Consider the following 55,960-nt stretch of genomic DNA (forward strand, 5'->3'; position numbering starts at 1 on the left):
GTAAGCGCCACCCCGCGTTCCTTTACCAGCTTCACTGCCTCAAGCTTGAACTCCCGGCTGAATTTCCGTCTTTCCATCGTACACCTCCATAGGTATCATCCTACCTTAACAAGGTGTCCGTGAAACCGGGGGCAGCCCAAATTGCCGCGGCCAAAACATGCATTGAGTGTCAGAATCGAGTTTTTTGGATGAGTTGATCTCACAAAAAATCTGGCTCTGCCCCGTTTGCTCGCTCTTCACTGAGAACTCAGCCTCTTGGATAGCCTTTGTCCTCCAGGTCGGTCCGATCTTCTTCAAACGCCTTTTTTAACGTGCTTAGTACTGCAATCCTGAAAAACGGCTTCAGTACTTTCTTGATCCCGTTCAGCGGAATTTGCACCCGGATTTGTATCAATGTTGCGTTTGGCTCTAACGGCTGAAAGGACTGAAAGATCTTGGTTCCCTTGTTAGTGCCGGAGATCACTTCGCTTTCAAGACTTCCATCAGCCAACCGTTTCTGAAAAACTTCATCTATCTGCTTCATCCCGAGCAACGCCACTTCTTGCTTAAAGTGGCACACTCCGTTTTGCTCGGATAGCACTGTAAATGCGATATCGGGGTGAACCCGGTGTTTAGCGTGATGGCGAATGTCTCCATATTGCTTGCTGACAATATGTAATGGTTGTCGTATTGTCCCCGTAAATTTGACTGTCAACGTGTTTGTCATTTTTTTCACCCGCTTTTTGGAAGCATAGGTTACGCATAACGGACGAATTTGGATGCGAAAGGGGTTGCCCAACGGTGCGGCTCAACGGCGGCTGCCAGCCGTCCGCTGGAGCAATTAGTCAGGCCTACTCCCCGGGCTTTATGGCAGCGGAGCGGTTACTTTGTACACGACGTCGTTCTCGCGCGCGTGGGCGGTCACTCCCAGGCCGAATTCCTGTCCCGCACTGACTTCAGACACGGGTTTGTGCTCGATCTGCATGGACTCGACCAGCTGGCGGAAGTCGCTCGTGTGGCCCCAGACATGAATCGCGTCGCCGACGCGCAGGCTGCCCGACTCCATCCGCACCACTGCGACAGAAAGATGGCTGTAGTAGTGAGTCACGCTCCCGACGCGCTCCTCACCTGCCAAGGGAGCGGGTGCCGCCGCTCCGGCCGGCCGCGGGGGCGTGCGTACTCGTCGCGCCTTGGGGGACGGCCGGGCTGCCGGCTTTTTCTTTGGCGCTGCGCGCCGCACCGTCGGCTTTTTCCCTGCGGCCTTTTTCCTGACCGGTGCGGTTTTCTTCAGGGTTGCCGGTTTTCTGGCCGGCGTCTTCTTCCGCTTTACTTTGGCTTTCGCTTTCTTTCTGGCAGCCATGGGTAACCTCCTTCGGGTGTCTAGATTAGGGGAATGCCTAATAATCCTAGTCGCCCGAGCGGAACATATCAATCTTCACCCGAACAGGCTCCGAAGCAGCAAATGCGTAGGAAGATAAATAAGCACGGGGAAGCCAACCATCAGCAGACCCAGATAAGCCAGTGGCGCCATGCGGTTTTGCGGTTGGTTTCCGGGACCAAACACCCAGTTCACGTTCTCTGCGGGATCCGTGAGCCAATAACACAGCGGGAGCACAAACCAGGCAAGGGCCGTCTGCGCAATCCAGGCTCCCGGTTCATATCCAAGTCGAGCAATCATCCAGATCAGCAATATGGGCAAGAACCCATGGAACAACGAGAGTGCCCTGAGATACAGCGGCTTGCGTGCGTTGAACATGTAGTCGGTCAGTCCGCTCACGCGCTTGCCGGTCAGGAGCTGCCCGAAGAAGCTTACATTCCAGAGCGCCTCCGGCAGCAGTATCCCAACCGCCATCATGCTTGCCAGGAAAGGGCTCTCGAACCAGAGCGCGGCGACGGTGGCCAACAAGGCGATGTCCGAAAACCAAAGGAAGTTGTCGCGACTGTACTTGGTCGCGTAGACCGGCACGGTGATTGCTACAAAAAGCGTGTAGGCAAGCTTGATCCAGAGCGGGATCAGGCTATCGGGTTCCACTCTTCTAGCGTCCTAACGTCGGAATTCACCGGCTCGTTGCAAGCGGTGCGAAGCGCCGATTGCAACGGGTCCGGTGGAATGAGTAGTTAGCATCATTGGGAAAGGATCGGATTTGATCTCTTCTTGGTCACACATTCAATATAGCCACGAATAAAACTATCCCGTAACGAGATAAATTCTTCATAGGTCTTGAACCTGCGATTCTCTGGCGCTTGATTCAAGAAATAGATGGTTACAATTACCGAGTCTTCGTCCCACAAAATCTGGGTTATCCCGAGTGTCCTTCCGGTTAGTTCTCTTTTCGTGAGCGTTTGGACTGAGAAACCCTGACCGGAGAAGTCAACTAGATCTGATTTGCCATTCGCCTTCGCTATGTCCGCAAAGTACGATGTGACGATCTGTTTATCCTCTAGATATTTTGAAGGGTCAGATCGTTCAGCCTTCAGGTTCGCGAAGGGATAGGTCCTAGCATACGAGTACATCACACTGTAGCCATCTATTACCGAGATACGCTGGCTCTTGCCACCGAAACTTACTTCCCGCCATGGTTCGGCAGTCTGCGGACGCCGGTCTAGAGTCACTCCACGTACTCCTTCAGCGAACCATCACAACGAACATACGGTTGAAGCTTCAAATCGCTCTCCAGTTGCCTCGGAGGGCCAAGTTCCCCGGCATAGGAGCTACCGCGTGTAACTAGGAGCAGCAAGAAAAGCAGGAACGGGGCAAATCGGTTCATGATCGCTAACTAGATATAGACACCCGAAAAGGTGTAATTAATTGCCCCATAGAGCGGGGTATGCTGTCATCCTATGACAGAATCCATGCGCTATAAAGGAACAAAAAATATTGTTACCACGCCGCGTTTTGCTCTGCGCGCAAGCGCGGGCAAGCGACTATTAGAAGGCATATCGAAAACGCAAAAGCGACTCTCGTCCCCCCACTACAACCTCTTCTATTGGACGCGCCTCATACCTGCAACCAATCAAGTGCAGTCGATTCGACTTTTTAACCCGGCGGTTTGCTCAAACCGAAACGATATGTCAGAATGGCTCTACCTGGATACGTTTTCCCTCAAGACGCGATTCGGACGTCCTCTCCTCGTTGTCCTGCAAGTCGCGTGCGCTGACTTTGGCCACGCCCGTGAATTCGTTGTCGCCAGGGCCCTGGATAATGTGTATCCGGGTCATATTGCTTCCGATCCACTTTCCGTTTTGATCGAATCGAAACGCGATATAGGTAGCATCAAACTCCCTGTCGCCGACGCGCTTCCAGGCACCATGCGCGCCGCTGAGTACCGGATGCGTATCCCCGCTTCGAAAGAAAGTACCATCCGACGAAAAGGTAAGAAGGTTCTTCCCCACACCACCTGGGCGACTGGCTGACACGAGCCACGCCCCCACCAATCCTCGGCTAGTTTCGCTGGCAGCATCATGACGGGTGACCCCCGCGCAACCGGCAACGACCACGACAGTCAGTAGACTCAACAGAACAGATCTAACCCTAATCACTGGACATGGTTTCTCTCCCTCAGTATGGGTGCCCGAACCCCTCGCGACCCTCTTCTTCCGTCACGGTCGCTCCTCCTGCCTTCTAACGTCCGCGTTGAGCGGCGCGCGGCCGCATGGTCGCGCGTCCGTTCTCGAACGCGCGGTTATGCGCTTTTGATGTAGCTATTGGGATTGGCCTTGATCCCATCCAGAGCCTCCAGAATTCCATCAATCACCAACTCAAATTTCTCCCGACTGAAAATAATTTGGTCGCCGCGCTTGTACCAGTTGAACCGCTCACACTTTGCGACATCAGCGGTCGTGATCGCTCGGTTATGAATAATCGCGTGTCGCAACCACCGAAGCTCTCCAAATACGGGTACTTCTATTTGCGCGGGTTCTACTTTTAGCTCACCTGCAATTGCCGCGCGATAGTGGTCTTCCCAGTACTGATAAACCACTGCCAAACATGTGTTGCCAATAAACTGAAAGTTGGAGCCTCCCTCCGAATTCCGTCGAATAAGCTCTTCAATTGGCACTTGGTGTAAGTGGCTGTAAGTCCGCGCACCCGCGCGAACGATGCGTCCATATGAGTGCTCAAGTCCCCCGTACTTCATCCCCGCATACTCGGGTCTTTCTTCGATGAGCTTCTCTACGCGTTGCTTACTCTCAACCTTAAGACTTTTCCGCCTTCTCGAGAACATGCGCAAATCCGTCGCGCGCATCCAAGAAAATACCGTAGATGGCGTCTACAACCGCGCGGTATTCATCAATGATCGGCTCAACGGGCACGGCCTAGCGCATAACTAGATATAGACACCCGAAAAGGTGTAATTAATTGCGTCAAATGCAGCATGTTTTTGTTATCCTACACCGGAATCAAGGCGTTATGGGAGAGTGGCTTTATAAAATCACAGACCACCTTGAGGGAACTGGTGGGGCATCAGGATGTTTCGACCACCATGATCCTTCGACAGGCTCAGGACAGGTCTACACCCACGTGACGAACAAAGGAGGTCAGGGGGTGCACAGCCCACTAGACATGGGCTAAACTGCTTCATGCCCGACTTCGACTCTATTTTTTCTACTCAAGGGGCACTCGCCAAGGCCGTAAACGATTACAGTCCACGGCCCCAGCAAGTCGAAATGGCGCACGCGGTCGCGGAGGCACTCAAACGCAATTCGGTGCTGATCGCGGAAGCCGGCACCGGTACCGGCAAAACCTTCGCGTATCTGGTTCCCGCGCTGCTCTCCGGCGGCAAAGTGATTATTTCCACCGGCACCAAGACGCTGCAGGACCAGCTTTTCGACCGCGATATTCCCTCTGTGCACGCGGCGCTGAAGGCGCCGGTCAGCGTGGCCTTGCTCAAAGGACGCGCCAATTACGTTTGCCATTACCGATTGAATCAGGCTTTGAATGAGGGCCGGTTTGCGAGCCGCGAAGACGCGGGTTATCTGCCGCTGATTACGCAATACGCGCGCACTTCCTCCTCGGGCGACAAAAGCGGTTTGGGCAATGTGCCGGAGAATGCCGGCATCTGGCCGCACGTCACCTCGACGCGGGAGAACTGCCTCGGCCAGGAATGCCCCAACTACCAGGAATGCTTCGTGATGAAAGCGCGCAAGGAAGCGCAGCAGGCGGACGTGGTGGTGGTGAATCATCATTTGTTCTTTGCCGACGTGATGCTGCGCGACGAGGGCGTGACGGAATTGCTGCCGGCGTGCAACACGGTGATTTTCGACGAGGCGCACCAGTTGCCGGAAACCGCCAGCTTGTTTTTCGGGGAAAGCATCGGCACCGCGCAGATTCTAGAGTTCGCCCGCGATACGCGCACGGAGGGCATCGCCAATGCGCGCGATTTCACGGTGTTGCCGGAGGCTGCAGCCGCTCTGGATAAAGCCGCCAGGGATTTGCGGCTGACTGTGAAAGAAGACAACGCGCGCCTGTCGCAGCAATCGTTACAGGATATTTCCGGTTTCAAGGCGGCCCTGGATGGGTTATGCGAAAAACTCGATGCGCTCACCGGATTGCTGGAAAGCCAAGCCGAGCGCGGCGAAGGTCTGCGCCATTGCCGGCAGCGCGGCCTCGAGCTTGCGGCTAAAATTGCGCGCTGGCGCGACGCGGAGGACATCACGCAGGTGCGGTGGGGCGAAGTGTTTGCGCATTCAATGCAGCTGAACAGCACGCCTTTATCAATTGCCGAAATTTTCCGCAAGCAGATCGAAGGCAATGCGCGCGCGCTGGTGTTCACCTCGGCCACCTTGTCGGTGAATCGCGACTTCAGCCACTATCAACAGGAAATGGGGCTGCAGGATGCGGCCACCGCTTCCTGGGACAGCCCGTTTGAATACGAGCGGCAGGCGCTTTTGTATCTGCCGCAGGCGTTGCCCGATCCCAATAGCGGCGAGCATACTCAAGCGGTGATTAAGGCAGCTCTTCCCCTCATCAGAGCCAGCCGCGGCCGCGCTTTCCTGCTGTTTACCAGTCTGCGCGCGATGCAGGAAGCGCGAAGCCTGCTTAAGGAATATTTCCACGAAGCAAAGCTGGATTATCCGCTGCTGGTGCAAGGCGAGGGCTCGCGCAGCGAATTGCTGGAACGCTTTCGCAGGCTCGGCAATGCGGTGCTGGTGGGCAGCCAGTCGTTCTGGGAAGGAGTGGACGTGCGTGGCCCGGCGCTGTCGCTGGTGGTCATAGACAAGCTGCCGTTCGCGCCGCCGGATGATCCGGTGCTGGCGGCGCGGATCGAGCAAATCAACCGGCAGGGGCGCAATGCGTTCATGGAATATCAGTTGCCGCGGGCGGTGATAACATTGAAACAGGGCGCGGGGCGTTTAATTCGCGATGAGACCGACCGCGGGGTACTGATGATTTGCGACCCGCGCTTGTTGTCCAAGTCTTATGGCCGCAGAATCTGGCGGAGCCTGCCGCCGATGCGGCGCACGCGCGAGGAAACCGAAGCCGTGAATTTTCTCGAAGAATGCCACTCTGTCATGCAAACGGAAAGCGTGAAATGAAAAGCAAAAATCTGCTGCTTCTCAATCTGGGGCAGATCTGCGGTTTGCTGCTATTGTTGCCGGCCGCACAGGCGCAGAATCCCATGTGCCAGCTCCAGCCGAACGCCTACTGCCAAAGCGCCGACCTGCGCGGCGCGAACTTGCAATTCGCGCAGCTTTACGAATCCAATTTCGATGGCGCAAACCTGGAAAAGGTGAATCTGCAAAACGCCTTTCTTTACAACTCCTCGTTGGAGGGCGCGAATCTGCAGGGCGCCAACCTGATGTCCGCCAGCATGTCGCACGTGAACCTCAAGCGCGCCAACCTCAAGGAAGCCAATTTGTACCGCACCAATTTGTTCGGCGCCGACCTGGAAGGCGCGGATTTGCAGGGGGCGAACCTGGTCAAGGCCAATCTTAATGGCGCAAACCTTAAGGGCGCGAATCTGGCCGCTGCGAATTTAAAGGGGGCGAAGCTGGAAGGTGCGAATGTGCAGGGCGCCAACCTGCAAGGCGCCAATTTCGAGGGCGCGCACACCGACAATTGCAAGGGTTGTCCTTGAATTAATTCTTGAGCGGCGCCGCCCACAAATCGTGAGCATCGGAGGCGGTGATTTTGACTTTTACCAGTTCGCCAGCCACAAGTCCGCGTGAATTCTTGAGGTGAACCCGGCCGTCGATTTCCGGCGCATCGGCGGAGCTGCGCGCCACCGCGCTGCCGCCGGTGATTTCATCCACCAACACGGTCATGGTCCGTCCGATTTTGCGCTTCAAGCGCTCGGTGCTGATTTTCTCCTGCAACGCCATGAAGTGCGCTTTTCTTTCTTCCTTCACTTCTTCGGGAACATGCCCCGGCAGGGCGTTTGCCGCGGCGCCGTCCACCGGCGAATAGGCGAAGCAGCCGACGCGATCGAGCTGCGCTTCCTCGAGAAACTCCAGCAGTTGCTCGAAATCTTCTTCGGTTTCGCCGGGAAACCCGACGATGAAAGTGCTGCGTATCGTGATGTCGGGACAGACTTCGCGCCAGGAACGTATGCGCGCCAGATTGCATTCCGCTCCTGCCGGGCGTTTCATGGCTCTAAGTATGCGCGGGCTCGCGTGCTGGAACGGCACATCCAGGTAAGGCAGGAGTTTCCCTTCCGCCATCAGCGGAATCACTTCGTCGACGTGGGGGTAAGGATAAACGTAATGCAGTCTGACCCAGGCGCCCAGCTCGCTCAAGCTGCGCGCAAGTTCGGCCAAGCAGGTTTTGAGCGGACGGCCGCGCCAGAAGCCAGTGCGGTACTTGATGTCGACGCCGTAGGCGCTGGTGTCTTGTGAAATCACCAGCAATTCCTTCACGCCTGCTTTAACCAGGTTTTCTGCTTCCTGCATGACTTCGTTGATCGGGCGGCTCACCAGATTTCCGCGCATCGAAGGAATGATGCAAAAAGTGCAACGGTGGTTGCAGCCTTCGGCAACCTTGATGTACGCGTAATGCGCGGGCGTGAGCTTGACGCCTTGCGGCGGAATCAGGCTGGTGTAAGGATCATGCGGCTGAGGCAAATGTGCGTGCACCGCGTCCATCACTGCCTGGGTCGAGTGCGGACCGGTGACCGCCAGCACTTGCGGGTGAGCCCGGCGCACCACGTCGGTTTTGGCGCCGAGGCAACCGGTGACGATGACGCGGCCATTTTCATCAAGAGCTTCGCCAATAGCGTCCAGCGATTCTTCCACTGCGCTGTCGATAAATCCGCAGGTGTTGACTACGACGAGGTCGGCTTCCTCATAGCTCGGCGCAATCAGATAGCCTTCGGCGCGCAAACGGGTGAGGATGCGCTCCGAATCCACCAGCGCCTTGGGGCAACCCAGGGAGACAAAACCGATTTTCGGAACAGCGGTCACGCGGCGGCCAGGGAAGTAAAGATCATTTGCTTATTTTTTGTCTTCTTCCTTATTCGGGCCGGCGGCGGGTGGTTCTTGTGGAGTAACACCGAAATTGGGAAAGGTGAAATTGCCGAAGATGTTGCGCGTCTGTTTTTGCAGCTGGCTCTGCATGTCGAGGAACATTTTGGCGCTTTGCTCAAGGTAGCTCGTCATCAGGCCCTGGATCGCCGGGCCTTGGAATTTCAGGAACTGCGCCCAGGTTTCCGCGTTCAGCATGGGGTTGTCGCCGTACATGGCGTGTGATTGATCCTGCAAGCGCTGCTGCATTTCGATGAAGGTCTGGATGTTTTTCTCCAAATAAACTCCCATCATGCCCTGCATGGCGTGGCCGTAAAAGCGGATGATTTTCGACAGCATGTCGGAAGAAAACATTGGCATGCCGCCGCTTTCCTCCTCAAGGATGATTTGCAGCATGATGCTGCGCGTGAGGTCTTCATTGGTTTTGGCGTCCACCACTCGGAAATCGACATGATCCAGCACCAATTGCTTTACGTCGGCGACCGTGATGTAGCTGCTGCTGGTCGTGTCGTAAAGACGGCGGTTCGGGTACTTCTTGATGACTCTGGCGGTGTCGTTCATGCTGCACGCTCCTTTATCAGGCCTTGCCGCGACTGTCTAGGTTTATGTTCGTTGCGGCAAATACGGACTTAATTATAACCTCATGATTTGGGAATGAAAAATATGAAAGCCGCAAACTTTGATATTGCGTTGCACAATAAATGATTGACAAAGCTAAACATGGCCTCTAGAATAGCATTGTTGCGGTGCAACATAAAGCCCTTGCCGATTATCAAATTTTGTAAAGGATTTCCCCATGTTTAACGAGCAATTCCCCGAGCTCAACAAGAACACCCTGGAAAACACGCTGCGTTTTGCCAAGATCACCATGGAAAGCGCGGAACGCCTGGTCAAGCTGCAGCTTGAAACCGCCAAACAGGCGATTGAAGAGAATGCCAAGAACGCGAAAGCCTTGAGCGAAGTAAAAGACTTGCAGGAAGTGGTAGCTTTACGCACGAAACTCGCCGAAGCGGGTGTCGAGAAGGCGCTGGATTATTCGCGCAGCGTGTACGAAGTCGCGGCGCAGGCGCAAACCGAGCTAGCCAAGCTGTTTGAAGAAAGCCTGTCTGCTTACACCAAGGATTTGGTGGGCGCCATTGAAAAAACCAGCAAGAACGCCCCCGGTTCCGAAATGGCGGTGGCGGCTCTGAAATCCACCATGGCCGCCACGCAGGCCGCCGTGGACAGCATGACCAAGGCCGCGAAACAGGTGGTGGAACTTGCCGACGCCGGCGTCAAGGCCGCGCACTCGGCGACCTCCAGCGCGGTAAAAGACGGCTCCAAGAAGAACCATTAAGAAGAGCCGCTGACACAGAATCCTCCTCCTTTATCCTAAGGTTTTCCTTATTATAAAGGTTAGCCCCGCCAAAACCTGGCGGGGTTTTTTTAGTACATGTGCTGGCCGCCGTTGATGGAGATGTTGGCACCAGTCACAAATGCCGCTTCGTCCGAAGCAAGATAAATAATCAACCCGGCGACTTCCTCCGGCTTGCCTAATCTTCCGACCGGTATCTGCGGCAGGATTTTGCTGTCCAGGACTTCTTTGGGTATCGCCATCACCATCTTGGTGCCGATGTAGCCGGGGGAAATAGTATTGATGGTGACGCCTTTTTTCGCCACTTCCTGCGCCAGCGCCTTGGTGAAGCCATGCATGCCGGCTTTCGCTGCGGCGTAGTTGGTTTGCCCGAACGCGCCTTTCTGGCCGTTGACCGATGAGACGTTGATGACGCGTCCCCAGCCGCGTTCCACCATCCCGTCCAGCACCTGCTTGGTCATATTGAACACGCTGTCCAGATTGGTTTTGATTACGACATCCCAATCCGCCTTAGCCATTTTTTTAAATGTCATGTCACGGGTGATGCCGGCGTTGTTGACCAGCACGTCGATGGGGCCGACATCCTTTTCCACTTTCGCAACCATCCTGGCGCAGGAATCGAAATCGCTGACATCCACCTGCGCGGTATAGAACTCGTAATCCCGCGATTTCATTTCCTCCGCCCATTGTTTGACCTTGGAGTTGTTCGATGAATAAGTGGCGACAACCCGATAGCCTTGATCGGCCATTTTGGTGCAAATCGATTCGCCCAGCCCGCCCATGCCGCCGGTGACCAGGACTATTCTTTGTTTTGCCATATTGTTTCCCCCGGGTAAATAATGTCGTTATACAAAGATTCGGGTCATCCTGCTTCCTGCTTGAAGTCGTTTCTCGCACAACATTCCGTGACATAGCGCCCCGGCGCCGCCTCGATTTCGCGATGGCTTTTGTTGCCCGGTTTGGTGCGCGCCGGAATTTCCTTGCCGCGCTTTTGCGCAAGCCATGCGCTCCAGTGCGGCCACCAGCTGCCTGGGTGGGATTGCGTAGCGGCGAGCCACGCTTCCGCGTCCGTATCGAGAGCGCCGCCGCTATAAAAGCTGCGCTTGCTTTTCGCCGGGGGATTGACCACGCCGGCGATATGCCCGCTGGCGGTGAGCACAAACTCGATTCGGCCTTTGAGCAGCGAGGCGCTGGCGTAAGCGGATTTCCACGGCACGATGTGATCTTCACGCGCCGCCAGCATATAAGTCGGCAGATTGATTTTGGTTAGATCTACCGGCACGCCGCACATGGCGAGTTTGCCGGGTATTTTCAGACTGTTTTCCAGATACATGTTCCGCACGTAGTAAATGTACATCGGGCCCGGCAGGTTGGTGCCGTCGCAATTCCAGTAAAGAAGGTCAAAGGCATCGGGAGTTTTGCCCTTGAGGTAATTGTTTACCACATAGAACCACACCAGCTCGTTGGCGCGCAGGCTGGCGAAAGCCAGCGCCAGTTCACGCCCCGGAATAATTCCACCGCGACCGAGGCCAGCTTCGCGTTTCTGCACATAGGCTTCGTCCACATAAGCGCTGATTTCTCCGGTGTCGGAGAAATCCAGCATGGTGGCGAGTAGCGTGAGGCTGTTAACCGCATTGCGCCGTTTGGCGCGCAGCGCCGCCAGCGCGCAGGCGAGCAGGGTACCGCCGACACAGAAGCCCAGCGTGTTGAGTTTTTTGACTCCGGCAATGGCGAGCGCGACGTCAATTGCCTGAATTACACCGAGTTCGAGGTAATCGTCCCAAGTCAGATGCCCAAGTTCATGCGGAATATTGCGCCAGGAAACGATGAACACCGTGTTGCCTTGCTCCAGGCAATGGCGCACGAAAGAGTTTTCCGGCTGCAGGTCAAGGACATAATACTTGTTGATGCAGGGCGGAATGATGAGTAGCGGCAGCTCCCCCACGGTTTCGGTGAGCGGCTTATACTGGATAAGCTGAATCAGCTCGTTTTCAAATACCACCGCGCCGGACGTCGTGGCCAGATTCCTGCCGACTTCGAAGGCCGACTCGTCGGTCATCGAGATATGGCCTTTTTCCAGATCCTCTATGAGGTTTTTCAAGCCCTGGCTGATAGTCGCGCCGTTGCTCTCCGCCGCGAGTTTCAGCACTTCCGGATTGGTCGCCGGAAAATTGGTGGGCGACAGGGCGTCAATGTACTGCCTGGTGAAAAAGCGCAGTTTTTTCTTGGCCTCTGGATCGACCCGCGCGGCTTCCACTATTTCTAACAGCCACTGCGAAGAGAGCAGGTAGTACTGCTTGAGATAATCGAAAAGCGGCAGGGCGCTCCATTCGGCAGATTGGAAGCGGCGGTCGCCTTTTTCGGGCGCCACCACCGGCGGGCAGGTTTCGCCCGGTTTGCGTTCCAGCATTTTCATCCACAAATCAACCTGCTTCTGGTAGAAGCGGTTGTGGATGCCCATCAGGCGCTGCGTGTCCTGCGCCGCGCTGGCGGTGAGCAGCTGAAAAATTTCGCCCACCGAGTCGAGATTGCGCTGGCTCGAAAGATTTTTAAGCAAGTCTTGCAGGAGTTTCCGGCTCGCCTCGTTGTCGGGCGGTAGAGACTGCGATTCCGGTTGCGAGCTCATGGGGGAGAATAGGAAGATATTTTTAAACATTACTTTGCTCTTCGAGGCGGCGCCCTGTCAAGCGAAGCGGGGTGATTGAGAGCGACTGCGCTGGCGTGGGATACTGGTGCGGATTAAGCGGAGAGGTCTGCTCATGTACATCGTGGCGATTGCCTGGCTTTATGTGGCAGGCATCATGGCATTCACCGAGACGAGCGTGGTGGCGGGCTTGCTTACTTTTGTTTTTTATGGCCTCGCGCCGCTTGCGCTTTTGTTGTGGCTGATCGGCACGCCGCAGCGCAAGCGCAATAAGCTACGCCAGATGGCCGGAGAGGCTGCGCGTGAGCCAGATGGAGCCGATGCCCAGCGTGATGAGTAGCACCTGCTGTAGCGTGGCATGCAGTTCCGGACGCCGGTGCAGCCCCGGAATCAAATCCGCGACCGCGACATAGAGCATGCTTGCCACCGCCAGGCCCAGGATCGGCGGCACCATCTGCTGCATGGTATGCAAAGTGAAATAAGCCAGCAGGCCGCCCGCCAGGGTCGCGGTGCCGGAGAGCAGATTGAACACCAGCGCTTGTTTCCGCGTGTACCCCGAGTGCAGCAGAATCAGAAAATCGCCGATTTGCTGCGGGATTTCGTGCGCGATGATGGCGAGCGAGGTGACGATGCCGAGCCGCACGTCGGCGAGAAAAGCGGCCGCAATCAGAACGCCGTCGACGAAATTGTGGAAGGTGTTGCCGATCATGATCATCATGCCGCTGCGGCCGCGATCGTGCCGGGGATCGTCGCCGCCGTGCGCTTCGCATTCGTCCTGGTGGCAATGGCGCCAAAGCACCAGCTTTTCCAGCACGAAGAACAGCAGGATGCCGAACAGAATGGTGGCGGTCAGGTGCTCCACATTGCGGGAGAGCTCGAAGGCATGCGGCAGGATTTCCAGGAATACCGCGCCGAGCAGCGCGCCGATGGCATAGCTCACCAGCATCGGCAGCCACGCGGCACGGGCGTTCAGGGCGAACCCCGCCGCGCACAGCACGCTCAACATGCCGCCGGCAAGACTTGCGCAGACTATCCAGGCCAGGATGGACATTGGTGGAAAAAGAAAATTGATTTTGTAATTATACCTGCTGCGAGCTAAGTTCATCCGGTTTCGTGTCCAGCCAGATGAGCGAAGCCATGCGTCCGGTGTGGCCGTCGCGGCGATGCGAGTAGAAGCGGGCTTTGTCGGTGTGGGTGCAATAATCGCCGCTGCTGATTTTTTTCACGCCGAGACGGTTTAAGCGTTGCCGCGCGAGAGAATAAAGATTCGCCAGCCATTTACCGGAGGCGCAGGGGGCGAAAGCCTGTTCCGCCCCGGCGTCGCCGCGCAGGAACGCATCACGCACATCGGCGCCGACTTCATAGGCATGAGGGCCGATGGCCGGCCCCAGATAAGCGAGCAGGGAAGCGGGCGGTGCCTGCATGGCTCTGATCGTTTGTTCTATCACGCCGGCCACCAGCCCGCGCCAGCCGCAGTGCGCCGCCGCGATCACCGTGCCCTGTTCATCGCAGAGCAACAGCGGCAGGCAGTCGGCGCTCAATATGGCGCAGACCGTGCCGGATTGCCGGGCCACCGCGGCGTCGCCTTCTTCGCCCGCAGCACTCACATCGGCGTCCAGCACCCTGGTGCCATGCACCTGCTTCAGCCATTTGGGTTCCGACGGCAAATGAGCGCGCAGCAATTTACGGTTATGCAAAACCGCGGAAGGCTCATCGCCCACATTCCCGCCGAGGTTGAATTGGGCATACGGTCCGGAACTCGCGCCGTTTTTACCGCGGGTGGTGATGAGCGCACGCACCTGAGCGGGAGCGGGCCATTGCGGGATGATCCACTCTGCCGGTGCGCGCACGCTGTTCGCTCCTTGATTCGCGGGGACAGGAAAGACCAGCAAGTTTTTGCCGTGGTTTATTGGGAAGCCGTGCCTGCGCGCACAGCGTTTTCCCAATCGAAGTCAACGTTTTCGCAGCGCAGATTTACGGCGTGAAACTCGGAAAAACGGCAGGTTTCAAGGCGGTAAACCAGTTCGGCCGGCATGGCTTGCCGCAAGCTTCCATACGACCGGTGATTTGACGAGAGCGCGCTCGCGAACAGTGCCAGAACGCACAATACGCCAAACACAAAAATCACTGCTCTGGCCGTGCTTCCTCCCGGTCTTCGGGTTTGCCCGTTTGGTGAGTATAGGACAAGAACATCCGGGTTCTCAGTTTCGGCCGCGCAGAGATTCAAGCAATTGTCGCATATCGGCCGGCAACCCGGCTTTCCAGCCCATGGTTTTTCCGCTTCGAGGGTGGAGGAGGGCGAGATGGTGCGCATGCAGCGCTTGGCGGGCGAATGCGGGTGTCTTCTTTTTCGCGGAATAAACCGGGTCGCCGACCAGCGGGTGGCCGATCGATTGCAGGTGCACGCGGATCTGGTGCGTACGCCCGGTTTCCAACCGGCAGCGCAGCAGGGTGCAATGGGCAAAGCGTTCCATCACCTCGTAATAAGTCAATGCAGGTTTGCCGCGCGCAACCACCGCCATCCTGGTGCGGGCAAAGGGATGGCGGCCAATCGGCGCTTCGACTTGGCCGCCGCGCGCCACCTTGCCCTGCACCAGCGCCAGATATTCGCGCTTCACGCTGCGCGCCTGCAATTGCTGCACCAGATTGGTTAGCGCCTCGAGGGTTTTCGCGACAACCAGAAGACCGCTGGTGTCCTTGTCCAACCTGTGCACAATCCCGGCGCGCGGGATTTCGGCAAGCCCGGGTGAGTGCTTGAGCAGCGCATTGAGCAACGTTCCCCGCCAGTTGCCGCTGCCCGGATGAACCACCAGCCCCGGCGGTTTGTTGATGATCAACAGGGATTCATCTTCATGGACGATGTCGAGCGGGATATCCTCCGGTAAATGCGCCGGCGTTTCGGCGGAAGGCGCGGCGGCGACACGGATTTTTTCTCCGCCCCCCACCTTGCGCTTGGCGACAGCGGGAGCGCCGTTTTGCCACACCCGTTTTTCGCGTATCCAGGTTTGCAGCCGGTTGCGGGAAAATTCAGGCAATAAACGCTGCAAGGCCTGGTCCAGGCGCAAGCCGGCGCAATCCGGCGGGATCACCAGTTCAATGTGAGGCGCTGCCTTTGGGTTATAATCGCGCAAAGGTTTTTCCATGCCGGTCATGAAGCATAGTCTAGCTTTAATCCTGTGTCTGCTGTTAGGCGGCTGCTTCCTGTTTCCGGACAAGGAAGACCCGGGCAACGTGCCTCCCAGCAAGCTGTTCGCCGACGCCATGGACGATATGGATGACGGCAATTTCGAGGGGGCCATCAAGAAATTTGAAATCCTGGAGTCGCGCTATCCCTACGGCAAGTATGCGGAGCAGGCGCAACTGGAAGTGGCTTACGCCTATTACAAGCAGGAAGATACGGCCTCCGCGGCGGCGGCGTGTGACCGCTTCATCAAGCTGCATCCGACCCATCCCAGCGTGGATTACGCGTATTACCTCAAGGGACTTGTCAATTTCAATGAAAATATGGGATTCATAGCCTATCTCGTGAACGAGGATATCGCCGAACGCGATCCCAAGTCGGCGCGCGAATCTTACGAAACGTTCAAGGAGCTGGTCACGCGTTTTCCCAACAGCATATATGCGGAAGACGCCAGCGCACGCATGCGTTTTTTGTTGAACAGCCTGGCACAGCACGAAATCCATGTGGCACGCTATTACATGAAGCGCAAGGCTTATGTCGCGGCGGCAAACCGCAGTCAGCTGGTCCTGCAGAACTATCCGCAAACGCCGGCTATCGAAGAAGCTCTGCTTATCATGGTCCAGGCTTACGATGCGATGGGCCTGAACCAGTTGCGCGACGACGCCGAACGCGTCATGCGCTACAACTTTCCCGACAGCAAATACCTTTCCAAAGTAGGCGACGCCACCAAACCCTGGTGGAAGCTGTGGTAATCGATAAAGTCAGGATCAGGGAAAGAGGTCAGGAATAAAACAAGCTGGGCCTGATCCCGGGCCATGAGGTCATTTCGGTTCCTGCAAATAATGGAGTTCGTCACGCAGAATCTCGACGCACTGCTGCGCCCTGCCGGTTTCCACCATGAGCCGCATGTCACCCAGGCCGGCTGGCGGAAGGATGCTGTTCAGGTGTTCATTGGTGATGAAATAATCAACGCCCTCGCGTTCCAGCACCATTTTCAGCATCATGACTTCCAACGGGTCGTTCGGCCGGTAAATTTCGGTGTAGGCGGGGCGCATGATTTCAACGAGGCCGGTGTAAAAGCAACAAGTCCTTGGCGTAGGTAAAACGGAGGTTAAAAGCAAAACCGACCCGCGTCAACCCAGCGCCAGCGCGATGACGCCGATGACCATGGCGGTGGCGGCGAGCGCGCGCCGCGGCAAATCACCTTCCGCCAGAAAGTGCGCGCCCATCACCGCGGCGATCAGGATGCTGATTTCACGCGCCGGCGCCACGTAACTTACCGGCGTGAACACCATTGCGCTCAGAATCATGATGTAGGAAAGTGGGCAGAGAATCGCAACCAGAATGACTTGCCTGCGATAGTTTTTCCAGGTTGCGCGGATACTGGCCGAATGGCGTCTGGCAAGCGGAAGCATGAGCAGCGTCCGCCCGCAGTTGGTGCCCCAGTCTTGTATTAACGGCGGAATCAACAGAGCACTCACCGCGAACTTGTCCCACAGGGTATACGCGGCGATCACCACGCCGGTCATGAGCGCGAAGCGCACTGCGTGCAATGCCCCGTTTTCCTTCAATTTGCGTGGATCGCCGGTGAGCAGAAATGCGCCGATGCCGATCAGCACCGCTCCCGCCAGCACGCTCCCGCTCGGCCGCTCGCCGAGAAGCAGCACGGCCGCCACTATGGCAATCAGCGGGCCGCTGCCGCGTGCCAGAGGATAGACCAGCGACAGATCGCCGGCGCGGTAGCCCTTGTCGAGGAGCAGATAGTAGATCGTGTGCAAGCCGGCGCTGCCGAACAGGAAAGCCAGCTGGATCAAGCCGAGTTGCGGCTTTTGGATCAGGAACAGGCCTATCGCCAGCGGCGCGTAAACCAGCGTGGAGCAAGCCGCAAACAGCCAGACAAACCCGACCCCGCCGCCGCTTTTTTTCAGCACATAGTTCCAGCCGGCGTGCAGAAAAGCCGCCGCGAGCACCAGCGTCAGTGCGAGTGCGCTCATGTCAGCGAGTGAATTTACGCACCACTTGCATCAATTCTCCGATGGCACACCCCCCGCCGCCGGACTTGACGGCGTTTTGCACACAGCCGCGCTGAACAATGAAGAAGCGTTCCGGCTCGCCGTGCTGCGGCGAGAAGATGACCGTGTCCGCGGCGTAATATGCGAGCTTGGCTTTTTCGACGAGAAAGCGCAGCGCCGCGTCGTCCATCTTGCTGAAAGGCGGATGGCGGCGCAGCGTGTTGATCGTGCGTTGACGAGGAGCGCTGGCGTTTTCACGAAGGTTCTGCCCGGCTAAATCTCCGGGCGCATTTGAGGAAAAAGGATTACATCGCGGATGCTGGGACTGTCGGTGAACAGCATCACCAGACGGTCGATGCCGATGCCGCAACCGGCGGCGGGCGGCAGGCCGTATTCCAGTGCGCGGATGTAATCGGCGTCATAGTGCATGGCTTCCTGGTTGCCGGCTTCTTTTTGCTTGACTTGCTCCGAGAAACGCGCCGCCTGGTCTTCGGGGTCGTTAAGCTCGGAAAAACCGTTGGCGATTTCGCGCCCGGAGATATAGAGCTCAAAGCGCTCGGCAATCTCCGGGTTGTTGTCGTTGCGGCGCGCGAGCGGCGAGACCTCGGCGGGGTAATCAACAATAACAGTCGGCTGGATGAGCAATTGTTCGGTGGTGTGCTCGAACAGCGTAAGCTGCAGGCCGCCGATGCCGTCACCGGGTTTGTAGGCGATGCCGCGCTTTTTGAATTCACCGACCAGAAACTCGCGGTCCTTGAGCCTGGCGTCGGTGTATTCGGGATGATATTTCCGGATCGCCTGCGTGATGGTGAGCCGCGGATAAGGTTTGCCAAAATCGATTTCCTGCCCTTGATAATTGATTTTGCTTGAGCCCAGCACGGTTTGCGCCAATACGCGCAGCATGGATTCGGTGAAGTCCATCAGATAGCGGTAATCCTGGTAGGCGCAATAAAACTCCAGCATGGTGAACTCGGGATTGTGGCGCGTGGAGATGCCTTCGTTCCTGAAGTTGCGGTTGATCTCGAATACTTTTTCCATGCCGCCCACCACCAGGCGTTTGAGATAAAGCTCCGGCGCGATGCGCAAATAAAGCCGCATGTCGAGCGCGTTGTGATGGGTGACGAAAGGGCGCGCCGCCGCTCCGCCGGGAATCGGATGCATCATCGGCGTTTCCACCTCAATGTAACCATCCTGGACCAGGAGTTCGCGCACCGCCTGAATGATTATGCAGCGAATGGAGAATACCTTGCGCGTATCCTCGTTGGTAATCAGGTCCACGTAGCGCTGGCGGTATTTACTTTCCTGGTCGGTCAGGCCGTGGAATTTCTCCGGCAGCGGGCGCAGGGATTTGGTAAGAAGCCGCAATTCATGAACGCGCACCGACAGCTCGCCGGTCTTAGTTTTGAACAGCGTGCCTTTGGCGCCGATGATGTCGCCCAGATCCCAGTGCTTGAACGCTTCGTGCGCCGACTCGCCCGCGTGGTCGTTGGTGATGTAAAGCTGGATGCGGCCGCTCATGTCCTGAATGGCGGCGAAGCTCGCTCTTCCCATCACGCGCTTCAGCATTATCCGTCCGCCGACGCTGACCTTGATGTGCGCGGCTTCAAGCTCTTCATGGGATTTACTTCCGTGCCGCGCGTGCAGCTCGCTAGCGAGATGCTCGCGCCGGAAATCGTTGGGAAAGGCGACGCCTTTGCCGCGCAATGCTTTCAGCTTCTCGCGGCGCTCTTCGATGATCTGGTTGGTATCCAGATTTTTTTCGTTGTTTTGTTCGGGCATTTACACTCCCTGTTTCAGGCTGGCGGTGATGAAATCATCAAGGTTTCCATCCAACACTGCCTGCGTGTTGCCGATTTCAACCCCAGTGCGCAGGTCCTTGATGCGCGATTGATCCAGCACGTAGGAGCGGATCTGGTGCCCCCAGCCGATGTCGGTCTTGGCGTCTTCCAGTTTGTCGCGCTCGGCTTGGCGCTTGCGCAGCTCAAGCTCATAGAGGCGCGATTTCAGCATCGCCATCGCCTCGGCGCGGTTGCGGTGCTGCGAACGGTCGTTCTGGCATTGCACCACGATGCCGGTCGGAATGTGAGTGAGCCGCACCGCGGAATCGGTCTTGTTCACATGCTGGCCGCCGGCACCGGAGGCGCGGTAGGTGTCAACGCGCAAATCCGCGGGATTGATTTCAACTTCGATGGACTCATCCACTTCCGGATAGACGAACACGCTGGCGAACGAAGTGTGGCGACGGTTGCCGGCATCGAACGGCGATTTGCGCACCAGCCGGTGTACGCCGGTTTCAGTGCGCAGCCGGCCGTAGGCATAGTCGCCGTTTATCTTCATGGTTGCGCTCTTGATGCCGGCGACTTCGCCCTCCGATTCCTCCAGCAATTCCACCCGGAAACCATGCCGCTCACTATAGCGCAAATACATGCGCTCGAGCATCGCGGCCCAGTCCTGCGCCTCGGTGCCGCCGGAGCCGGCCTGGATCATGAGAAAGCAATTGTTGGGGTCCATCGGATTGGAAAACATGCGCCGGAATTCCATTTCGGCGACGGTCTGTTCCAGCTCGACCGTCTCGGCGCGTATGCTTTCCAGCGCGGCGTCATCGTTTTCCGCTTTCGCCATGTCAAACAGCTCGCGCGCATCGGAAAGCGATCGTGTGAGCCTTGAGAGCGTGCCGACCGTGTTTTCCAGCGCTTTGCGCTCTTTGCCGAGTTCCTGGGCGCGCTTGTTGTCACTCCAGACAGCCGGATCTTCGGAAAACTTGACGACTTCGCTCAGGCGTTCTTGTTTTGCCTCGAAGTCAAAGATACCTCCGCAGTTCCGCCGCCCGGGCATCGAGGTCGGTCAGGCGGTTGGCGATGGCATTGAGTTGTTCGGCTTCCATCATGCATTCCTTGGAGATTTGCGAATTTTATCACGGCGCGGGCGTCCAATGCTCGATATTGAGCTGCAGCGTCTGCAGGCCGTTGTATTCGTTCACGGTCAGACGGAAAACCGCGCGGATGCGATCGGGCAGAGGATCGGCGCGCTGGAACAGCATGGCTTCAAGCACGCGGTCGGCTTTTCTCAGCTTGAGTTTGAGGTGCTTTTCACCGACGACACGCTGGTTCTCCACCGTGAAGGCGTCGTCGAAGAGCGGGGCGGGGAAACCCTGCCCCCAAATTTCGTGTTCCAAAAGGCGGGCGAACTCGATGTGCAGTTCCTGCGCCTCCAGCGCCCCGTCGATTTCAATCACCTGTTCCAGATCGGCGGGTGTGAGCAGGGTCTGCACGGTTTCCTCGAAAATCCTGGCGAACGACTCGAAGTCTTTTTCGTACAGCGTCAGGCCCGCCGCCGCCGCGTGCCCGCCGAATTTCAAAATCAAACCGGGATGGCGTTTGGTCACCAAATCCAGCGCATCGCGCAGATGCAGCCCCTTGATGGCGCGACCCGAGCCCTTGATTTCGCCGTCATTGCCTCTGGCAAACGCAATCACCGGCCGGTGCAGCCGGTCCTTGATGCGCGAGGCGAGAATCCCGATCACGCCTTGATGCCAGCCCGGATCGTAAAGACACACGCTATAGCTTTCCCGGAATTCCATCTTTTCCAGCGCCGCCAGCGCCGCTTCCCGCATGTCTTGCTCGATTTCCCGGCGCTCGCGGTTAAGCGCATCCAGTTGCCGTGCGATTTCCTCGGCACGGATGGTGTCATCAGTGAGCAGGCATGAAATGCCGAGCGCCATGTCGGAAAGCCTGCCCGCGGCGTTAAGGCGCGGTCCGAGCATGAAGCCGAGATCATAGGTGGAAGCACGGCGCGCATCCCGTCCCGCGGCGCGGAACAGCGCCTGCACGCCGGCGCAGGCTTTCCCCGCGCGTATGCGCTTCAGGCCCTGGCTCACCAGAATGCGGTTGTTGTCATCCAGCGTCACCACATCCGCCACCGTGCCCAGCGCCACCAAGTCGAGCAGGGTTGAAAGATTCGGCTCGGGTTTCGCGGCAAACGCGCCGCGCAGCCGCAATTCGGCGCGCAGCGCCAGCATCACGTAGAACATCACGCCGACACCGGCGAGGTTTTTGCTGGGGAATCCGCAGTCGGGCTGGTTGGGGTTCACGATGGAGGCCGCCTGCGGCAGCGTGCTTCCCGGCAGGTGATGGTCGGTAATCAGCGTTTCTATTCCCAGCCCTGCGGCTTCCGCAACCCCTTCGACCGAGGCAATTCCGTTGTCCACCGTGATCAATATATCGGGACGCTTGGTTTGCGCCGCGAGCCGCACGATTTCCGGCGTGAGGCCATAGCCGTATTCAAAGCGGTTGGGGACGAGATAATCCACAGTGGCGCCGAATTCGCGCAGCGCGCGCAGGCCCACCGCGCAGGCGGTGGCGCCGTCGGCATCGTAATCGGCGATGATGAGCAGCCGTTTTTTCGCCGCGATTGCGTTAGCCAGGATCTGCGCCATGCGCGTTGCGTTTTTCAGCCGGTCGCAAGCCGCGAGGCCTGACAACTCGCCGGCGAGCTGTGCCTTGGCAACGATCCCGCGCGCGGCGTAAATGCGCGCGAGCACCGGATGCACGCCTTCCGCCAGCAGGGCTTGATAGGCCTGTTGGGGAAAGCTGCGATAAACGATTTTGGGCGCACTCATTATTAATGCGTATATTCGGCTAACGGCCTGCTTCTCCGCCACCATTTCCATGAGTCTTTGCGCGTGATGCTGAACGACGAGCCGTCCGCAACGATAATAATTGCCGCTACCCGGCCACGCTTGAGCGCGGCAAGCAGCGGCGCAAACCACGAAGTTTCGAGTTCTTTCACCCCGGAACGCCAGCGCCCGGGGTCGTGATAGAGCACCGCGCCTTGCAGCTGATCGAGCACAATCAAGTGCTCGTCTTGAACCGGCATTTGCTTCAGCCATTTTTCCGCGTTGGGAGGGAGTGAAGCCCAAGGTATGGCGCTGGCGAGCGCCAGACTTCTCGGCAGATGCCCATCGGCCCACACCTGGGTAAAAGGTTTCCGGGAAAGCATGGCTAAATGGCCGCCTCCCCACAGCCAGACACCGTTGATGGGCAATTCGCCTCTCGCTTCGCGTACCTGGTTGAGCGGATGCTCGTGCAGCAGCATTTGCGCTTCGTTGCAGACGCCTTGCCAATGCAGGCCATCCGCGCCCATTGCCAGAAAATCATCCACGTTTTTACCCACCACCCGATCAAGCGGCGAGGTTTGCAGATTGGGGGCTTTATCCAGGCGCAGGTACCAGCGCTGCGGATGCGGCGCCTGAAAAACATAACCCCGGTCGGCGAACTGACTGTTGAGCACGCGGATGAATTGATCTGCTTCATCTTGTGCAATTGGGAAAACGCGGCTGTCCATCAGCAGCAATTGCCCGCGATCCACTTGCAGATTTACCGGGTCGGCGCGCAACCAATAAGCCGCGCCGGGATTGATGCCGTCCGCCGCGAGCGCCAATGCGGCGACCGGCCAGTCTTGCTGTTTTTCCGCACCAAATGCATGGCACAGCCAGGATTCCATATCTACTTCCGATTCGCGGGCCGGGGTGGCGCGGGCGAGCAGTGTGCGCAATGCGGGCGCGGATAAGTTCTCATACAGGCCGTTGGTTGACGCGGCGGGCTTAAGCAGGGCGGGAATAAGAAGGTGGCAGCGCATGCGGAGTTTGGAGTTGTCCGGAAAAGTTTAACATGCGGTGCCAATGGAGTCGTTGGCGGGAATGTGGCAAACTGCACGCAGTTCAAACTGGATTGCCCGCGTGCAGCCTTACGAACTCCTCATCGGTCTCCGCTACAGCCGCGCCAAGCGGCGCAATCATTTTGTTTCCTTCATTTCGCTGATTTCCATCATCGGCATGGCACTCGGCATCACCGTGCTGATTTCGGTGATGTCGGTGATGAACGGCTTTCAGAAGGAAATCCGCGAACGCATCCTCGGCGTGGTGTCACACGTGCAGGTGAGCGGCGTGAACGGCAAGCTCAACGACTGGCACAAGGTCGCCGCTGAAGCGGGGAAAAACCCGCAAGTCATCGCCAGCGCGCCGTATGTCGCCGAACAGGGCTTGCTTTCGTTCGAACAGGCGGTGAAGGGGACCATCGTGCGCGGCATACTGCCGGAATACGAAAACCAGGTGGTGGATCTGGGCCGGCGCATGAAAACGGGGCGGCTGGATGCGCTGCGCCCAGGGGGATTCGGCATTGTGCTGGGCGTGGATCTGGCCCGCACTCTGGGCGCAACCGTGGGCGACAAAGTGCTGCTGATCGCGCCGCAGGGCCAAGTAACCCCGGCGGGAATTCTGCCGCGCCTCAAGCAGTTTACCGTCGTCGGCATTTTCGAGGTCGGCCACTATGAATACGATGCGGGACTGGCGCTGATTCATCTTGAAGACGCGCAGAAGCTCTACCGCTTCGACGGCAACGTCAGCGGCGTGCGGCTGCGTCTCAAGGATTTGTATGAGGCGCCGCGAGTGGCAAACGAGCTCGCACACACGCTGACGGTGGACGCCTACATCAACGACTGGACGCGCATTAACGCCAACTTTTACCGCGCGGTGCAGATTGAAAAGCGCATGATGTTTTTCGTGGTGATACTGATCGTCGCGGTGGCGGCGTTTAATATCGTCTCCACGCTGGTGATGGCGGTGACCGACAAACAATCGGAAATCGCGATCCTGCGCACCCTCGGCGCAAGCCCGCGCAGCATCATGAAAATCTTCATCGTGCAAGGCACGTTGATTGGTATTCTGGGCACGCTGCTCGGCCTCATCGGCGGCGTGGCTCTGGCGCTTAACATCGACGTGGTGGTGCCGTTCATCGAGAACCTCATCGGCGTCAAATTCCTCGCCAAGGATGTGTACTACATCAGCGAATTGCCGTCCGACGTGGAATTCTGGGACGTGGCGGTGATTGCCGTGGTCTCGTTCGCGCTGTGCCTGCTGGCGACTTTATATCCCAGCTGGCGCGCGGCGCGGAGCAATCCGGCGGAAGCGTTGCGCTATGAATGATGATTCAGGATTTGGGATTCGGGATTCAGGACATGAGTGAAACGGTTTTATCCTGCCGCAATCTGCAGAAGTCTTATTACCAGGGCAAGCTGGAAGTGCCAGTGCTGCTCGGAGTGAATCTCGAAGTCGGCCACGGTGAACGCGTGGCCATCGTCGGTGCCTCCGGCTCGGGCAAAAGCACGCTTTTGCATCTGCTCGGCGGATTGGATGATGCGACTTCCGGCGTAGTGCTGATCAACGGGCAGGATATCCAGCACCTGAGCGACGCGGAGCGCGGCAGGACCCGCAACCAGTCGCTGGGCTTTGTTTACCAGTTTCATCACCTGCTTGCGGAATTCTCCGCGCTGGAAAACGTGGCGATGCCGCTGCTCATCCGTGGCCTGTCCACGGCAGACGCAAGCCGGCGCGCCTCGGAAGTGTTGCAACAAGTGGGCCTGAGCCACCGGCTCAACCATCGTCCGGGTGAGCTATCGGGGGGCGAGCGCCAGCGTGCGGCCGTGGCGCGCGCATTGGTGACCAAGCCTGCATGCGTGCTCGCGGACGAACCGACCGGCAACCTCGACCGGCACAACGCCGAAAGCGTGCTCGAGCTGATGCTCGAGCTTAACCGCAGCCTCGGCACCAGCTTCGTCATTGTCACCCACGACCATGATCTGGCGGCGAAGGCGGAACGCGTCTTGCGGCTGGTGGATGGGGTGCTTGGTTGATGGTTAGGAAAGAGATGAATATCGATCGGTAAACGGGGCTTATGCTTGCGGCATCAAGCGTTTGCGAGTAGAGTTGCGACGGTTTCTATGCGCAAGCGGTTGCCGCCACCGCCGCCGGAACCGAAGGTGTGTGAATGGATCAACAAACCCGTCAAGTTATTAAATTCACCATCGCGCTGGTGTGCTTCATCCTCGCGCTCGCGGGGGTGGTGGGGCTGGCTTACAAGATTTTCAGGCCCGAGGGCTGGCTGGTGCAGGCGGTAAGCCGGGTGTGGGACTTGCAATTGAACTATTCCATCTTGACTATCCCGGTGCTGATCGGCGTGTTCTTGCTGGGCAAAGCATTGTTCTCGGGCGTGCTTGAGAAGAAAAGCAAGTTCGGCAATTTCATGACTTATGCCTTCATGGCGCTCGGCCTGTATTTCATCGTAAGGGTCCTGTTTTTTGACGGTGTGTAAGCGGTATTGCCGTCAATACTCCACCGGAATCGGGTCGAGGCTTCGCCACAAATACCAGGTAGCGACCGAGCGCCACGGTACCCAGTCTTTGGCGATGGCGCGCATCTTGAGTTTGCTCAAAGGCCGGTTTTTGTTGTAGTGCATGCTCATCGCGCGCTGCAAGCCGATATCGTCGAGCGGCAGCACGTCAGGGCGCATCATATAAAAAATCAGAAACATGTCGGCGGTCCAGCGCCCAATGCCTTTTACCTGGATAAGATCGGCGACGAGTTCCTCGTCACTAAGGCGCTCCCAGTTCGCCACATTGAGCGAGCCGTTGATAAGACGATGGGCGAGGTCCTGCAGGCATGACACTTTTTTGCTGGAAAGCCCGCAGTTGCGAAGTGCAGCGTTTTCCACTCCGGTAATATGCTGCGCGCTGATTGCCGGCACCGTGGAGACCAGTTTTTCCCACACCGTTTCCGCCGCCTTCAACGAGATTTGCTGACCGACGATGGAGCGCGCCAGAGTCATGAAAGCATCGCCGCGGCTGCGCATAACAAGGCCGCGGTGAATTTTAATCAGGCGCCTGAGCACGCTGTCGCGTTGCGCGAGCTCCTGGCTTGCCTGTTTCCAATGAGTTGGGGTGGTCATGAGTGAGAAAATCAGTGTGCCGTGCTCCGCCGCATTTTTCTTTTACGCCACTGTAGCATGATGTATGCACGCCATGCCAGTTGGACGGCCACATAGCCCATTGCGGCAAACAGCAGCGCCAGCAGGATAAGCCCTAAAGCCAGTGGCTTGCCCATGGCGGCCGCCCAGTGGATGAGCGCGGATATCCAATCGGTGAGCGGTAAATCCCACAGATTCAGTTCGTGCTGCGGCAGATTGCCGTTATTCTGGCCGATGAAAAATGCCCCGAGCTTGTAGGCCAGAAAGTAAAGCGGCACGATGGTAAACGGATTGGTGTAAAACGTAACGAATACCGCAACCGGCAAGTTGACGCGGAAAATAACGGCGGCCAGCGCCGCGGCGGTGAATTGCACCGGATTGCTGCCGGGGATTAATCCGGTAAACAAGCCCGCCGCCACACCGCCGGCCACCGCATGCCGGTTCAAGTGCCAGAGATTCGGGTGTTGCAAAGCGGAAAAGCGGCCGATAAAGCGGTTTTCCCTGATACTCTCGGCGCTGGGCAGGTATTTTCTGAAAAACTTGGGTAGCACGGCGGCTTCTTGAGATAAATGTCTTTTGCACTTTACCGCAAAGCAATGAGCGCGTGTAGGTGATGCAGGGAACCTCTGATTAAGTCCTACGCGGTTGCGACGGCGTGCAATCCGGGTGCAGAGCGAGGCGTGAGGAACGCCGTTTGGTGGAGGCCAAACCAGTGACGAACAACAACGCTATGCGCACGAAAAGCGCCCCGGACTCGGACTCGCGCAGCGTGGAGCGGGAAGGGGCGCATGCTGCTGCAAGAAACATTGTGAAACGGGGCGCTATTGCTGCCGCTCCCGCACCCCAAGCTTCGCTGACCGTGTCGCGGCAGCCGTCCCTTCGGGTTGCGGCAAAATGCGGCGTCTGCGGCGTTGCGCTCCTCGTGCTTAAGCTACGGCTAGGCACCTTCGTCGCGCGCCTTGCATCCATCCGCATTTTGCCAGCAACGCAATCCGCGGGGGACTTAATCAGAGGTTCCTACAATGCGACTGAATATTCTTTTATTTATCTGCGGCGTCTGGCTGTTGCAAAACCAGGCGCAGTTGCCTGATTGGTCTTGGGCGTGCGGGTTGCCGGTTTTGCTGGTGACCGCTGTTTTCTTTTACTTCAGACAGGGGAACGGGCCACGTTACGCTCGCGCAGTTCTGCTCAACCTGTTTTTTCTCGGCGCCGGTTTTTTCTGGGCGGCGTGGCTGGCGCAGGCCCGGCTTGCCGATGCCTTGCCTGCCGAATGGGAAGGCAAAGACATCCGCTTGAGCGGCGTGGTGGCGAGTCTGCCGCAGGAAAATGAACGCGGCATGCGTTTCGAGCTGGATGTCGAGGAAATACAGACGCAGCAGGCGAAAGTGCCGGCGCATATTTCATTGACCTGGTACCAGGACCGCAGGCAGCCGGGAAAACCTCTGCCGCAACTGCACCCGGGCGAGCGCTGGCAGTTGACGGTGCGCCTGAAGCGCCCGCACGGCAACGCCAATCCGCACGGTTTCGATTACGAAGCGTGGCTTTTAGAGCGCAACATTCGCGCCACCGGCTATGTGCGCGAATTCGCCGGGAATGCGCTGATTGCCGAAAGCGTTGCGCGCCCCTCTTATCTGGTGGAACGCATGCGGGAAGCGGTGCGCGAGCATTTGCGGCAAGAACTGCCGCAGGAACCTTATGCCGGCGTGCTCACGGCGCTGGCCATCGGCGACCAGCAGGCGATTCCGCAATCGCAGTGGAAAATTTTCACGCGCACCGGCGTGAATCACCTGATGAGCATTTCCGGCCTGCATGTAACCATGGTCGCAAGCCTGGTGCTGGGCCTGGCTTACCTGCTGTGGACACTCGTGCCGCGGCTCAGTTTGTGGTTGCCGGCACGCAAGGCGGCGGTGGTGGCTGGTGCGCTTGCCGCATTAGCTTATGCGCTGCTGGCGGGATTTGCGGTGCCGGCGCAGCGCACCGTGTATATGCTTTCAGTGGTGGCGGTGGCATTGTGGTTCGGCAGACAGAGTTCCGCTTCGCTAGCGCTGTGCATCGCGCTGTTTGTCGTGACATTGTTCGACCCCTGGGCGGTGCTGGCGCCGGGATTCTGGCTTTCCTTCGGCGCGGTCGCGGCGATTTTTTTCGTCACCACCGGGCGCGTGGGCCAATCGCATTGGCTTGCCACCTGGGGGCGCGTGCAATGGGCGGTGACGCTGGGGCTCACACCTTTACTGCTCATACTGTTCCAGCAGGTCTCGCTGATTTCGCCGCTCGCCAATGCGGTCGCCATTCCCGTGGTGAGCTTCATCGTGGTGCCGCTGACCTTGTTAGGCAGCCTGCCGCTGCTCGATTTCCTTTTGCCTGCGGCGCATCTCATCATGCAGTGGCTGATGGTTGGGCTTACATGGATGAGCGCGTTGCCCGACGCGGTTTGGCAGCAGCACGCGCCGCCTGCGTGGGCAGCCGTCGCGGGAGTGGCCGGTGTAGTGTGGCTGCTGATGCCGCGCGGTTTTCCCGCGCGCTGGCTGGGCTGCGCCGGCTTGCTGCCGCTGTTTTTGCTCGCGCCTGTCGCGCCGGAGCCGGATGAATTACAGCTTACCGTTCTGGACGTGGGGCAGGGACTGGCGGTAGTGGCGAGAACACGGAACCACGCGCTGCTCTACGACACCGGGCCGGCTTTTTCCTCGGAAACCGACAGCGGCAACCGTATCATCGTGCCTTATTTGCGTGCGGCGGGGATCAAAAGTCTCGACGGTGTCATCGTCACCCACGCCGACAGCGATCACAGCGGCGGCGCGATTTCGGTGCTGGACAGTCTGCCGGTGGACTGGTTCGCTTCGTCTCTTTCGGCGGAGCATCCAATCCAAACTCATGCGCGGCGGTCGCTGACTTGTTACGCCGGGCAAGCGTGGGAATGGGACGGCGTGCGTTTCGACATGCTGCATCCCGAATTATCAAGCTATCAGAACGCAAAACTCAAAACTAATGCGCGCGGCTGTGTGCTGAAAATCACCAGCCGTTACGGCGCCGTGCTGCTGCCCGCGGACATCGAAAAACGCTCTGAAGAGGAGTTGCTCAAGCGTGCCCCGGAACAGCTGCAAGCGGACGTGCTGGTCGCGCCGCATCATGGCAGCAAGACTTCTTCGTCTGAAATTTTTATCGAGAAAGTCAGACCCAAAAACGTGATTTTCACCGTGGGCTACCGCAACTCATTCGGCCACCCGAAACCCGAAGTGGTGGAGCGTTATAAGACACTCGGCGGCAAAATTTACCGCTCCGATTTGGACGGGGCGCTCACGCTGGATTTCGATTCGCGCGGCGTTACGGTACGGCCTTACCGTGCCGAGCGCCGCCGCTACTGGCAATCCTGGCCAAGCGCCGAAGCGGGCGGCGCGGGCGACGCCTTATCCTAGTGGTGATGGCGGAAGCAGCTGACGAGGTTGATTTATCTATTCCGGCCATTATTTAAAACGAACCGGACCGCGCCAGAAGCTATAATCTCATCAAGCGCATTCTTTGGAGAGGGTAATGGGCAAGTTCCGCACCGAGCGTGACACCTTCGGCGAAATTCAGGTGCCGGCGGAAAAGCTATGGGGCGCGCAGACGCAGCGCAGCCTGGAGAATTTCAGGATTTCCGGCGAGCGCATGCCGCTGGACCTTATTCACGCGCTGGCGCTGGTGAAGCGCTGCTGCGCCAAGGTGAATCGCGAGCTTAAGCTGCTCGACGCCAAAAAGGCCGAAGCGATTATCAACGCGGCGGATGAAGTCATCGAAGGCCGCCATGACCAGGAATTTCCGCTGGTGGTGTGGCAGACCGGTTCCGGCACGCAGACCAACATGAACATGAACGAGGTGTTGGCGAACTGCGCCTCGGAATTGCTCGGCGGCGAGCGCGGCGAAAAACGGCTGGTGCATCCCAATGACGACGTGAATAAAGGCCAGTCGTCGAACGATGTGTTTCCCACCACGATGCACATCGCGGCGGCGCAGGCACTGGTCAATCGCCTGATACCGAGCATCCAGAAACTGCGCGATACATTAAATCGGAAAGCGCAAGCGTTCGAGGCCATCGTCAAAATCGGCCGCACGCATTTGCAGGATGCCACACCCTTGACGCTCGGCCAGGAATTTTCCGGCTATGTCTCGCAGCTCGATCACGGCCTGGCGCATGTCGAGGCGGCGCTGCCGCATTTATACGAGTTAGCGCTAGGCGGAACGGCGGTCGGCACCGGTCTTAACGCGCATCCGGAGTTTGCGGTGCGGGTTGCGAATGAACTTGCGCAGGAAGCCGACTTGCCTTTTGTTTCCGCGCCCAACAAGTTCGAGGCGATTGCCGCCAACGATGCGCTGGTGCACGCGCACGGCGCGCTGAAAACGCTCGCTGCGTCACTCATGAAAATCGCCAACGACGTGCGCTGGCTGGCAAGCGGCCCGCGTTCCGGCTTGGGCGAACTCAAAATTCCCGAGAATGAGCCGGGCAGCTCCATCATGCCGGGAAAAGTGAACCCGACACAATCCGAAGCGATGACCATGCTGTGCGCCCAGGTGTTCGGCAACGACGTGGCCATCAATATCGGTGGGGCGTCGGGCAATTTCGAGCTCAACGTGTTCAAGCCGCTCATCATCCACAATTTCCTGCAAAGCGCGCGGCTGCTTGCCGACGGCGCGCAGAGCTTCAACGACAATTGCGCGGCGGGAATTGAAGCCAATCGCGAGCGCATCAATGAACTCATGAACAATTCACTGATGCTGGTCACCGCATTGAATCCGCATATCGGCTACGACAAGGCGGCGAGAATCGCCAAGAAAGCGCACCAGGAAGGAATAAGCTTGCGCGATGCGGCTATCGCGCTCGGTTTTGTCACCGCCAAACAGTTCGACCAGTGGGTGAAACCACAGGACATGGTGGGTAAAAAGTAGCCTAAGTACAATCCTTGCCGCACGGATAGAGACGCATCTAAAGCCGCACTACCCCACGGTGAACGAAGTCGTCAACAAAAGAGATAAACTCATGGCAAACTTATGTTGCAAGACCTGATCTCAATATTTCTGATACCAATAGTACCGTGATTTGGCGTGTCTATAGAGCAGGTCCTTTGAGGTGTATTTGTCCGAAATCTTTTAAAGCTGCACTCGCATAACGTCTTGATTTTGACGTAGGATGACAAAATCATGCTGCATTTGATGCAATTAATTACACCTTTTCGGGTGTCTATATCTAGTTGGGCATCAAAATGAACTGGTTCGCGGCACTCTTGGATCTCTTCGAAAGGATCCCACCACTTTTTTGGGGCGTCGTGGTCGGCTCCTTTTTCTCCCTCGGCGGGGTTGTCTTGACCAACCGCGCCAACGATAGAAGGTTGCGGGCACAGCTCGCCCATGATCGAGATCTCAAGAATCGGGATCGAGAGTTATCCTTACGCAAGGAGGTCTACCTAGCAGCCGCGGAGGCGATCTTTGCGGGGTTTATCTCGGTAACGAAGTTCGCTAATTTGGAGATCGCGCACGACAAAATTACAGAGACATACCTTGAAAAGGCTCCGGCTATAGCGAAGATTCACGTCATCGCACAGGAGGAGACCGCAAGGGCTTTGGCCCGCTTTTCTGGTGAGCTCGGTGCTGTTTATCTGAGGCTTTTTGCGAAACGGGTTCCTTTGGGTTTTCAGAAACAACAACTCACTATGCTCGATCGGCAGATTGTCGGCTTTGCCAATGAACGTGACCGTATGCTCGAGTTGATGAAACAATACAACCTGGAAGGAGCAACGGATCAGCGTCGTTGGAAAGTAATACAGGATAATTTCGACTTCGAACAGAGGCGCGTAGCCGAGTCGAGTAAACAGCGAGAGGCCCTTGCCGCGACGCTGTATGCCACCCAGCTGGAGTACATGAAAGAGTGCATCTCCGAGACGACGAAACTCAGCCGCCTGTTAGTTCCAGTTATCGTCGCTGTCCGGACCGAGCTTGATTTACCCATTGATGAAGCCACGTATCTGCAGATAATTGAGGAAGCAATTGAGAAACAACAAGCCAGTCTCGCCGAGTTTCTACAGCAGGCCCGGGGGTTTATTGCCGCCCAACCGGGCGCTGCAGGGGACGCCGCTAAAGCGGCCCCCTGAGCTAATGCGTTAGCCCTCAGAAAAAACCGGATGGAGTTCCTCCACGGGGAAATTGAAAGGGAGTATACCCGCTGGCTAAAACTTGTCGGCGCAGAGGATCCCTACACATCTCGCTATACGGTTGGGCTTCACGAGGTCCTGCGGGCGCACTTCTTGATCGCGGACTTTTTCATAGAGAGTGATTACGGAATTGGTGGAGTGGGTCCTCGGGATCAAAATCTCCTGCACTCCGCCATTTATCGCCAATTCATAACCTTTGGCGGCAAGGAAAAGTGGCCAGAACCGTACGAAAAATGCGCCACGCTTATGTTTGGACTGGTGAAAGACCATCCTTTTCACGACGCGAACAAGCGCACTGCACTTTTGGTAACTTTGTATCAACTGGACAAGTTGCACCGGATTCCTAAAATAAGACAGAAGGAATTCGAGAATTTTGTGGTCGAAGTTGCCGATAATCGCTTGGCCAAATACGCCAGATATAGGGAACTCTCCCGCGAGGAAGAAGACAGTGAGGTGCTATTCATCGCTGACTTTCTTAAGCGAAATACTCGACAAATTGATGGACGATACTACACAGTCACCTACCATCAGCTCAATCAACTGTTGCGGAAGTATAGCTTTGGCCTTGCTAATCCAAGTGGAAATTTCATTAATGTCGTTCGCGTTGAAACGCGACACAAATATCTTGGGATTGTCGGTCCGGCCGTGACTCGCGAAATACGACTTGCTCAAATAGGCTTTCCTGGTTGGAAACGACAGGTGGGGCGCGGCGCGCTCAAGACTGTTCGCGAAGCGACGGGTCTTACCCAACAACGCGGATATGATTCCGCAGTTTTCTACCAAGACGCGGATCCATTGCATGCCCTTATTGACATGTACTCGGAGCCGCTACGTCGGCTTGCAAATCGATAGCATGAGGGCTAACCCTTGCGTGCAGCCGATGCTCGCGAACGGGCGCGGCTGACGCTAGGTGGTAACAGGGCAGGTCTTGAAATATCAGCATTGATGTAAAAAAGTAAATTGACCGTGGAAAAACTCTGCATCAAATGCGGCTACCAGCGAAAACCCGGCGACACCGCGCTTGAAACTGAATGCCCGCACTGCGGCGCGCCGCTGAACGGCACGTTGGGCGTCTAGGGAGATAGTGCAATGACACAAAGAGATAACCCTGGCGTAATCGCGTTCCCGCCGTTGCTCTACGGCATCGCGTTTGCCGTTGTTCTTGCACTTCATTGGTTCTGGCCGATGCCAATCTTTGGCCGCGCCGTTGCTCTCTGGCCCGGCCTCGCGTTGGTCATGCTTGGCGTTGGGATCGCAATATGGGGAAGAAGAGCGTTGCAGGCGGCAGGTACGAACGTGAATCCCTCGCTCCCCACCACGGCCATTGTCACATCCGGCCCGTTTCGCTTCTCCCGCAATCCCCTCTATATGGCCCTAACGCTCCTCTACTTCGGACTCACCTTGGCCGTCAATACGTGGTGGGGCATTGTCGTGCTAGTCCCGCTTCTCATCCTCATGCATCGCGGGGTTGTCCTGCGCGAGGAGCGCTACCTCGAGCAGAAGTTTGGTGAGACCTATCGGCAGTACTGTTCCACGGTTCGAAGATATCTCTGAATATGCGACTATCAGCGGAAACCAAGCGACACCGCGCCTGAAACGAATGCCCGCGTTGCGGCTTAATCCAGGCTTTAGGTAGCAATACCCTAATGGGCGTAAAATAGCAGCCAACGCGGAGATACCCATGAATTTCACTATTGAGCACGAACGCGAAGACGATGGGCGGTGGCTTGCCGAAGTGCCCGAGCTGCCGGGAGTTCTTGCCTATGGCGCTACACCCCACGAAGCAATGGCGAAGGCCGAGGTGCTTGCGTTGCGGGTTCTCGCCGAGCGGCTTGAGCACAACGAAGCCGGACCCCAACCCATCTCCATCGCCATCACGTCTGCATGACGGCATGGCCTTCGTCGAAGGCCCGGCGTGTAACTCGCCGCGCTGTTTCGGATTGGCTGGACTCTCAAGCGCCAGTCCGGGTCACATAAGACTCTCTCCCGTCCTGGATCGCCGATTTCGTCTTCGCGTTTCACGACGGAGAGGAAATTGGGCCTCGAATGCTCGCCCGCATTGCAAAGTGCACGGGGTTGACACCAGAGGATTTGTGAACGCAGGCGCTTGCCACCCAAGCGTGCCGTCGAAACCGACGCGCCGATCAGCCTCCTTCAGCTTTGGTAGCATCGTGCCGGCGCCCCGCTGACGCTGGTCGTTAGAACTCGGGAGACACAGATGAGTGGGAACTGGAAGGACGTATGAGTGACAGTTCTGTTGAGAGTCGTGCTGAAGAACAGTTGATGCGCGTAGCGCCCATTGTCGGACTCCTCTTCGTTCTCCTGACGGCGGGCTGTGCCGGCGTAAAGCCCGCGGCGCCGGACGCGGGGCCCCAGAGCGGTGCGCCGCAGGGTGGGGCCGAAGCCCTGGCGCCGGTGGTCAGTCCGGCCACGTCGCCGAGCCAGCCGCCTCAGGCCGGTGCGCCGCAGGATGGGGCCGCTGCGGTTGAACCGACGGGTCGTCCGGCCACGCCGTCCACGACCCGTTCCACAGGCCAGAACGTAACCAAGCCCGACTCGCCCGGCGCGAAGACCCCTGCGAAGGTCCCCCCGTCCCCCTTGCCCACCGCGCAGCTCCCGAAGAAGGACAGCATCACTCCAGACCTTGGGAAGCAGAAGGCGTCACCGCCGCTGGACTTGGCATCTCTGGAAAAGCGTCTGAAAGAAACCAAAGCCATCGGCGTATTCACCAAGATCACGCTCAAGAATCAGGTCGATGACCTGCTGAATCAATTCCGGGCATTTTACCAAGGGAGGGTCAAAACCACTCTGGCCGAGCTCCGGCAACCGTATGATCTGCTGCTCCTCAAGGTGCTTTCTCTCCTGCAGGACAGCGACCCATCGTTGGCAGCGGCGATCGTGACCTCGCGCGAAGCGATCTGGAGTATTCTTGCGGATCCGGCAAAGTTCGCAACTATCTAATCTGACGGCAGGAGAAGCTATGAGCAAACGTATGACGGGTTGGGCCCTGATGATTTTGATGGCGACGTTCTTCGCCGTGTCCGCGCTCGCTGCTGATGACGCATCGCTCAGCAAGGATCTGACGGCCGTGATCGCATTGCACGGTTTGCCATGTGGCCAGGTCGTCAGCGTCAAACGGCAAGACGACAACGACTACATTGCATCATGCCAGGACGGGAACCGTTACCGTGTATATGTCAACTCCGAGGGCCGAGTGGTAGCGCAGAAACAATAAGGGCTCTTCGGGAAAGGGCGAGATCTAACTATTCGTTCAACACGTACGCCGGTCGGCGGCACTTCGTGTCCCTCCGCGGGCGCCGGTTAACTCAGTCGTTAGGTCGCCGAAGAAGGAGAAAAAGCGGTCAGGTCTTGAAATATCAGCATTGATGTGTAAAAAAAGTAAATAGTCCGTGGAAAAACTCTGCGTCAAATGCGGCTACCAGCGGAAACCCGGCGACGCCGCGCCTGAAAGCGAATGCCCGCACTGCGGCGCGCCGCTTGGCGCGACGTTAGACCGCGCATGTCGTATGGAGTAATATTAGAGTTCAGATCTTTGGAGCATCACCATGACACAATTGCTTAAGAAAGCGCTAAGCGAAGTCGCCAAGCTTCCCGCGCCCGAACAGGATGTGTTGGCGGCTATCCTATTGGAGGAGCTTGCTTCGGAGCGCCGTTGGTCGGAATCCTTTGCTAAGTCTCAGGATGTACTGGCTAAGCTTTCCGAGGAAGCGCTTGCCGAATACCTGGCCGGGCGCACTCAACCCCTTTAGAGCTGGTGCAGTCGCAAACCACTCAGAAATTCCGTCAACTTCTCGCGGCTGCTCCTGAAGCTGTTCAAGCGAAAGCCCGCACTGCCTATCGCCTCTGGGCAGACAATCCTGGACACCCATCTCTCCGGTTCAAAAAGGTTCACACTACTCTTCCGGTTTATTCGTTCGTATAGACCTGAACTGGCGCGCGGTGGGTGTGCTGTGTGTAGATACGGTTATTTGGTTTTGGATCGGCCCTCACAGTGAATACGAAAAATTGCTCACACAATTTTAGGGCGCTGTCTAATCCATGCCCCTAGAAAAACTCTGCATCAAATGCGGCTACCAGTGGAAAGCCGGTGACGCCGCGCCTGAAACCGAATGCCCGCGCTGCGGCGCGATTTACGCCAAGGTTGAAGCCTCGCTCAAAGCCGCGCCAATCCAGGAACAGGAACGGAAAGAAGAAACGGGTTTCCTGCGCGCCTTCCGCGAGGAAATTGAAACCTGGTGCCGAGGGCGCCTCTGGTATGGGCGAGCGCTGTTTTTGCTGTGGCTCGCCTGGATCGGGATCGAACATCTGCGCGACCCGCTGTATTCCAGCCTGTTCGGCGGCTTGAATCTGGGCATACACGAAGCCGGCCATCTGCTGTTCCGTTTTTTTGGATTCGAGTTTCTGATGGTGGCGGGGGGCACGCTGCTGCAGCTGGCCGCGCCGGTCGGCGCCGCCGTCATGTTCCTGCGCCAGCCGGATTATTTTGCGCTTTCCGTGTGCGGCGCGTGGCTCGCCATCAATTTCTATAATGTCGCGATCTACATGGCTGATGCCCGCGCCATGGAATTGCCCTTGGTCTCGGTCGGCGGCGGGGGCGACGTCATCCACGACTGGCACTACATGCTTTCCACACTTCATCTTCTCGCTTGGGACACTCGCTTTGCCGCATTCACGCGACTCATCGCCTTTTTGGTGATGTGGGGTTCAATTGCCTTCGGCGCGTGGATGCTGTGGAAAATGGCGAAAACCCGACCTCGCAATCCTGCGGTGACCGATGATGCGGTTTGAAGGCGGCACGCCTTTCAGTTAGAATTTATGTTTCTTAGGCGCGTAGCTCAGCTGGTTAGAGCATCACCTTGACATGGTGGGGGTCGTTGGTTCGAGTCCAATCGCGCCTACCAATAACCTCCGGCGTTTACATTTTGATTCCAGGTCGCGGAGATCAACGCATTCACTTGCCACGCTGCCGTTTTCTTCTTAAGTGGCTGTGCAATTTGCTGGTCTCGGTTTGTTGCGCGGCTGTTCCCGCGGTTTTCTTCACGTGGGCAAACTGACGCTCCCGTGTTTAAGTTTTGCGGCATGGTCCTCCTTAAGCAATAAGCCGTCTTGCCGGCTTGGGCGATCGGTCGTTGCAGATCGCGCTCAAGCCGCTTTTTTATCCCCGATTCGCCATGACAATAAATGGAGCGCGAGGCCTACCGTATTCAGAGCGAGTTTCTGGTACACTACGGCGTCTACCAGCCGGTGGGCCTGAGCCTGCAGCCGCAGGCTGCGAAACCCTGGCCCACCATGAATGATCCGTCGCCCCACCGCCCTCCGTTGATAAAACTTTTAACTTGGCGCAACATTGCATTGAAGTAGGCATGTTAGACTAGGAAGCGAACGTGTTTTGCAGAGTTTGAATGCGTTCAATGGCGCAGGCCGTTCGCGGGGCAATCCGCAGGGGCTCTGCAATGTTGATCAACTTTCCAGGAGGTAACAAGAAATGATGAAATCGGTACGTATGGCGCTTTTGGCTGCGATTGTGACGACTTCGTTCATGGGTGTTTCCTATGCGCGCGAGGAGTCTACCGGCCCTGAAGCATGGTGGGGGGCAAGCGGTTATGCCTACCCCGGGAAAGGCATGCGCAGCATGAAGATGATGCACATGATGGATACCAATAAAGATAGCAAGATAAGCAAGGCAGAATTCATGGCCTACTACGAGAAGGTATGGGAAAAGATGGACAAGAAGCATCTCGGTGAAGTCGGCGTAAATGAATGGATTGGCCATTAAGCGCATGAATTAGCCTAACCGGCACGCGGCGGGGCACTTCCCGCCGCTTTTTTTGCGCAACAGCTTTAGACTTTAAAGACCGCTATGAACGGTTGAGCTGAAGCGCTACCGCCGGCGCAGACCTGAGGTAAAAACGCGCAAAACCTGAAGGCGCTCACCGCCGAGTCTGTCTGGTTCGTGGAGAATAACGCCCGAGATTCACAGGCGTAACTTTTCCACGATCATCGACGCACGTTGCTTCGGGCGGGCTGCTCCTGAGTCGCCCTGTATTTTAGGTCAAGTTCGGGGAAATCAGGGGCAATGCTGGGGCAGCGTTTTTGTTAAGCCTATGATACTATTTCTCTCGGCGCACCGTCGGTTCCCCCATTTAGTGGTTCGAATCCAAGCGCGCCTGCCAATTTAGCTGGGAGCATAGCGGCTTTCAGCTTTTACGAGTGCGGCGCGGCCGCACTTTTGTTTTGTGGATTAGCCATGCCCGTTGTGCGTTTACCTGACGGTTCGGAGCGCAAGTTCGATAGGCCCGTGACGGTCGCCGAAGTCGCGGCCAGCATAGGCAGCGGACTGGCGCGCGCCGCGCTCGCCGGAAGAGTGAACGGCAAGCCGGTCGATACCTCGTTTGTAATCGAGAAGGACAGCGAAGTTGCGATTGTCACCGACAAGGATAAAGACGGGCTGGAAATCATCCGCCACTCCACCGCGCATTTGCTCGCGCACGCAGTCAAGGAATTGTTTCCCGATGCGCAAGTGACCATCGGGCCGGTGATTGAAGACGGTTTTTATTACGATTTTTCCTACAAGCGCCCGTTTACCCCGGAAGACCTGCAGGCGATAGAAAAGCGCATGGCGGAAATCGCCAAGCGCGACATTCAAGTCAAGCGCCAGGTCATGCCGCGCGACGCGGCGGTTGAATTTTTCAAAAATCTGGGCGAGCACTACAAGGCGGAAATCATCGCCTCGATTCCCGATGGCGAGCCCATTTCGCTCTACGGGCAGGATAACTTCATCGATCTTTGCCGCGGGCCCCACGTACCTTCCACCGGCAAGCTCAAGGTATTCAAGCTCATGCGGGTGGCGGGTGCCTACTGGCGCGGCGATTCGCGCAATGAAATGCTGCAAAGGATTTACGGCACTGCCTGGACCGAAAAAGAAGAGCAGGACGCTTACCTGCACCGGCTGGAGGAAGCGGAAAAGCGCGACCATCGCAAGTTAGGCAAAGCTCTCGACCTGTTTCACACCCAGGACGAAGCGCCGGGGATGGTGTTCTGGCATCCCAGGGGCTGGGTGATTTACCAGATCATCGAGCAATACATGCGCAGAATATTCCGCGACAACGGCTATCAAGAAGTATGCTGCCCGCAAATTCTCGACCGTAGCCTATGGGAAAAATCCGGACACTGGGAAATGTTCCGCGAGTACATGTTCACCACCGAATCGGAAAAGCGCGTTTACGCGGTAAAGCCGATGAATTGCCCAGGACATGTGCAGATTTTCAACCAGGGGCTGAAGAGCTACCGCGATTTGCCCCTGCGCCTGGCGGAATTCGGTTCCTGCCATCGTAATGAGCCCTCCGGCGCGCTGCATGGGCTGATGCGCGTGCGCGCTTTTACCCAGGACGATGCGCATATTTTCTGCACCGAAGCGCAGATTCAGGACGAGGTCTCGAACTTCATCGATCTGTTGCAGCTGGTGTACGCCGATTTCGGCTTCAACGAAATTCTGGTGAAGCTTTCTATCCGCCCGCCGAAGCGCGTCGGCGCCGAGGAACTGTGGGACAAGGCGGAAAAAGCCTTGGATGCCGCGCTTAACAGCACAAGATTGCGATGGGAACTGCAGCCGGGCGAAGGCGCGTTCTATGGCCCGAAAATTGAGTTTTCGCTCAAGGATTGTTTGGGGCGCGTGTGGCAATGCGGCACCGTGCAGCTTGATTTTTCCATGCCGGCGCGGCTGGGCGCGGAGTACGTGGACGAAAACAGCAGCCGGCAGGTGCCGGTGATGCTGCACCGGGCGGTTCTGGGCTCGATGGAACGCTTTATCGGCATTCTGCTTGAGCACTACGCCGGGGCGCTGCCGCTGTGGCTGGCGCCGGTGCAGCTCATGGTGATGAATATTTCCGAAGGGCAGGCTCAATATGCCCAAAAGGTCGCCGAAGGGCTTAAAAAAGCGGGCTTTCGGGCCGAATGCGACTTGAGAAATGAAAAGATAAGCTATAAAATTCGCGAACATAGTTTGCAAAAGCTGCCCTACCAGGTCATCGTGGGTGACAAGGAAGTGGTGGCGCAAAAGGTTGCCGTGCGTGCCCGATCCGGGCAAGACCTGGGTCAGATGTCTCTGCAGGCGTTCATCGAACGCCTTCAATCCGAGACCTCGCTTAAGGGCGGCGCGGCTTAATTTTTAATTGACTTGGGGGCTGTATCGCTCAGGAAAAAGAGCTGCGAATCAACGGCGAGATTAATGCGCCCGAAGTTCGTCTGATTGGCGCCAAAGGCGAGCAAATTGGCATCGTTAGTATAGCGGCCGCCAATACCATGGCGGAGGAAGCCGAGACCGATCTGGTGGAAATCGCGCCGCTGGCGAAGCCGCCAGTGTGCCGGCTGATGGATTTCGGCAAGTACAAGTACCGCGAAGCCAAGAAAAAACACGAAGCCAAGCTCAAGCAAAAGCAGATCCAGGTCAAGGAAATCAAGTTCCGCCCCGGCACCAGCGAAGGCGATTACCAGATCAAGTTGCGCAACCTCATCCGCTTCCTGGAAGAGGGCGATAAGACCAAGGTGACGCTGCGTTTCCGCGGCCGCGAGATGGCGCACCAGGAATTCGGCATCCGGCTGCTGCAGCGGGTGCAGACGGATCTCGACAGCTACGGGGTGGTCGAGCAGTTTCCCAAGATGGAAGGGCGGCAGATGGTGATGGTGCTGTCGCCGAAGAAGAAGTAGCTTTTACCGCAGAGGCGCAGAGAAATTGCGGATTTAATGCCGGCGTTTTGAATTTTTGAGTTGTTTTTGTTTTCTCTGCGTCACGGCGTCTCCGCGGGTCAGCTGCGATAGAACAAGTGGTGTCGGGGTTTTAAAAGCATTCCTTCCGGAAATCACCCCGCGCCAGGCTAAAACAGGAGTAGTCATGCCCAAGATGAAGACCAAGAAAGCGGCTGCCAAGCGCTTTAAAGTACGCGGAAGCGGCAGCATCAAGCGCTCGCAGGCGTTCAAGCGCCACATTCTGACTAAAAGAACCACCAAGAATAAACGCCAGTTGCGAGGCAGCACCGGCGTGCATTCCAGCGACCAGGCGTCGGTGCGCGCCATGTTGCCGTACGGCTGAGGAGAGCCGCCATGCCAAGAGTTAAACGGGGTGTAACGGCGCGCGCGCGCCACAAGAAATTATTCTCGCAAGCCAAGGGGTTTCGCGGCCGCCGCAAGAACGTCTACCGCGTCGCCAAAGAAGCAGTGATGAAAGCGGGGCAGTATGCCTATCGCGACCGGCGGAATCAAAAACGCCAGTTCCGTGCGCTATGGATTGCGCGCATCAACGCCGCGGCGCGCGAACACGGGCTTACTTACAGCCGCTTCATGAGCGGCTTGAAGAAAGCGGCGATCGAGCTCGACCGCAAAGTGCTGGCTGACCTCGCTGTTTCCGATAAGCCGGCGTTTGCCCGAATCGCGGAACAGGCGAAAGCCGGCCTCGGCAGTTAAGTTTGCAAGCGGAAAGAGGCCGCTTGCTTGGCCTTTCTTTCATTCTTGTCACCGCAGGTTGCCTTGCCTGCTGAATATGAAGAACCTGGATGCCATTCTCAAAGAAGCCTTAGCCCGGTTCGCCGCGACTGACGATGCCGCGGAACTGGAGCAGGTCAAGGCGCGCTATCTTGGCAAATCCGGCGCGCTCACCGAGCTTCTGAAGAGCCTGGGCAAGCTCCCCGCCGCAGAGCGGCCTGCCGTGGGCCACCGCATCAATCGGGCCAAGGAAACCCTGGAAGCGGCGCTGGAAGTGCGGCGCAATCAACTCAAAACCAAACAACTCGAAGCGCAGCTGGCACAGGAGGCGCTGGATGTAACGCTGCCCGGCCGCGGTTTGGGCGTCGGCGGCTTGCATCCCGTCACGCGCACGCTGGAGCGCGTCGAGGCGCTGTTCAAAACCATGGGCTTCGCGGTGGCTGACGGCCCGGAAATCGAATCCGATTACTACAACTTCACAGCGCTCAACCAGCCGGAAAATCATCCGGCTCGCTCCATGCACGACACGTTTTATCTGGAAGACGGCAAGCTGCTGCGCACCCACACTTCACCGATCCAGATTCATTACATGGAGAGCCACAAGCCGCCGCTCAAAATCATCGCGCCGGGCCGGGTTTACCGCGTCGATTCCGACGCCACCCACTCGCCGATGTTCCACCAGATCGAGGGTTTGTGGGTGGATGAGGAGGTGAGCTTCGCCGATTTGAAGGGCGTGGTGGCGGAATTCCTGCAGCGCTTTTTCGAGCGCGAGGATCTCAAGGTTCGCTTCCGCCCGTCGTTTTTCCCCTTCACCGAGCCTTCCGCCGAAGTGGACATGAGCTTCGGCGGCGGCTGGCTGGAAGTGGCCGGCTGCGGCATGGTGCACCCCAACGTGCTCAAGAACGTAGGCATAGACAGCGAAAAATACCTGGGCTTCGCCTTCGGCATGGGCTTGGAGCGCCTGACCATGCTGCGCTATGGCGTGAAAGATCTGCGTTTGTTTTTTGAGAACGATTTAAGGTTTTTAAAGCAATTCAATTGAAACCGCAGATGAACGCAGATAAACGCGGATCTTGTTTTGGTTTTATCGGCGCGTATCGGCGTTTATCGGCGGTCGTGGTTTTATGAAATTCTCTGAAAACTGGCTGCGCACTTTGGTGAACCCTTCGCTTGACAGCGAAGCGCTCGCCCATGCCCTCACCATGGCCGGGCTGGAAGTCGAAGAGTTGGCACCTGCCCTTGACGACAAAATCTTGACACTCAAGCTCACTCCCAATCGGGCCGATTGCCTGAGCGTCAACGGTGTGGCGCGCGAAGTCGCCGCGATTACCGCTTCCAGTCTCAAGACCGAGCCAATCAAACCTGCTGCAGTGACCGTCAGTGACAGCCTGCAGGTTAAAGTGGCGGAACCGCAAGCCTGCCCGCGCTATTGCGGCAGGGTCGTGCGCGGCGTTAATCCTGGCGCGGCCACGCCGGCATGGATGGCGCGCCGTCTTGAGCGCAGCGGCGTAAGAAGCTTGAACGCTTTGGTTGACATCACCAATTATGTGATGCTGGAACAGGGTCAGCCGTTGCATGCGTTTGATCTCGCCAAAATCAAGGGCGGTATTCATGTGCGTTACGCCCGCAAAGCGGAGGAACTGGTTTTGCTGAATGAAAAGAAACTCGCGCTTACGCCGGATTTGCTGGTGATTGCGGATGAGGCCAAACCGTTGGCGCTCGCCGGCATCATGGGCGGTTTGGAAAGCGCGGTAAACGGTAAAACGCAAAATGTATTTTTGGAAAGCGCCTTCTTCAGCCCCGAGGCCGTCGCAGGAAAATCGCGCATTCTGGGTTTTGCCACCGATTCTTCGCACCGCTTCGAGCGCGGCGTGGATTTTGCCGCAACCCGCGAAGCGCTGGAACGTGCCACTCAGTTGATTCTGGAGATTTGCGGCGGTGAGGCCGGGCCGGTGACGGAAGCATCAGCCGGATTGCCCAAGCGCGATCCGATACGGCTACGCGTGCCGCGGGTGCAGAAAGTGCTGGGCATTGCGCTCGATTCCACCAATGTAAGCGGCCTGTTGCGCCGGCTGCAATTCAGTTTTGCCGAAGAGCGCGATGTTTTTTATGTAACGCCGCACAGCTACCGCTTCGATCTGGCTATTGAGGAAGATTTGATTGAGGAGCTGGCGCGCATCCACGGCTACGATGAGATTCCCGTGAGCCTCCCCAAAGCCCGGCAGCACATGCTGTCGTTGAAGGAAACCCGCCGCGACGAGGCGGGGCTCAGGAAACGACTGATTGCCCGCGATTACCAGGAAGTCATCACTTACAGCTTTGTCGATGCGCAATGGGAGGCTGATTTTTGCGGCAACAGTAATCCGATCAGGCTCATCAACCCGATTGCGAGCCAGATGGGCGTAATGCGCTCCAGCCTCATCGCCAGCCTTACGGATTGCCTGCGCGGCAATTTGAACCGCAAGCAGCCGCGCGCGCGCCTGTTCGAAATCAGCCGTTGCTTCACGAAAGATAAATCCGGATATGCCCAGCCCGAAAAGCTGGCGGGTCTATGCTACGGATTGAATCTGCCCGAACAATGGGGTGCGCCCCAGCGTAGCGTGGATTTTTTCGACGTCAAAGCCGACCTTGAAGCCCTGTTCTGGCCGCTGGCCCCGCGCTTTGTTGCGGGCCGGCATCCGGCGCTGCATCCCGGCCGTGCGGCGCAAGTCTGGGCGGGGGAGAGATTGGCTGGCTGGGTGGGAGAGCTGCATCCGCAGTTGCAGCATAAATACGAACTGCCGCAGCCGCCGGTGGTGTTTGAACTGGAACTGGAGGTTTTAATGCAGCGCGAGCTGCCGCTGGCACAGGAAGTCTCCAAATTCCCGCCGGTGAGGCGCGACATTGCGGTGGTGGTGGACGCCCAAGCAAACGTTCAAGCCATGCTGGAGAGCCTGCAGGCCGGCAAGCCGCTAGCCGTCACGGAGATTGCGCTGTTTGACCTCTATCAGGGCGAAGGCATTGATTCTGGTAAAAAAAGTCTTGCATTTCGTGTATTATTACAAGATACTCAAAAAACATTTACCGACGCCGAGGTCGAGGCGGCGGTCGCGCAACTAAAGCAAATTCTGCAACAAGAATACCACGCCAAGTTACGTATCTAGGGGGGTAGTATGACGCTGACCAAAGCCGAACTCGCTGACTTGCTGTTTGAAAAAGTCGGGCTGAACAAGCGGGAAGCCAAGGACATGGTGGAATCATTTTTCGAGGAGGTACGCGCCGCATTGGAAAACGGGGGAAGCGTCAAGCTCTCCGGATTCGGCAATTTCCAGCTGCGCGACAAGCCGCAACGTCCGGGGCGCAATCCCAAGACCGGGGAGGAAATCCCCATCACCGCACGCCGGGTGGTCACGTTCCACTCCAGTCAGAAGCTGAAGCTGCTGGTGGAAAAAAACTACCATGGAAACAAGTCGTAAGGAGGCGTTACCGCCAATACCCGCCAAGCGCTACTTTACCATCGGCGAAGTAAGCGAGTTGTGCGGGGTCAAACCGCATGTGCTGCGCTACTGGGAGCAGGAATTCACCCAGTTGAAGCCGGTCAAGCGCCGCGGCAACCGTCGCTATTACCAGCACCATGAAGTGCTGCTGATCCGCCGCATCCGTGAACTCCTCTACCAGCAGGGCTTTACCATCAGCGGCGCGCGCAACCGCCTCGATGAAGCGGTGGGCATCCCGGAAAAACCGATCGCCCACCTCAAATTCGATTTTTCTCTAGTGCGCCTCGAAATCAAAAGCGTCCTCGAAATTCTGCAGCGCTGATGCCAGTTTCCTCTCTCCCAGTTCTGGTATAATTTTTCGCTGACGGGGCGTAGCGCAGCCTGGTAGCGTACTTGCATGGGGTGCAAGTGGTCGCGAGTTCGAATCTCGCCGCCCCGACCAGTTCAGAATTCAGAAGACGGAAAACAGAGGTCAAAAATCGCAACGTTGAGCTTTGTCCTTTGGGCCGGCTGCGCGTCCCATCAAAGTATTATCTTAAAAATAACGGTTCCAAAAAGAGCCAAGTTCCGGGTGTGGTACACAGTTTGCGCCGTGTAAGCACTTTGGTATGTCCGCAACAATGTCCCTGGAGAGCGAGAAAAAATAATTCTTAATTGGCCCGGCACCACCTCGGCACTCCCCAAATTGCGCGTGCTCAGTCGCGCATAGGGGCGCCCACCTTTTTTTCGGCCTAGTCAATGGCACCGTCACATGCGGCCTATACTTCATTTAGGGCTGCAATATGCATAATGCAAAAAACTCATTCCACATTGCCACTGTATTCATTGGCTTGGTGTTTGTTGTTCTTGGCGGCTGCGCTACATAAGGTGTAAAGGCAGCGTGGAAAGCCGAAAATGCAGCAAGCAAGACAACTCCCAATACGCAGCTTCAGCGCCAGGACAAAACAGTCGCTAAGACGATACCAGTTGGCTTGGCCAAAGAATTCGTCAAGACGGCAAGCGACACCCCGCCGACGGTATTGCATTAAACCAGTGCTGCATTAAACCTCAAGCGAGCTGCGAGAGCTGGCCGGCAAACGCTTTTTCATCCTCCAGGCAGCGCAAGTCCAGACAAAACGCATCGTCCTCTATCCTGCCTATCACCGGAACCGGCAGTGCACGAAAAGCGGCGGCAATTTTCTCAAGCCAGGTGCCGGGATGGCGCTCCGTCTGTGGCGGCAAAATCGCGATGCAATGGCTGGGAAGCATCTCGACCGGCAGCGCGCCGCTGCCGATTTGGCTGTGGCAAGGCTTCATCGAGACGCGCGCTCTGCCTGCAAGGCTCTTTTCAACGAGCGGCAAAAGTCTTGCCGCCAGAGCCTCAATCTCTTTTTGCGGGCGCGTGAGGAGCCTTAGCGTCGGCAAGCGCTCCTTGAGCCGCTCGGGGTCGCGGTAAAGGCGCAGCACCGCCTCCAGCGCGGCGAGCTTGATTTTGTCCACGCGCAGCGCGCGCTTCAAGGGATTCTTCTTGATTTTTTTCAAGACCTCTTTCGCGCCCACAATCAACCCCGCCTGTGGGCCGCCTAAAAGCTTGTCGCCGCTGAAGGTCACGACATCGGCACCGTGGCTCAAGGTCTGCTGCGGCGTGGGCTCGGCAGGCAAACCAAAATCCTTGAGATTCACCAGTGTGCCGCTGCCCAAATCCACCATGAACGGCAGACCGTGCTTGTTGGCGAGCGCGGCGAGTTCCTTTTCCGGCACCGACGCAGTGAAACCCTGAATCGCGTAATTGCTGGTGTGCACCTTCATGAGGAGCGCGGTGTGCGCATTCAGCGCATCTTCGTAATCCTTGAGATGGGTGCGGTTGGTCGTGCCGACTTCTATCAGTTTGCAGCCAGCGCGCTTCATGATGTCGGGGATGCGGAACGAGCCGCCGATTTCTATGAGCTCGCCGCGCGAAACCGGCACTTCCTTGCCAAGCGCCAACGTATTCAAAACGAGGAACACCGCCGCCGCGTTGTTGTTCACCACCGTGACCGCCTCCGCGCCGGTGAGTTCGCACAGCAAGCGTTCGACGTGCTCGTCGCGCTCACCGCGCGAACCGGATTTGAGATCGTATTCGACATTCGCGGGTTTGCTCATCACTTCGAGCACCGCTTGTTGCGCTTCCTCGGGCAAAAGCGCGCGCCCAAGATTGGTGTGGAGCACGGTGCCGGTGAGATTGAAGACCGGCCGCAATGAGGGCTTTTCGGTTTCCTCCAGCCGCGCGCGGCATTGCGCTTCGAACCACGTTTCGTCGAGGCGCGCGCCATTACCCGAGGCGACTAGGTTTTTGCGCGCTTGCGCGAGCAGCGCGCGCACCGAAGCGAGCACCGCCTGACGGCCGTAGCCATCAATGAGCGGCTTGAGCGCCGTGAAATTCATCACGCGGTCAACCGAAGGCAGCGCAGTCAAGCCGGCTTTATCGGACAAACCTTACCTCGAAAAATTGGCGGAAAAGAGTGGGAGTCGAACCCACCAAGAACCGTCAGACGGCCCTTCCCGGATTTGAAGTCCGGACGCCCCACCGGGGAACGTATCTCTTCCGTAAAACGAGAATCCTCCCTACACTTTTTTCTGCACGGAAGCTGAATCGCCGAACACTGCGCTCCAGTCGCGGCGGATTTTGCGCCCCTCCTCCACGCGTATCGTGAAGCCGCTGCGGTCAAAAAATTCGAGCAGCGGTATCGCCAGGCTGCGGTTCACTCCCGTGCCATCGCGGAACTGCACCACGGTAAACACCCCACCCGGGTTTTTCTGCGCGAGCGCCTGGGTGGCGGCGGCGATTTGCGCCATGACTTTCGGGTGGAAAAATAATTCCTCAGAAACTTGCCGGAGCTTACCCATTTGCGCAAGCCTGCGCAACAGCAGGCGTAATTGCTTTTCCTCGACCCGAAGCTGCTGCGCAAGCTCGCGCACCTTGGGCGCTTTGAGAGCAGCGGTTTGCAACAGCAGCACAATTTTTTCGCTCAAGGCCTGGTCCTGCGCAGAGAGTTTCGACTGATGGCCAGGCAACCTGAATGCCGAGCCTTCGCGCGCGACTTTGTTTTCCGCAATCAGCACCTCAAGCACGGCGTTAAGGAGCGGCTGGGACAACCTTTCCGCCAAGGCTTTCCTGAGTTCGGCCGGCGTTGCGCCCGATTGGTCGGGATTGCGCTTCTGGCAGGCTGCGAGCGCGTCGAGCGCGTATTGCTGCAACTGTTGCCAGCGCTCCGTAGCAAACGCCAGGAGCTTGCCGGCGACCGTCGCTTTGGCCATGGGCGCTTTTTCCCAAAACGAATGTGCTTCTTCAGCGGTCAGATTCCAAGCGAGCGCAAGCTTTTGCAAATCCAGACCTAGCGGGCTTAGCGCGAGCAATGCGCTCAACGCCATTTCAGGCGTGGCGCTTTCCAGAGTGGAGAGAATAGAGAGACGCTGCGGTTTGCGCCTGCCGCGCTGCGGCGGAAAAGGATCGATAATCGCGCCGCCGCCGAGGGTGCGGGTCGCCGACTGGTCGCGGATGATGAAGCGGTCGCCGCGCAGCGCGCCCACGGGCTCAGCCAGCACCAGTTGAGCGAGCGCGCTACTTCCCGGTTCGAGCGCGTTTTGTTCGAGCAAAGCGACTCGGCCAGCAACGTCGGAGGCGCCCACGTGGACGTGCACCGGCGTCCAGTGCTTGAGCGGCCTCGCTTCCCCGGCCAGCAAGTTCAGGCGCGCATCGAAGCAGGCTGTCGGCGCGTGCGCCCCTTCCGCCACAATCCAGTCGCCGCGCTTGATGTCGCTTTTCTCCACGCCGCCGAGGTTCAGTGCGCAGCGCTGGCCCACGCGGCCACTGAGAGAGGCCTGGTTTTGCGCGTGTATGCCTCGTACTCGCACCGGCAGGCCATTGGGCGAGACGATGAGCTTGTCGTTTAATTTCACTTCGCCCGAAAACACCGTGCCTGTCACCACCACACCGATTCCAGGGAGTGTAAAGCATCGGTCCACAGCGAGGCGGAAATGGCCGTTTGGTGGGCGTTGCGGTGTATTCAGCATTGCTTCGCGCAAATGCTTTTCCAGCGCGGCGACGCCCGCTCCCGTTGCCGAGGAAACGGGAAAGACCGGCAGATCTGCAAGCGCGGTTCCTTGAAGCAGGGATTGAATTTCTGCGGTCACCGCGTTGACCCGCTCCGCACTCGCCAAATCGGTCTTGGTCAGCGCCACCGCGCCGTGCGACAAGCCGAGCAGGTGCAAAATGGCGAGATGTTCGCGGGTCTGCGGCATGGGGCCGTCGTCGGCAGCCACCACCAGGAGCACGTAATCGATGCCGGTCGCGCCGGCGAGCATGTTGTGGATGAATTTCTCATGCCCCGGCACGTCGACAAAACCCAGCACCGCGCCTTCGGGTAGCGGCTTGTAGGCGAAGCCCAAATCAATTGTAATCCCGCGCGCCTTCTCCTCCTTGAGGCGGTCGGCGTCAATGCCGGTCAGCGCTTTCACCAGCGAAGTCTTGCCGTGGTCTATGTGTCCCGCCGTGCCGATTATCAATGCAATCTGCCTCCACAAAAAAAGAGCCCGTGCGCCTGCACGGGCTCTTTACAGAACGCCTGACAGGCTACTTCTTGATCGTCGTTTCAGCCAGCTCGAGCACGGTGGTCTTGTAAGGCACAAAATTCACCTTGTTACTCACCGCGTAGAGCTTGGAGGGCGAGGGCAGGAACAGCACTTGCGCGTTGGTGTGCACATAGCTGTCAATTTCACGCGTCAGTTGCTCCTGTTTCGCCAGGCTGCTCGTCGCGTAGGTCTTCGCGATCAGGGCCCCCAGCTTTGGATCGACCGGCCCCTTGCGGAAGCCGCCGTCCTCGCCGAAGAACTCGCGGTACACCACGCCGACCGGGAAATTAGGCGACCAGTCGAAGTGCTCAACCAGCATGATGTCCCAGTCACCCTTGGCTTCGCCCACGATATTGACCGACACGCCGGCCTTTTCCATGCTCTTGGCAATGACATCGGCGACGCCCCTGTGGCCGTCATCGGAGACGATGGTGATGCTGCTGACGCCGGCCCGGCTCAGAGCCTGCTTCGCCGCGGCCGGGTTGTAGCCATAGGGCTTCATGCTCGGGGTGGAGGCGAATTGGCCGGGTATGATCATGGAACCGATGACCGTGCCGTAGCCGCCCATGCCGTCCTTCACCACCGTGCGGCGGTCAACCGCCAGGTTGATGGCCTTGCGCAGACGTGCGTCGTTCCACTTCGAGCTGGACGACTCTTGGTTGAACACGCCGACCAGAACCGTCTTGGCCTTGCTCTTGACCACGTGGGCGTTCTTGCTCTTCCTGACTTGCGCCGCCTCGGCGGGCGTGAGCTCGGTGACGATGTCGACCTTGCCGCCTTTCATCACCTCATCCAGCGCTTCCGACTTGGAAATCACGTTGTCGAACTGCATTGTAGCTTTCGGCATGCGCCCCTTGTTCCAATAGTTCGGATTGGGCACCAGAGTGACAACGGGTGCGCGCTTTTCCAGCGTCGACACGCCGTCTTTCAACATAAACGGGCCAGTCCCCCACGGACCGGCTGCGTCAATCACTCACCAATGCGCTTCGGCTTTACCGGTCTTCTCGTCGATAAAGCCGAGTTCGTTCCAGAAGCGCGTGCTGCCAACGTGCATGCCGCGCAGCTTCATGAACGTGGAACCGTCAGTCTTGGGGAAGGTAAAGCGTACGGTGTGGGCGTCAATCACGTCGAGCTTGGCGCCCTTGGCGTAATTCAAAAACGCGCCCGGCGGATGCGGGTTCTCCCAGCGCTGTACTTCGTCAAAGCTGCGGCGGAACATCTGGCCGGTGAACTTTTCGCCGTCATGAAACTTGACACCTTTGCGCAGTTTCACTTCGAGCGTTTTATCGTCCACCCATTTCCAGCTTTCCGCCAGGTTCGCCACCATCCGGCCGTCCTTGTCCACGCGCACCAGTTCTTCCATGGTGTTCCAGGTAATCCAGAGCCAGTTCACGGGAGAGGGATCGACGACGGTAATGGTGTTGCCGCTGACTGCCAGCGCGGACGGCGAGGCGAGCGTGAAGCCTATCGCCATTGCCGCTGCGAGGCCGGTCAGTTTTTTCTTGAACTTCTGAACGGGTAACATGGCCATCTCCTCCTTCTTCAAGTTAAACAACAACTGCTAACCTACCAACTGCTGCAAAATCTGTTCGAGCTTGCCTTTGGGAATTTCCCCAAGAAAGGTGGATACCACCTTGCCCTTAGCGTCAATCACGATGCTGAACGGGAGCCCCCCGACTTTATTGCCCATTTGCTTTGAAAGATTCACCACCTCGGCGCCGCCGTAAACAATCGGGTAACTGATGCCGTGCTCCTTGGTGAATTTTTCGACCTTGTCGGCGTTGTCCACCGCGACGCCCACAATCACTACGTCGCGCGAGCGGTATTTGTCGTAGATCTTGATGAGCTCGGGAATCTCGGTGAGGCAGGTTTTGCACCAGGTGGCCCAGAAATTCACGACCAGGGTCTTGCCCTTCCACTGGCTCAAGGGCTGCATTTTGCGGCCGAAATCCTTGAAGTTCGAAGCGAAAACCGGGTCGGAGGAAAGCTCTTGAGCGGACGCGAAAGGGAGCGGTGCGGCGATATTACCGATGAACCCAGTAATCAAGGCGATACCCGCCAAGGCGGTGAAAATTTTTCTCGCTGGGCGCAGCGTGCCACTCATGGGTGATTCCGCTTTTAATTCAAATGGGTAAACTAGCCCGCACGATTTGCGGGCGTAATTTCATCCTACCATGAAAGCAGTACGCTGAAAATTGCTCTTTGGATGTTTGCGCTTCACCCTGCCGATATCCGTTTTCCGGAATTCTGCGTAGTGAAGGTATTCCGGCTCAAGCGGCTTCCGCCCGGAGGCAAAGCGGCTGCTATAATCGCGCCAATGGGTACACTCGACTATTCCGACCAATACCTACCAGTGCCCAGTTTTGCCTTGGTCGGGGAGCCACGGAAACAGAAACATTAGAACCAACGTAACCATCACGTAACCACTTTTAAGCTTTGTGAAGCTTTTTAAGACTGTCTAGTACTAATTTTAGAAATGGCGAGCGTTGCAAGGCATTGATTGATAAAATGCCCCGATGCTATGATGCAGATGGGGTGCAAGTGGTCGCGAGTTCGAATCTCGCCGCCCCGACCAACATTTGAGTTTAGAGTTCGGAGTTCAGGGTTCAGAGTTAAACACTAAACGCTCAACACTAAACTCGAATCCTCATGCGCATCCTGCTCAGTAACGACGACGGCTATTTTGCACCGGGGCTCGCCATGCTCGCCGTGACGCTGTCGCGCATCGCCGAAGTCACGGTGGTGGCGCCGGAGCGCGACAGCAGCGGCGCCAGCAACTCCCTCACTCTCGACCGGCCGCTGAGCCTGCACCAGTCCCAAGGCGGTTTTTACTACGTGAATGGCACGCCCACCGATTGCGTGCATCTGGCGGTGACCGGCATGCTGGAGCGATTGCCCGACATGGTGATTTCCGGCATCAACGACGGCGCCAACATGGGCGATGACACGATTTATTCCGGCACCGTGGCGGCGGCGACCGAGGGCTTTCTGCTTGGCATTCCTTCGCTGGCGGTGTCGCTGGTCACCCATTCCGCGGTACATTACGCCACCGCGGCGCAAGTCGCCGTGGAAATCGTCAAGCGCTTCGAAAAACGCCCCCATTCCCAGCCGGTGCTGCTTAACGTCAACGTGCCGGATGTTGAGTATTCCAAACTCAATGGGCTTGAAATCACCCGGCTCGGCCGGCGCCACAAGGCGGAGCCGGTAGTAAAAACCCGCAATCCGCGCGGTGAGACGGTGTACTGGGTGGGCGCGGCGGGCGGGGTGCAGGATGCCGGCGCCGGCACCGATTTTCACGCCGTGGCGCAAAACAAAGTGTCGGTCACGCCGCTGCAGATTGATCTCACCCAGTTTGCGCAGATGGAAAGCCTCAAGCTCTGGCTTGAGAGTAGAGAGCCTCTAACACCATGAAACGCATATTGCGACAGCGCGGGATCAAGAGCAGGCCGCGAAGCGAGCCGCGCCGTTTAGTGGGGCTAAACCAGCAGCGAGCGACAAAGGTATGCCTTGAGCTCCTCCGCGCCGTCCCTACGGGTTGCGGCCCAAAAGCGCGTCTGCGGTGTTGCTCGGGCTGGCGTTACTACGGAGTAGCGCTGCGCCCTTACGCCTTGCATCCACATCTTTTGGGCCAGCAACGCAAATGTGTTTTATGGTGTTAGAGGCTCTGTAGCATGACCGCGCGGCACTCCGGCATCGGCATGACTTCGGAGCGCACGCGTACGCGCATGGTGGAGCGCCTGCGCAGCCAGGGCATACTTGACGAGATGGTGCTCACCGCCATGGCGACGGTGCCGCGCCACATTTTCGTGGACGAGGCGCTGGCGAGCCGCGCTTATGAGGATGTCTCGCTGCCGCTGGGCTTTGGTCAGACCATTTCCAGCCCGTACACCGTGGCGCGCATGCTGGAACTGTTGCGCGGCGGCAAGCCGTTGAAACGTGCGCTGGAAGTCGGCACCGGTTGCGGTTACCAAGCGGCCGTGCTGGCGCGCCTCGCCGATGAAGTGTATTCCCTCGAGCGCATTGCTTCGCTGTCCACCAAGGCAAAGCGACGGTTGCATGAGTTGCGCATCAGCAACGTGCGCGTGCGGCTGGCGGACGGCCACGGCGGTTTTCCCGATGCCGCGCCTTTTGACGCGATTATCGTCGCCGCCGCCGCCACCTATGTGCCGGCGCCGCTGCTCGAGCAGCTGATGGTTGGTGGTAGAATGGTTCTGCCGATGGGAATCCAGGAACAAAAGTTGTGTGTCATCGAGCGCAACTCGCAAGGTTGCACGCAGACAGTTTTGGAAGCGGTGAAATTCGTGCCGCTGCGGCCCGGGATGGAGTGATGAAGCATCCCTTGTTGGTGAAAAATAGCTGGCTGTTTTTGACGGCGCTGATGATTGCGGGCTGTATCAGCGCACCGGGCAGGGTGCCGGTAATCGAAAAATCACCCCAGGCCAGAGAAGCCGCCAAACCTTTAGCCGAAGCCAAACCTGTCGCCAAACAGGAAGGCGACTGGCGTCCCGAGTCTTATACCGTGCAGAAAGGTGATACGCTCTACAGCATCGCGCTGGAGCACGGGCTGGATTACAAGGATTTGGCGCAATGGAACAACATGGATAATCCGGCGACGATCAGCGCCGGCCAGCAATTGCGTCTCACGCCGCCGCCGGATGCAGCCGTGACGGCCCCCTTGCAGGTGACGCCGGGAGTGGAGGGCCAGCCGGTAGCGGGCGACATCATCGAAGCCAAGCCGCTCCCGCCCCCGGGCTTTGTGAAATCCGAACCCAAGGCGGTGAAGCTTCCGTATTCCGACCAGACCCTCGCCCAATTGCAAAAACCCGAAACCGCGCGCACCATGACCGGGCCGCCGGAAGAGGTCAAACCGGAAGTCAAGGCGGCGGCGCCGGCAAGCTCCATCGTGGATGGCATTGACTGGGGCTGGCCGGCGAAAGGCAAAATTGTTTCCGGTTACAGTGAGAGCGCCAATCTCAAGGGCGTGGACATCGCCGGCAAGCTGGGGCAGCCGGTGTATGCCGGCGCGGCCGGCAGGGTGATCTATAGCGGCGGCAATTTACGCGGCTACGGGAAACTGATTATCATCAAGCACAACGATGTCTATTTCAGCGCCTACGCGCACAACAGCGAGATTCTGGTGAAAGAGGGGCAAACGGTGGTCAAGGGCCAGAAAATTGCCGAGATGGGCAATACCGACGCCGACCAGGTGAAGCTGCATTTTGAAATCCGGCGTCTGGGCAAACCGGTTGATCCGGCCAAATACCTGCCCGGCCCGGCCAGCGATAAAACATCATGAACAACAATTTTTCCCCTGAAGACGAGCCGCTCGACGAAGGCATGGCGGTGCCAGCCGAGGAACCTGTGGCGGAAGTGGACCACTTCACCGCCGACGTGCTGTCCGACGTCACGCAGATTTATCTCAATGAAATCGGCCAGAACGCGCTGCTTTCGGCGGAAGACGAATTGCGCTACGCGCGGCTTGCCAAGCAGGGCGATTTCAAGGCGCGGCAGAAGATGATCGAGCACAACCTGCGCCTGGTGGTGAACATCGCCAAGCACTATGTGCATCGCGGCATGGCGCTGCTCGATCTCATTGAAGAGGGCAATCTGGGTCTGATTCACGCGCTGGAGAAATTCGACCCGGAACGAGGTTTCCGCTTTTCCACCTATGCCACGTGGTGGATCCGCCAGAACATCGAACGCGCCATCATGAACCAGTCGCGCACTATCCGGCTGCCGGTGCACATCATCAAGGAGCTCAACATCGTGCTGCGCGCGCTGCGCCATCTCGA

General features: G+C 57.7%; 56 protein-coding genes, 3 tRNA genes and 1 pseudogene (1 of these 60 cut by a window edge). 35 read left to right on the forward strand and 25 right to left on the reverse strand.

Features of this window, described 5'->3' with window-relative positions; genetic code table 11:
• Positions 1-247 precede the first annotated feature (247 nt).
• The 3 genes from VHE58_00975 to VHE58_00985 form a co-directional block, all read right to left on the reverse strand.
• Positions 248-706 (reverse strand): hypothetical protein, encoded by a 459-nt coding sequence (locus VHE58_00975; GenBank protein ID HVS25876.1) that lies wholly within the window; start codon positions 704-706, stop codon positions 248-250.
• A 138-nt stretch (positions 707-844) separates the two neighbouring features.
• Complete coding sequence (locus VHE58_00980) at positions 845-1,339, reverse strand: hypothetical protein (GenBank protein HVS25877.1); 495 nt, start codon at positions 1,337-1,339, stop codon at positions 845-847.
• Between the two features lie 75 nt (positions 1,340-1,414).
• Positions 1,415-2,011: a hypothetical protein gene (locus VHE58_00985; GenBank protein ID HVS25878.1), complete on the reverse strand. Its 597-nt coding sequence runs from the start codon at positions 2,009-2,011 to the stop codon at positions 1,415-1,417.
• A gap of 821 nt (positions 2,012-2,832) precedes the next feature.
• Here VHE58_00985 and VHE58_00990 point away from each other — a divergent pair.
• Complete coding sequence (locus tag VHE58_00990; GenBank protein HVS25879.1) at positions 2,833-3,393, forward strand: hypothetical protein; 561 nt, start codon at positions 2,833-2,835, stop codon at positions 3,391-3,393.
• Between the two features lie 269 nt (positions 3,394-3,662).
• Here the strand turns inward: VHE58_00990 and VHE58_00995 are convergent, their stop codons facing one another.
• Positions 3,663-4,223, reverse strand: a complete 561-nt coding sequence (locus VHE58_00995) for a hypothetical protein (GenBank protein HVS25880.1) — start codon at positions 4,221-4,223, stop codon at positions 3,663-3,665.
• A gap of 334 nt (positions 4,224-4,557) precedes the next feature.
• Here VHE58_00995 and VHE58_01000 point away from each other — a divergent pair, with 334 nt between their 5' ends.
• A complete protein-coding gene (locus VHE58_01000; protein ID HVS25881.1) occupies positions 4,558-6,513 on the forward strand; it encodes an ATP-dependent DNA helicase in 1,956 nt (651 codons plus the stop codon).
• A complete protein-coding gene (locus VHE58_01005) occupies positions 6,510-7,055 on the forward strand; it encodes a pentapeptide repeat-containing protein (protein ID HVS25882.1) in 546 nt (181 codons plus the stop codon). The genes VHE58_01000 and VHE58_01005 overlap by 4 nt, the downstream gene beginning before the upstream one ends.
• 1 nt (position 7,056) lies before the next feature.
• Here VHE58_01005 and rimO read toward each other — a convergent pair whose 3' ends face one another.
• A complete protein-coding gene (gene rimO, locus VHE58_01010) occupies positions 7,057-8,376 on the reverse strand; it encodes a 30S ribosomal protein S12 methylthiotransferase RimO (protein HVS25883.1) in 1,320 nt (439 codons plus the stop codon).
• A gap of 30 nt (positions 8,377-8,406) precedes the next feature.
• Positions 8,407-8,997 carry a polyhydroxyalkanoate synthesis repressor PhaR gene (gene phaR / locus VHE58_01015; protein ID HVS25884.1) on the reverse strand — a complete coding sequence of 197 codons (591 nt, stop codon included), beginning with the start codon at positions 8,995-8,997 and terminating at the stop codon, positions 8,407-8,409.
• A gap of 235 nt (positions 8,998-9,232) precedes the next feature.
• Between phaR and VHE58_01020 the strand changes: the two genes are divergently transcribed.
• A complete protein-coding gene (locus tag VHE58_01020) occupies positions 9,233-9,772 on the forward strand; it encodes a phasin family protein (protein ID HVS25885.1) in 540 nt (179 codons plus the stop codon).
• A gap of 89 nt (positions 9,773-9,861) precedes the next feature.
• Here VHE58_01020 and VHE58_01025 read toward each other — a convergent pair whose 3' ends face one another.
• Positions 9,862-10,608 (reverse strand): beta-ketoacyl-ACP reductase, encoded by a 747-nt coding sequence (locus tag VHE58_01025; protein ID HVS25886.1) that lies wholly within the window; start codon positions 10,606-10,608, stop codon positions 9,862-9,864.
• Between the two features lie 44 nt (positions 10,609-10,652).
• Positions 10,653-12,416, reverse strand: a complete 1,764-nt coding sequence (gene phaC, locus VHE58_01030) for a class I poly(R)-hydroxyalkanoic acid synthase (GenBank protein HVS25887.1) — start codon at positions 12,414-12,416, stop codon at positions 10,653-10,655.
• Positions 12,417-12,549: 133 nt separating this feature from the next.
• Between phaC and VHE58_01035 the strand changes: the two genes are divergently transcribed.
• Complete coding sequence (locus tag VHE58_01035) at positions 12,550-12,774, forward strand: hypothetical protein (GenBank protein HVS25888.1); 225 nt, start codon at positions 12,550-12,552, stop codon at positions 12,772-12,774.
• Here the strand turns inward: VHE58_01035 and VHE58_01040 are convergent.
• The 3 genes from VHE58_01040 to rluD form a co-directional block, all read right to left on the reverse strand.
• Positions 12,709-13,485 (reverse strand): ZIP family metal transporter, encoded by a 777-nt coding sequence (locus tag VHE58_01040; GenBank protein HVS25889.1) that lies wholly within the window; start codon positions 13,483-13,485, stop codon positions 12,709-12,711. The two genes, VHE58_01035 and VHE58_01040, sit on opposite strands and share 66 nt — an antisense overlap.
• 28 nt (positions 13,486-13,513) lie before the next feature.
• Positions 13,514-14,284, reverse strand: a complete 771-nt coding sequence (gene pgeF / locus VHE58_01045; protein HVS25890.1) for a peptidoglycan editing factor PgeF — start codon at positions 14,282-14,284, stop codon at positions 13,514-13,516.
• Positions 14,285-14,635: 351 nt separating this feature from the next.
• The gene (rluD, locus tag VHE58_01050) at positions 14,636-15,577 is read right to left on the reverse strand and encodes a 23S rRNA pseudouridine(1911/1915/1917) synthase RluD (protein HVS25891.1); all 942 of its coding nucleotides are present in this window, start codon (positions 15,575-15,577) and stop codon (positions 14,636-14,638) included.
• A gap of 7 nt (positions 15,578-15,584) precedes the next feature.
• Between rluD and VHE58_01055 the strand changes: the two genes are divergently transcribed.
• The gene (locus tag VHE58_01055) at positions 15,585-16,367 is read left to right on the forward strand and encodes an outer membrane protein assembly factor BamD (protein HVS25892.1); all 783 of its coding nucleotides are present in this window, start codon (positions 15,585-15,587) and stop codon (positions 16,365-16,367) included.
• Positions 16,368-16,436: 69 nt separating this feature from the next.
• Here VHE58_01055 and VHE58_01060 read toward each other — a convergent pair whose 3' ends face one another.
• The 7 genes from VHE58_01060 to VHE58_01090 form a co-directional block, all read right to left on the reverse strand.
• Complete coding sequence (locus VHE58_01060) at positions 16,437-16,670, reverse strand: DUF2007 domain-containing protein (protein ID HVS25893.1); 234 nt, start codon at positions 16,668-16,670, stop codon at positions 16,437-16,439.
• Positions 16,671-16,748: 78 nt separating this feature from the next.
• Complete coding sequence (locus VHE58_01065; GenBank protein HVS25894.1) at positions 16,749-17,609, reverse strand: DMT family transporter; 861 nt, start codon at positions 17,607-17,609, stop codon at positions 16,749-16,751.
• A 1-nt stretch (position 17,610) separates the two neighbouring features.
• On the reverse strand, positions 17,611-17,817 hold the full coding sequence (locus VHE58_01070; GenBank protein ID HVS25895.1) for a hypothetical protein: 207 nt from the start codon (positions 17,815-17,817) through the stop codon (positions 17,611-17,613).
• Positions 17,818-17,900: 83 nt separating this feature from the next.
• Positions 17,901-19,406 carry a lysine--tRNA ligase gene (gene lysS / locus VHE58_01075; protein HVS25896.1) on the reverse strand — a complete coding sequence of 502 codons (1,506 nt, stop codon included), beginning with the start codon at positions 19,404-19,406 and terminating at the stop codon, positions 17,901-17,903.
• Positions 19,407-20,511 (reverse strand): peptide chain release factor 2 gene (gene prfB, locus VHE58_01080; protein ID HVS25897.1). Its coding sequence is split into 2 segments (ribosomal slippage): positions 19,407-20,429 and positions 20,431-20,511, totalling 1,104 coding nucleotides; the frame shifts between segments, so codons are not numbered across the junction.
• Positions 20,512-20,541: 30 nt separating this feature from the next.
• Positions 20,542-22,245, reverse strand: coding sequence for a single-stranded-DNA-specific exonuclease RecJ (gene recJ / locus VHE58_01085; GenBank protein HVS25898.1), 1,704 nt, complete (start codon positions 22,243-22,245; stop codon positions 20,542-20,544).
• Positions 22,246-22,247: 2 nt separating this feature from the next.
• Entirely contained in the window at positions 22,248-23,264 is a 1,017-nt protein-coding gene (locus tag VHE58_01090; protein ID HVS25899.1) for a hypothetical protein, read from the reverse strand.
• Positions 23,265-23,325: 61 nt separating this feature from the next.
• On the opposite strand from VHE58_01090, the gene VHE58_01095 reads away from it, so the two are divergent.
• From VHE58_01095 to VHE58_01105, 3 genes are all read left to right on the forward strand, one after another.
• Positions 23,326-24,609: a lipoprotein-releasing ABC transporter permease subunit gene (locus VHE58_01095; protein HVS25900.1), complete on the forward strand. Its 1,284-nt coding sequence runs from the start codon at positions 23,326-23,328 to the stop codon at positions 24,607-24,609.
• A 32-nt stretch (positions 24,610-24,641) separates the two neighbouring features.
• A complete protein-coding gene (gene lolD, locus VHE58_01100) occupies positions 24,642-25,316 on the forward strand; it encodes a lipoprotein-releasing ABC transporter ATP-binding protein LolD (GenBank protein ID HVS25901.1) in 675 nt (224 codons plus the stop codon).
• Between the two features lie 134 nt (positions 25,317-25,450).
• Complete coding sequence (locus tag VHE58_01105) at positions 25,451-25,774, forward strand: hypothetical protein (GenBank protein ID HVS25902.1); 324 nt, start codon at positions 25,451-25,453, stop codon at positions 25,772-25,774.
• Positions 25,775-25,786: 12 nt separating this feature from the next.
• On the opposite strand, the gene VHE58_01110 is transcribed toward VHE58_01105, so the two are convergent.
• Positions 25,787-26,407: a DNA-3-methyladenine glycosylase 2 family protein gene (locus tag VHE58_01110; protein HVS25903.1), complete on the reverse strand. Its 621-nt coding sequence runs from the start codon at positions 26,405-26,407 to the stop codon at positions 25,787-25,789.
• Positions 26,408-26,418: 11 nt separating this feature from the next.
• The gene (locus VHE58_01115; protein HVS25904.1) at positions 26,419-26,976 is read right to left on the reverse strand and encodes a DUF2062 domain-containing protein; all 558 of its coding nucleotides are present in this window, start codon (positions 26,974-26,976) and stop codon (positions 26,419-26,421) included.
• A gap of 471 nt (positions 26,977-27,447) precedes the next feature.
• On the opposite strand from VHE58_01115, the gene VHE58_01120 reads away from it, so the two are divergent.
• From VHE58_01120 to VHE58_01225, 22 genes are all read left to right on the forward strand, one after another.
• Positions 27,448-29,838, forward strand: coding sequence for a DNA internalization-related competence protein ComEC/Rec2 (locus VHE58_01120; protein HVS25905.1), 2,391 nt, complete (start codon positions 27,448-27,450; stop codon positions 29,836-29,838).
• A 115-nt stretch (positions 29,839-29,953) separates the two neighbouring features.
• On the forward strand, positions 29,954-31,345 hold the full coding sequence (fumC, locus tag VHE58_01125; GenBank protein HVS25906.1) for a class II fumarate hydratase: 1,392 nt from the start codon (positions 29,954-29,956) through the stop codon (positions 31,343-31,345).
• A gap of 314 nt (positions 31,346-31,659) precedes the next feature.
• Complete coding sequence (locus VHE58_01130) at positions 31,660-32,544, forward strand: hypothetical protein (GenBank protein ID HVS25907.1); 885 nt, start codon at positions 31,660-31,662, stop codon at positions 32,542-32,544.
• A gap of 30 nt (positions 32,545-32,574) precedes the next feature.
• On the forward strand, positions 32,575-33,456 hold the full coding sequence (locus tag VHE58_01135; GenBank protein HVS25908.1) for a Fic family protein: 882 nt from the start codon (positions 32,575-32,577) through the stop codon (positions 33,454-33,456).
• 237 nt (positions 33,457-33,693) lie between these two features.
• The gene (locus VHE58_01140; GenBank protein ID HVS25909.1) at positions 33,694-34,158 is read left to right on the forward strand and encodes an isoprenylcysteine carboxylmethyltransferase family protein; all 465 of its coding nucleotides are present in this window, start codon (positions 33,694-33,696) and stop codon (positions 34,156-34,158) included.
• A 127-nt stretch (positions 34,159-34,285) separates the two neighbouring features.
• Positions 34,286-34,492 (forward strand): type II toxin-antitoxin system HicB family antitoxin, encoded by a 207-nt coding sequence (locus tag VHE58_01145; GenBank protein HVS25910.1) that lies wholly within the window; start codon positions 34,286-34,288, stop codon positions 34,490-34,492.
• A 353-nt stretch (positions 34,493-34,845) separates the two neighbouring features.
• Positions 34,846-35,565: a hypothetical protein gene (locus VHE58_01150; protein ID HVS25911.1), complete on the forward strand. Its 720-nt coding sequence runs from the start codon at positions 34,846-34,848 to the stop codon at positions 35,563-35,565.
• 19 nt (positions 35,566-35,584) lie between these two features.
• The gene (locus VHE58_01155) at positions 35,585-35,839 is read left to right on the forward strand and encodes a hypothetical protein (GenBank protein HVS25912.1); all 255 of its coding nucleotides are present in this window, start codon (positions 35,585-35,587) and stop codon (positions 35,837-35,839) included.
• A 331-nt stretch (positions 35,840-36,170) separates the two neighbouring features.
• On the forward strand, positions 36,171-36,374 hold the full coding sequence (locus tag VHE58_01160; protein ID HVS25913.1) for a hypothetical protein: 204 nt from the start codon (positions 36,171-36,173) through the stop codon (positions 36,372-36,374).
• A gap of 289 nt (positions 36,375-36,663) precedes the next feature.
• Positions 36,664-37,413, forward strand: a complete 750-nt coding sequence (locus VHE58_01165; protein ID HVS25914.1) for a hypothetical protein — start codon at positions 36,664-36,666, stop codon at positions 37,411-37,413.
• Positions 37,414-37,449: 36 nt separating this feature from the next.
• A tRNA-Val gene (locus tag VHE58_01170) sits at positions 37,450-37,526 on the forward strand.
• A gap of 280 nt (positions 37,527-37,806) precedes the next feature.
• Positions 37,807-37,986 (forward strand): hypothetical protein, encoded by a 180-nt coding sequence (locus tag VHE58_01175; GenBank protein ID HVS25915.1) that lies wholly within the window; start codon positions 37,807-37,809, stop codon positions 37,984-37,986.
• A gap of 127 nt (positions 37,987-38,113) precedes the next feature.
• Complete coding sequence (locus tag VHE58_01180; protein HVS25916.1) at positions 38,114-38,401, forward strand: hypothetical protein; 288 nt, start codon at positions 38,114-38,116, stop codon at positions 38,399-38,401.
• Between the two features lie 471 nt (positions 38,402-38,872).
• Positions 38,873-40,789 carry a threonine--tRNA ligase gene (gene thrS / locus VHE58_01185; GenBank protein ID HVS25917.1) on the forward strand — a complete coding sequence of 639 codons (1,917 nt, stop codon included), beginning with the start codon at positions 38,873-38,875 and terminating at the stop codon, positions 40,787-40,789.
• A gap of 23 nt (positions 40,790-40,812) precedes the next feature.
• Positions 40,813-41,331 carry a translation initiation factor IF-3 gene (infC, locus tag VHE58_01190; GenBank protein ID HVS25918.1) on the forward strand — a complete coding sequence of 173 codons (519 nt, stop codon included), beginning with the start codon at positions 40,813-40,815 and terminating at the stop codon, positions 41,329-41,331.
• Positions 41,332-41,515: 184 nt separating this feature from the next.
• Positions 41,516-41,713 (forward strand): 50S ribosomal protein L35, encoded by a 198-nt coding sequence (rpmI, locus tag VHE58_01195; GenBank protein HVS25919.1) that lies wholly within the window; start codon positions 41,516-41,518, stop codon positions 41,711-41,713.
• An 11-nt stretch (positions 41,714-41,724) separates the two neighbouring features.
• Positions 41,725-42,084 (forward strand): 50S ribosomal protein L20, encoded by a 360-nt coding sequence (rplT, locus tag VHE58_01200; protein HVS25920.1) that lies wholly within the window; start codon positions 41,725-41,727, stop codon positions 42,082-42,084.
• A 76-nt stretch (positions 42,085-42,160) separates the two neighbouring features.
• Positions 42,161-43,144: a phenylalanine--tRNA ligase subunit alpha gene (gene pheS, locus VHE58_01205; GenBank protein ID HVS25921.1), complete on the forward strand. Its 984-nt coding sequence runs from the start codon at positions 42,161-42,163 to the stop codon at positions 43,142-43,144.
• 82 nt (positions 43,145-43,226) lie between these two features.
• Positions 43,227-45,245 (forward strand): phenylalanine--tRNA ligase subunit beta, encoded by a 2,019-nt coding sequence (gene pheT, locus VHE58_01210; GenBank protein ID HVS25922.1) that lies wholly within the window; start codon positions 43,227-43,229, stop codon positions 45,243-45,245.
• A gap of 9 nt (positions 45,246-45,254) precedes the next feature.
• Positions 45,255-45,557 carry an integration host factor subunit alpha gene (locus VHE58_01215; GenBank protein ID HVS25923.1) on the forward strand — a complete coding sequence of 101 codons (303 nt, stop codon included), beginning with the start codon at positions 45,255-45,257 and terminating at the stop codon, positions 45,555-45,557.
• On the forward strand, positions 45,541-45,900 hold the full coding sequence (locus VHE58_01220; protein ID HVS25924.1) for a MerR family transcriptional regulator: 360 nt from the start codon (positions 45,541-45,543) through the stop codon (positions 45,898-45,900). Before VHE58_01215 ends, VHE58_01220 begins: the two co-directional genes overlap by 17 nt.
• Positions 45,901-45,943: 43 nt before the next feature.
• Positions 45,944-46,020, forward strand: a tRNA-Pro gene (locus tag VHE58_01225).
• A gap of 605 nt (positions 46,021-46,625) precedes the next feature.
• Here VHE58_01225 and selA read toward each other — a convergent pair.
• From selA to VHE58_01250, 5 genes and pseudogenes are all read right to left on the reverse strand, one after another.
• Positions 46,626-48,029, reverse strand: a complete 1,404-nt coding sequence (gene selA, locus VHE58_01230) for an L-seryl-tRNA(Sec) selenium transferase (GenBank protein HVS25925.1) — start codon at positions 48,027-48,029, stop codon at positions 46,626-46,628.
• 17 nt (positions 48,030-48,046) lie between these two features.
• Positions 48,047-48,143 (reverse strand) — tRNA-Sec (locus tag VHE58_01235).
• Between the two features lie 18 nt (positions 48,144-48,161).
• Positions 48,162-50,102, reverse strand: a complete 1,941-nt coding sequence (gene selB / locus VHE58_01240; GenBank protein ID HVS25926.1) for a selenocysteine-specific translation elongation factor — start codon at positions 50,100-50,102, stop codon at positions 48,162-48,164.
• 67 nt (positions 50,103-50,169) lie between these two features.
• Positions 50,170-51,699, reverse strand: a pseudogene (locus tag VHE58_01245) (ABC transporter substrate-binding protein).
• A gap of 30 nt (positions 51,700-51,729) precedes the next feature.
• Positions 51,730-52,272, reverse strand: a complete 543-nt coding sequence (locus VHE58_01250; GenBank protein ID HVS25927.1) for a TlpA disulfide reductase family protein — start codon at positions 52,270-52,272, stop codon at positions 51,730-51,732.
• A 545-nt stretch (positions 52,273-52,817) separates the two neighbouring features.
• Here VHE58_01250 and surE point away from each other — a divergent pair.
• From surE to rpoS, 4 genes are all read left to right on the forward strand, one after another.
• Positions 52,818-53,579, forward strand: a complete 762-nt coding sequence (surE, locus tag VHE58_01255) for a 5'/3'-nucleotidase SurE (protein HVS25928.1) — start codon at positions 52,818-52,820, stop codon at positions 53,577-53,579.
• A gap of 260 nt (positions 53,580-53,839) precedes the next feature.
• Positions 53,840-54,496 (forward strand): protein-L-isoaspartate(D-aspartate) O-methyltransferase, encoded by a 657-nt coding sequence (locus tag VHE58_01260; GenBank protein ID HVS25929.1) that lies wholly within the window; start codon positions 53,840-53,842, stop codon positions 54,494-54,496.
• A complete protein-coding gene (locus VHE58_01265) occupies positions 54,496-55,464 on the forward strand; it encodes a peptidoglycan DD-metalloendopeptidase family protein (protein HVS25930.1) in 969 nt (322 codons plus the stop codon). The genes VHE58_01260 and VHE58_01265 overlap by 1 nt, the downstream gene beginning before the upstream one ends.
• 41 nt (positions 55,465-55,505) lie before the next feature.
• On the forward strand, positions 55,506-55,960 hold the 5' portion of the coding sequence (gene rpoS, locus VHE58_01270; protein ID HVS25931.1) for an RNA polymerase sigma factor RpoS. The gene runs 430 nt beyond the window's last position; the window shows 455 of its 885 coding nt (coding positions 1-455); its start codon is at positions 55,506-55,508; the stop codon falls past the right edge of the window.

This window comes from Burkholderiales bacterium (genome assembly GCA_035543335.1).
Taxonomy (GTDB): Bacteria; Pseudomonadota; Gammaproteobacteria; order Burkholderiales; family JAHFRG01; genus JAHFRG01.

Excerpts from the sequence above, each read along its gene's own strand:
- VHE58_01055 (HVS25892.1), top strand. The coding sequence starts at position 15,585 with ATGAAGCATAGTCTAGCTTTAATCCTGTGTCTGCTGTTAGGCGGCTGC.
- VHE58_01145 (HVS25910.1), top strand. The coding sequence starts at position 34,286 with ATGAATTTCACTATTGAGCACGAACGCGAAGACGATGGGCGGTGGCTT.
- VHE58_01250 (HVS25927.1), bottom strand. The coding sequence starts at position 52,272 with ATGAGTGGCACGCTGCGCCCAGCGAGAAAAATTTTCACCGCCTTGGCG.
- thrS (HVS25917.1), top strand. The coding sequence starts at position 38,873 with ATGCCCGTTGTGCGTTTACCTGACGGTTCGGAGCGCAAGTTCGATAGG.
- pheT (HVS25922.1), top strand. The coding sequence starts at position 43,227 with ATGAAATTCTCTGAAAACTGGCTGCGCACTTTGGTGAACCCTTCGCTT.
- lysS (HVS25896.1), bottom strand. The coding sequence starts at position 19,406 with ATGCCCGAACAAAACAACGAAAAAAATCTGGATACCAACCAGATCATC.
- VHE58_01000 (HVS25881.1), top strand. The coding sequence starts at position 4,558 with ATGCCCGACTTCGACTCTATTTTTTCTACTCAAGGGGCACTCGCCAAG.
- VHE58_01090 (HVS25899.1), bottom strand. The coding sequence starts at position 23,264 with ATGCGCTGCCACCTTCTTATTCCCGCCCTGCTTAAGCCCGCCGCGTCA.
- VHE58_01175 (HVS25915.1), top strand. The coding sequence starts at position 37,807 with ATGGAGCGCGAGGCCTACCGTATTCAGAGCGAGTTTCTGGTACACTAC.
- VHE58_01020 (HVS25885.1), top strand. The coding sequence starts at position 9,233 with ATGTTTAACGAGCAATTCCCCGAGCTCAACAAGAACACCCTGGAAAAC.
- VHE58_01150 (HVS25911.1), top strand. The coding sequence starts at position 34,846 with ATGAGTGACAGTTCTGTTGAGAGTCGTGCTGAAGAACAGTTGATGCGC.
- VHE58_01165 (HVS25914.1), top strand. The coding sequence starts at position 36,664 with ATGCCCCTAGAAAAACTCTGCATCAAATGCGGCTACCAGTGGAAAGCC.
- VHE58_00980 (HVS25877.1), bottom strand. The coding sequence starts at position 1,339 with ATGGCTGCCAGAAAGAAAGCGAAAGCCAAAGTAAAGCGGAAGAAGACG.
- fumC (HVS25906.1), top strand. The coding sequence starts at position 29,954 with ATGGGCAAGTTCCGCACCGAGCGTGACACCTTCGGCGAAATTCAGGTG.
- VHE58_01105 (HVS25902.1), top strand. The coding sequence starts at position 25,451 with ATGGATCAACAAACCCGTCAAGTTATTAAATTCACCATCGCGCTGGTG.
- VHE58_01180 (HVS25916.1), top strand. The coding sequence starts at position 38,114 with ATGAAATCGGTACGTATGGCGCTTTTGGCTGCGATTGTGACGACTTCG.
- rplT (HVS25920.1), top strand. The coding sequence starts at position 41,725 with ATGCCAAGAGTTAAACGGGGTGTAACGGCGCGCGCGCGCCACAAGAAA.
- rluD (HVS25891.1), bottom strand. The coding sequence starts at position 15,577 with ATGGAAAAACCTTTGCGCGATTATAACCCAAAGGCAGCGCCTCACATT.
- VHE58_00990 (HVS25879.1), top strand. The coding sequence starts at position 2,833 with ATGCGCTATAAAGGAACAAAAAATATTGTTACCACGCCGCGTTTTGCT.
- pheS (HVS25921.1), top strand. The coding sequence starts at position 42,161 with ATGAAGAACCTGGATGCCATTCTCAAAGAAGCCTTAGCCCGGTTCGCC.
- VHE58_01260 (HVS25929.1), top strand. The coding sequence starts at position 53,840 with ATGACCGCGCGGCACTCCGGCATCGGCATGACTTCGGAGCGCACGCGT.
- VHE58_01120 (HVS25905.1), top strand. The coding sequence starts at position 27,448 with ATGCGACTGAATATTCTTTTATTTATCTGCGGCGTCTGGCTGTTGCAA.
- VHE58_01135 (HVS25908.1), top strand. The coding sequence starts at position 32,575 with ATGGAGTTCCTCCACGGGGAAATTGAAAGGGAGTATACCCGCTGGCTA.
- VHE58_01065 (HVS25894.1), bottom strand. The coding sequence starts at position 17,609 with ATGAGCGCACTCGCACTGACGCTGGTGCTCGCGGCGGCTTTTCTGCAC.
- VHE58_01155 (HVS25912.1), top strand. The coding sequence starts at position 35,585 with ATGAGCAAACGTATGACGGGTTGGGCCCTGATGATTTTGATGGCGACG.
- lolD (HVS25901.1), top strand. The coding sequence starts at position 24,642 with ATGAGTGAAACGGTTTTATCCTGCCGCAATCTGCAGAAGTCTTATTAC.
- VHE58_01005 (HVS25882.1), top strand. The coding sequence starts at position 6,510 with ATGAAAAGCAAAAATCTGCTGCTTCTCAATCTGGGGCAGATCTGCGGT.
- phaC (HVS25887.1), bottom strand. The coding sequence starts at position 12,416 with ATGAGCTCGCAACCGGAATCGCAGTCTCTACCGCCCGACAACGAGGCG.
- VHE58_01035 (HVS25888.1), top strand. The coding sequence starts at position 12,550 with ATGTACATCGTGGCGATTGCCTGGCTTTATGTGGCAGGCATCATGGCA.
- VHE58_01220 (HVS25924.1), top strand. The coding sequence starts at position 45,541 with ATGGAAACAAGTCGTAAGGAGGCGTTACCGCCAATACCCGCCAAGCGC.
- recJ (HVS25898.1), bottom strand. The coding sequence starts at position 22,245 with ATGAGTGCGCCCAAAATCGTTTATCGCAGCTTTCCCCAACAGGCCTAT.
- VHE58_01095 (HVS25900.1), top strand. The coding sequence starts at position 23,326 with ATGTGGCAAACTGCACGCAGTTCAAACTGGATTGCCCGCGTGCAGCCT.
- VHE58_01060 (HVS25893.1), bottom strand. The coding sequence starts at position 16,670 with ATGCGCCCCGCCTACACCGAAATTTACCGGCCGAACGACCCGTTGGAA.
- VHE58_01215 (HVS25923.1), top strand. The coding sequence starts at position 45,255 with ATGACGCTGACCAAAGCCGAACTCGCTGACTTGCTGTTTGAAAAAGTC.
- surE (HVS25928.1), top strand. The coding sequence starts at position 52,818 with ATGCGCATCCTGCTCAGTAACGACGACGGCTATTTTGCACCGGGGCTC.
- VHE58_01130 (HVS25907.1), top strand. The coding sequence starts at position 31,660 with ATGAACTGGTTCGCGGCACTCTTGGATCTCTTCGAAAGGATCCCACCA.
- VHE58_01025 (HVS25886.1), bottom strand. The coding sequence starts at position 10,608 with ATGGCAAAACAAAGAATAGTCCTGGTCACCGGCGGCATGGGCGGGCTG.
- VHE58_00975 (HVS25876.1), bottom strand. The coding sequence starts at position 706 with ATGACAAACACGTTGACAGTCAAATTTACGGGGACAATACGACAACCA.
- VHE58_01160 (HVS25913.1), top strand. The coding sequence starts at position 36,171 with ATGACACAATTGCTTAAGAAAGCGCTAAGCGAAGTCGCCAAGCTTCCC.
- VHE58_01265 (HVS25930.1), top strand. The coding sequence starts at position 54,496 with ATGAAGCATCCCTTGTTGGTGAAAAATAGCTGGCTGTTTTTGACGGCG.
- VHE58_00995 (HVS25880.1), bottom strand. The coding sequence starts at position 4,223 with ATGCGCGCGACGGATTTGCGCATGTTCTCGAGAAGGCGGAAAAGTCTT.
- rpmI (HVS25919.1), top strand. The coding sequence starts at position 41,516 with ATGCCCAAGATGAAGACCAAGAAAGCGGCTGCCAAGCGCTTTAAAGTA.
- VHE58_01040 (HVS25889.1), bottom strand. The coding sequence starts at position 13,485 with ATGTCCATCCTGGCCTGGATAGTCTGCGCAAGTCTTGCCGGCGGCATG.
- VHE58_01110 (HVS25903.1), bottom strand. The coding sequence starts at position 26,407 with ATGACCACCCCAACTCATTGGAAACAGGCAAGCCAGGAGCTCGCGCAA.
- VHE58_01140 (HVS25909.1), top strand. The coding sequence starts at position 33,694 with ATGACACAAAGAGATAACCCTGGCGTAATCGCGTTCCCGCCGTTGCTC.
- VHE58_01070 (HVS25895.1), bottom strand. The coding sequence starts at position 17,817 with ATGGACGACGCGGCGCTGCGCTTTCTCGTCGAAAAAGCCAAGCTCGCA.
- phaR (HVS25884.1), bottom strand. The coding sequence starts at position 8,997 with ATGAACGACACCGCCAGAGTCATCAAGAAGTACCCGAACCGCCGTCTT.